Origin of the sequence: Pseudomonas sp. CBS, from assembly GCF_024734645.1 — a bacterium.
Lineage (GTDB): Bacteria > Pseudomonadota > Gammaproteobacteria > Pseudomonadales > Pseudomonadaceae > Aquipseudomonas.
Genome location: NZ_CP102929.1, coordinates 5,596,144 through 5,653,814 on the forward strand (window position 1 = coordinate 5,596,144; position 57,671 = coordinate 5,653,814).

Here is a 57,671-nt window from a genome sequence, read left to right on the forward strand (position 1 = left end):
TATGCCGGTAACAAGGTTCAGGAAGGCATGCAGAACCGCGATACCTACACCACGACGCAAACCCGTTGTAACACCGTTAACGACATCAGCGACAAGGTTGTCGGGTACGACGTGCGTTACACTCTGGACGGCAAGGAAGGCTCCGTGCGCATGGATCGTGATCCAGGCAATCAGATCCCGGTCGACAAGGAAGGGCGCCTGGTTATCGGTCAGAACCAGCCGCAGCAGTAATTTCAGATATAAAAAAAGCACCCCGAGGGGTGCTTTTTTGTGCTCGCTCGCTTAGCGCTTCAGCGAGGCCGGCAGGTGCGGCTGGATCGCCGTCAGTACTGCCTTGAAGCATTTGGTGTTGCCGGCAACGACGTGACCCTTCTCAAGGAAGTCGTGACCGCCGGTGAAGTCGCTCACCAGGCCGCCCGCTTCTTGAATCAGCAGAGCACCTGCAGCCATGTCCCACTCGGACAGGCCCGACTCCCAGAACGCGTCAAAACGACCGGCAGCGACATAAGCCAGGTCCAGGCTGGCTGCACCGGCGCGACGGATGCCGGCGGTCTGGCCAACCAGGGCGCGGAACATGCCCAGGTAGTTTTCCAGGTTGTCCATCTGGTCATCGCGGAACGGGAAGCCGGTACCCAGCAGGGCGCCGTCCAGGCTGGTGCGACCGCTGACACGCAGGCGACGACCGTTCAGTTGGGCGCCACGGCCACGGCTGGCGGTGAATTCTTCCTGGCGAACCGGGTCCAGAACAACAGCGTGCTCCAGGCGGCCGCGGTATTTGCAGGCGATGCTCACGGCAAAGTGCGGGATGCCGCGCAGGAAGTTGGTGGTGCCATCCAGTGGGTCGATGATCCACAGGTAGTCTTCGCCTTCGCCGCTACCTTTATGCAAACCGGTTTCTTCACCGAGGATGCCGTGGGTAGGGTAGGCCTTGCGCAGCGCGTCGATGATTTTCTGCTCGGCGGCGCGATCCACCTCGGATACGTAATCCTTGGCGTCTTTTTCGTCGACCTTGATGGTATCCAGGCGCTCGATGGAGCGGAAGATCAATTCACTGGCGCTGCGGGCGGCGCGCAGCGCGATATTCAGCATGGGCTGCATGGATGTGTCACCTAAGGTTGTTAAAGAAAGCCGAGCATTCTAGCAGAAACTTTCTTCAGGTGAAGGACGACGTTACCTTTCATGGCATAACCTTAGGCTGTTCTGTAAGATTTGCTCCCCTTTCCCGTGACCGAGAGCGCCTCCCTTGCTGCAAAACATCCGTGTCGTCCTCGTCAATACCAGTCATCCCGGCAATATCGGCGGCGTGGCGCGCGCCATGAAGAACATGGGGCTGACGCGCCTGGTGCTGGTGGAGCCGCGTGTGTTCCCGCACCACGAGGCCGATGCTCGCGCGTCCGGCGCCAATGACATCCTCGAAAAAGCCCAGGTCGTCGCCACACTGGAAGACGCCCTGGTCGGCTGCAACCTGGTGCTTGGCACCAGCGCTCGCGACCGTCGCATCCCCTGGCCGCTGCTGGATCCTCGCGAATGCGGGACCAAAGTCGTGGAAGAGGCCGCCGGCGGCGCTGAAATCGCCTTGGTCTTTGGCCGTGAAGACTCCGGCCTGACCAATGAAGAGCTGCAGCGATGTCATTATCACGTGCACATCCCATCAGACCCTGAGTTCAGTTCGCTGAACCTCGGGGCAGCGGTGCAGGTGTTGAGTTATGAAGTGCGCATGGCCTGGCTGGCCGCTGAAGGCCAGCCAAGCAAGGTAGAGAAGGACGAGGTTGCATCGACCAAGAGTGGCGAGTTGGCCACCATGGACGAGCTGGAGCGGTTCTATGAGCACCTGGAGCAAACCCTGGTGGCCATCGAATTCCTCGATCCGGAAAAGCCACGGCACTTGATGGCGCGCCTGCGTCGGTTGTACGGACGCAGCTCGGTCAGCCGAGCGGAAATGAATATATTGCGTGGCATCCTCACGGAAACCCAGAAAGCGGCCCGTGGCGAGCTTCTTAAGCGGAAGGATTAAAAATGTTCGAGCGTTTGCGAGAAGATATCCAGAGTGTTTTCCACCGTGACCCGGCGGCGCGCAACGCCTTTGAAGTGCTGACCTGCTACCCGGGCATGCACGCGATCTGGATCCACCGCCTGTCCGGCGCCTTGTGGCATATGGGTTGGAAGTGGCTGGCACGGCTGGTCTCCAACTTTGGTCGCTGGTTGACCGGGATCGAGATTCATCCGGGCGCCAAAGTCGGTCGTCGTTTCTTTATCGACCACGGCATGGGTATCGTCATTGGCGAGACCGCCGAGATTGGTGATGACGTAACCCTGTATCAGGGCGTGACCCTGGGCGGTACCACCTGGAACAAAGGCAAGCGCCACCCGACGCTGGAAGATGGCGTTGTAGTGGGGGCGGGTGCCAAAGTGCTCGGCCCGTTTACCGTGGGTGCGGGCGCCAAGGTCGGCTCCAACGCCGTGGTGACCAAGGCCGTACCGCCTGGTGCAACGGTTGTCGGCATTCCGGGGCGGATCATCGTCAAGCCGGAAGTCGGTGATGAACAGGAAGCCAAGCGCAAGGCCATGGCCGAGAAAATCGGTTTCGATGCCTATGGCGTCAGCGAAGACATGCCCGACCCGGTGGCACGCGCCATTGGCCAATTGCTTGATCACCTGCAAGCGGTGGATGGCAAGCTGGACGGCATGTGTGGCGCCTTGAAAGACCTCGGCAGCAACTACTGCGCGAAGGACTTGCCTGAGCTGCGCACCGAAGACTTTGCCGAGATCAAGGACGAAGGTGCTGCCACCAAGGCGGGCTGAAGTCTCGCAATCACTGCAAAACTCATGTGGGAGCGGGCTTGCTCGCGAAAGCTGCGTGTCAGTCGCCGAATATATTGACTGATCCACCGCGTTCGCGAGCAAGCCCGCTCCCATGTTTTGACCTCCATTGGTCCCGCATTCCCGGCTTGGCCCTGTTCCCGCTGGTCCATCCCGTCCCGCCCTGCTATGATTCGCGCGCCCTTTTTACGGGTAATCCTGACTAAAGTACTAGGTCTTATAGTTGACTTAAATACTCGGGAATCGCATACTTGCTCCCATTCTGAAACACCTTGGTACTTGTCCATGAGACTGACTACAAAAGGCCGATACGCGGTGACCGCCATGCTTGACCTGGCCTTGCACGCGCAAAATGGGCCGGTGTCCCTGGCCGATATCTCCGAGCGCCAAGGCATTTCCCTGTCTTACCTCGAGCAGTTGTTCGCCAAGTTGCGCCGCAGCAATCTGGTTTCCAGCGTTCGTGGTCCAGGCGGCGGCTATCAACTGTCCCGCGACATGCAGGGCATCCAGGTAGCCCAGGTGATCGACGCGGTGAACGAATCCGTCGATGCCACCAAATGCCAGGGGCTGGGTGATTGCCACGCAGGCGACACCTGCCTTACGCACCACTTGTGGTGTGACCTGAGCCTGCAGATCCATGAGTTTTTGAGTGGTATCAGCTTGGCTGATCTTGTGACTCGCCGTGAGGTGCAAGAAGTAGCCCAGCGTCAGGACCAGCGCCGTTGCAACACCAAGGCGCCGCGTCTGGACAAGATTGAAGCGTCCGCCGTCGAGTGACAGCCGAAGAGCTAACGGCACGCCAGCCAGCCTGATTTAGGAGAAAGTCCATGAAATTGCCGATTTACCTTGATTACTCAGCGACCACCCCGGTTGATCCGCGTGTCGCGCAAAAGATGAGCGAATGCCTGCTGGTTGACGGAAACTTCGGTAACCCGGCATCCCGTTCCCACGTTTTCGGCTGGAAAGCCGAAGAAGCAGTGGAAAACGCTCGTCGCCAGGTCGCTGACCTGGTGAATGCCGACCCGCGTGAGATCGTCTGGACCTCCGGTGCCACCGAGTCCGATAACCTGGCAATCAAGGGTGCGGCGCATTTCTACGCGACCAAAGGCAAACACCTGATCACCACCAAGATTGAGCACAAGGCTGTCCTCGACACCATGCGCCAACTGGAGCGTGAAGGTTTCGAGATCACTTACCTCGAGCCAACTACCGACGGTATCGTGACCCCTGCGATGATCGAAGCGGCGATGCGTGAAGACACCATCCTGGTTTCCGTGATCCACGTGAACAACGAAATCGGCACCATCAACGACATCGCCGCCATCGGCGAGCTGACCCGCTCCAAGGGCGTGTTGCTGCACGTCGACGCAGCTCAGTCCACCGGCAAGGTCGATATCGACCTGTCGAAACTGAAAGTCGACCTGATGTCGTTCTCTGCCCACAAGACCTACGGCCCTAAAGGCATTGGCGCGCTGTACGTAAGCCGCAAGCCTCGCGTGCGTATCGAAGCCACCATGCACGGCGGCGGTCACGAGCGCGGCATGCGTTCCGGCACCCTGGCGACCCACCAGATCGTCGGCATCGGCGAAGCGTTCCGTGTGGCCAAGGAAGACATGGCTGCTGAAAACGTGCGCATCAAGGCCCTGAGCGATCGCTTCTACAAGCAGGTCGAGCACCTTGAAGAGCTGTACATCAACGGCAGCATGACCGCCCGTGTACCGCACAACCTGAATTTGAGCTTCAACTACGTCGAAGGCGAGTCGCTGATCATGGCGCTCAAGGACCTGGCGGTTTCGTCCGGTTCGGCCTGCACCTCGGCTTCCCTTGAGCCGTCCTACGTCCTGCGCGCCCTGGGCCGCAACGACGAACTGGCTCACAGCTCGATCCGCTTTACGTTCGGCCGTTTCACCACCGAAGAAGAAGTCGACTACGCCGCGCAGAAAGTCTGCGAGGCCGTCACCAAGCTGCGTACCTTGTCGCCTCTGTGGGACATGTACAAAGACGGTGTCGATATTTCCAAGATCGAGTGGGCGGCACACTAACTATAGAAGCCGCCACCCAAAAGGCTCTGTAAAGACGTGGCGGAAAACGCAGGCGTGTTTACAGGGTTCCAGAGCGGCCCTGATGAGTGAGGATTCAGTACCATGGCTTACAGCGAAAAGGTCATCGACCACTACGAAAACCCGCGCAACGTCGGCAAGATGAACGCGGAAGACCCTGATGTCGGCACCGGCATGGTCGGCGCTCCGGCGTGCGGCGACGTTATGCGCCTGCAGATCAAGGTCAACGAAGCTGGCGTTATCGAAGACGCCAAGTTCAAGACTTACGGTTGCGGTTCGGCCATCGCCTCCAGCTCCCTGGCGACCGAATGGATGAAAGGCAAGACGCTGGATGAGGCTGTGACTATCAGCAACACCCAACTGGCCGAAGAACTGGCCCTGCCGCCAGTGAAAATCCACTGCTCGGTACTCGCAGAAGACGCCATCAAGGCGGCTGTTCGCGACTACAAGCAGAAGAAAGGCTTGATCTAAGCAATTTGGCGACGAGTAAGGAGTCACGATGGCTATCAGCATGACAGAAGCGGCTGCGCAGCACATTCGCCGCTCCCTGAATGGGCGCGGTAAAGGTGAGGGGATTCGTCTGGGTGTTCGCACCACGGGCTGTTCCGGCCTTGCCTACGTGCTGGAGTTTGTCGACGAGGTGGTCGAGGAAGATCAGGTGTTCGAGAGTCACGGTGAAAAAGTGATTATCGACCCGAAAAGCCTGACTTACCTGGACGGCACCGAACTCGATTTCGTCAAGGAAGGGTTGAACGAAGGCTTCAAGTTCAACAACCCCAACGTACGCGGTGAATGTGGCTGCGGCGAAAGCTTCAACATCTGAGGCTGATCGTGGGTACTCCTTGTCATTTCGCTTTGTTCGAGTTGCAGCCGAGTTTTCGACTGGACCTTGAACAGCTTGCCACGCGCTACCGTGAACTGGCGCGTGGGGTGCATCCGGACCGTTTTGCTGACGCTTCCGAGCGTGAGCAACGCTTGGCGCTGGAGCAATCAGCCAGCCTCAACGAGGCCTATCAGACGCTCAAGAACCCTCCCAAACGCGCGCGCTACCTGCTCGCCATGGGCGGTCGCGAGCTGCCGCTTGAAGTCACGGTCCAGGACCCTGATTTCCTGATGCAGCAGATGCAATGGCGCGAGGAGCTTGAAGAACTGCAGGACGAGGCTGATCTGGCCGGAGTCGCAGTGTTCAAGCGCCGTCTGAAAGTGGCCCAGGATGAACTCAACGAAAGCTTCGCAGCCTGTTGGGATGATGCAGCGCAACGTGAGCAGGCCGAACGCCTGATGCGGCGCATGCAGTTCCTCGACAAGCTCACCTACGAAGTGCGCCAGTTAGAAGAGCGCCTCGACGATTAACCCAGTGCCGCCCAGGTTGCACGCCTGATATACAGATAAGTCCTGATTACCATGGCCCTACTGCAGATCGCCGAACCCGGTCAAAGTCCTCAACCGCACCAGCGTCGTCTGGCGGTCGGGATTGACTTGGGCACTACCAATTCGCTGGTCGCTGCATTGCGCAGCGGTCTTTCCGAGCCGCTGCCTGACGCGGATGGCCAGCTCATCCTGCCGTCTGCCGTGCGCTATCACGCTGACCGCACTGAAGTGGGCGAGTCGGCCAAGCTGGCGGCGTCTACCGATCCCTTGAACACCGTGCTGTCGGTCAAGCGCTTGATGGGTCGTGGTCTGTCCGACGTCAAGCAACTGGGCGACCAGCTGCCGTACCGCTTTGTCGGTGGCGAATCCCATATGCCGTTCATCGACACCATCCAGGGCCCGAAAAGCCCGGTGGAAGTGTCGGCCGATATCCTCAAGGTGCTACGCCAGCGTGCGGAAACTACCTTGGGCGGCGAACTGGTAGGTGCGGTGATTACTGTTCCTGCATATTTCGATGACGCTCAGCGCCAAGCCACCAAGGATGCGGCGAAACTTGCCGGCCTGAACGTGCTGCGCCTGCTCAACGAGCCGACCGCGGCGGCCGTGGCTTATGGCCTGGACCAGCACGCCGAAGGCCTGGTGGCTATTTACGACCTGGGCGGCGGCACCTTTGATATTTCGATTCTGCGCCTGACCGGCGGTGTCTTCGAAGTGCTGGCTACCGGTGGCGATACGGCCCTGGGCGGCGATGACTTCGACCACGCCATTGCTGGCTGGATCATCACCAGTGCAGGCTTGTCTGCTGACCTGGATCCGGGCGCGCAACGTAACCTGCTGCAAACCGCCTGTGCTGCCAAAGAAGCACTGACTGACGCTGCGTCGGTTGAAGTTTCCTACGGTAGCTGGTCGGCTCAACTGACCCGCGAAGCCTTCGATTCGCTGATCGAACCGATGGTCGCCCGCAGCTTGAAGGCCTGCCGTCGCGCGGTGCGCGACTCCGGTATCGAGCTGGAAGACGTCGCCGCGGTGGTGATGGTGGGTGGTTCGACCCGCGTACCACGTGTCCGCGAAGCCGTTGCCGAAGCCTTTGGCCGCCAGCCGCTGACTGAAATCGACCCGGATCAAGTGGTGGCCATTGGTGCCGCGATCCAGGCCGACACCCTTGCCGGTAACAAGCGTGATGGTGGCGAACTGCTTCTGCTCGACGTTATTCCGTTGTCCCTGGGGCTGGAAACCATGGGCGGCCTGATGGAGAAGGTGATTCCACGCAACACCACCATCCCCGTTGCCCGCGCCCAGGACTTCACCACGTACAAAGATGGCCAGACGGCCATGATGATTCATGTGCTTCAAGGCGAGCGTGAGCTGATCAGCGACTGCCGTTCCCTGGCGCGCTTTGAATTGCGCGGCATTCCGGCGATGGTGGCCGGTGCGGCGAAGATTCGCGTGACCTTCCAGGTCGACGCCGACGGCTTGCTGAGTGTTGCCGCTCGCGAACTGGCCTCCGGCGTTGAAGCCAGCATCCAGGTCAAGCCGTCCTACGGCCTGACCGACGGCGAAATCGCCAAGATGCTTAAGGATTCGTTCCAGTACGCCGGTGACGACAAGGTCGCCCGCGTGCTGCGTGAGCAGCAAGTCGACGCCCAGCGCCTGCTCGAAGCGGTGCAGGGCGCCCTTGAAGCTGACGGCGAGCGTCTGCTGGATGCCGAAGAGCGCATGGTTATCGACCTGCAAATGCAGGAACTGGCTGAATTGATGAAAGGCACCGATGGTTACGCCATCGAGCAACAGACCAAGCGCCTGTCGCAAGTGACCGATGCCTTTGCCGCCCGTCGCATGGACCAGACGGTGAAAGCCGCCCTGGCGGGCCGCAACTTGAATGAACTTGAGGATTAACTGATGCCGCAGATCATTTTTCTGCCACACGCCGAGCATTGCCCGGACGGTATGGTTGTGGAGGCTGAGACCGGCAAGTCCATTCTCGAAGTCGCTCACGATAACCACATCGAGATCGAAAGCGCCTGCGGCGGCGTTAACGCCTGTACCACTTGCCATTGCATCATTCGCGAAGGTTTCAATAGCCTCGAAGAGGCTGATGAGCTGGAAGAGGACTATCTTGATAGGGCGTGGGGTCTGGAGCCGGCATCACGCTTGAGCTGCCAGGCAAAAGTGGGAACAGAAGACCTCACTGTTGAAATTCCGAAATATTCGCTTAACCATGCCGCCGAAGCGCCGCACTGACTGGTAGAACTGTCATGAGTTACGGTTGGAATGATGTACAACGCATTGCTGAAGAACTGGCTGAATCCAAGCCCGATGTGAGCCCGCTCACTGTCAACTTCGTCGACCTGCAGCGATGGATCATGGAGCTTCCGGATTTCGACAATACCTCTGGCCGCTGCGGCGAGAAGGTATTGGAAGCGGTCCAGGCCCTCTGGATCGAAGAAATAGACTGATCATTCCCGCAGGTTAGGCAATACCCAAGAACCCGCGTATAATTCGCGGGTTTAATTTTTCGCAAATTACCGTTTCTGGAGTTACACCATGGCTGTTCAACGTACTTTCTCCATCATCAAGCCTGACGCTGTTGCAAAAAACGTCATCGGCGAGATCACCACTCGTTTCGAAAAAGCCGGCCTGAAGGTTGTAGCTTCGAAACTCAAGCAACTGTCCAAAGCTGAAGCTGAAGGCTTCTACGCTGAGCACAGCGCTCGTGGTTTCTTCGGCGACCTGGTTGCCTTCATGATCTCCGGCCCTGTTGTTGTTCAGGTTCTGGAAGGCGAAAACGCTATCGCTCTGAACCGTGAGCTGATGGGCGCTACCAACCCTAAAGAAGCTGCTGCCGGCACCATCCGTGCTGACTTCGCTGAATCGATCGACGCCAACGCCGTTCACGGTTCGGACTCCGAAGCCGCTGCTGCCCGCGAAATCTCGTACTTTTTCGCTGCTACTGAAGTAACCGCTCGCTAAGCATTGGCTTAAAAGAGCGAAGGTGAATCCATGACTACATTGACTGCAAAAACCAACCTGCTGGGTCTGACTCAACAGGAAATGGAAAAATTCTTCGACTCAATCGGGGAGAAGCGTTTTCGTGCCGCTCAGGTAATGAAGTGGATTCACCATCTTGGCGTCGATGATTTCGACGCCATGACGAACGTCAGCAAGGCCCTGCGCGACAAGCTCAAGGCCATTGCCGAAGTTCGTGGCCCCGAAGTGGTCAGCGAGGACATTTCCACCGACGGCACCCGTAAGTGGGTGGTGCGCGTGGCGTCCGGCAGCTGCGTCGAGACCGTGTACATTCCCCAGGGCAAGCGCGGCACTCTGTGCGTTTCGTCCCAGGCAGGCTGTGCCCTGGACTGCAGTTTCTGCTCCACCGGCAAGCAAGGTTTCAACAGCAACCTCACCGCCGCCGAAGTCATCGGCCAGGTGTGGATTGCCAATAAATCGTTCGGCAGCATCCCGGCGACCGCCGACCGTGCCATCACCAACGTGGTGATGATGGGCATGGGCGAGCCGCTGCTGAACTTCGACAACGTTGTTGCGGCCATGCATTTGATGATGGACGACCTGGGCTACGGCATTTCCAAGCGCCGTGTGACCCTGTCGACCTCCGGCGTGGTACCGATGATCGATGAGCTGGCCAAGCACATCGACGTCTCCCTGGCGTTGTCGCTGCACGCACCGAATGACGCATTGCGTAACCAATTGGTGCCGATCAACAAGAAGTATCCGCTTAAGATGCTGCTCGAATCTTGCCAGCGTTATATGGCGACCTTGGGTGAGAAACGTGTGTTGACCATTGAGTACACCATGCTCAAGGACATCAACGACAAGGTCGAGCACGCGGTCGAGATGATCGAGTTGCTCAAGCATGTACCGTGCAAGATCAACCTGATTCCGTTTAACCCGTTTCCCCATTCTGGCTACGAGCGGCCGAGCAACAACGCCATCCGCCGTTTCCAGGATCAACTGCACCATGCAGGCTTCAATGTCACCGTACGCACTACTCGCGGCGAAGACATCGATGCGGCATGTGGCCAATTGGTAGGACAGGTGCTGGATCGCACCCGTCGCAGCGAACGTTATATCGCCGTGCGTGAACTGAGTGCCGCCGACGATATGCCGCAAAGCGCCGCGACTCGAACCTGAGAGAGGATCTCTATGCCCTTGCGCCTTGCGCTGCTTTTGCTTGTTGCCAGCCTCGCGGCTGGCTGTGTTTCATCGGGCCATGACAGCCCGTTGCAAACCGGCAAGGGCCGTGACGAGGCGCGTGCTGCCTATGTGCAGTTGGGCTTGGGTTACTTGCAGCAAGGAATGGCCGAGCGGGCCAAGGTGCCGCTGAAGAAGGCCCTCGAGCTGAATGGCAGCGACGCCGACGCCAATGCTGCGTTGGCCTTGGTGTTCCAGGCCCAGGCCGAGCCTGAACTGGCCGATCAATATTTCCACAAGGCCCTGGCCTCACGTCCTGGCGACCCAAGACTGCTGAATAATTACGGCAGTTTTTTGTTTGCGCAGAAACGTTACGACCAGGCGTCCGAATATTTCCAGCAGGCTGCGGCCGATACCCTTTATCCTGAGCGCTCGCGGGTTTTCGAGAACCTTGGGGTGACCTCAATGCTTCTCGGCCAGCGCGACACCGCCCGCCAGCAACTGGAAAAAGCCCTGCACCTGAACCAGCGCCAGCCACGAGCCTTGCTCGAAATGGCTGAGTTGTCCTTCGAAGACAGGCATTATGTGCCGGCACGTGACTATTACGAGCGTTTTAGCCTGCTGAGCGGGCAAAATGCACGTAGTCTATTGCTCGGTGTGCGCCTGGCGACGGTTCATGAAGAACGCGACAAGGCCGCACGTTTTGGCCAGCAACTCGAACGACTCTATCCCGGTACGCCGGAATATCAGCAATACCTGTCGGAGCAATGATGAAAGCGGCGCACCCGGAAGTTGTAGCAGCTAATCGTGGAAACCCAGGCGAGACCTTGCGTCAGGCCCGCGAAAGCAATGGTTGGTCGCTGGCAGAAGTGGCCCTCAAGCTCAATTTGACCACGACTTCATTGGGCAACCTTGAAGCTGGCGCGTTCGACAAGCTGCCAGGGCATACCTTTGCCCGCGGCTATATCCGCGCCTACGCCAAGTTGCTCGGTATCGACCAGGCCGCATTGGTCCAGCAATTCGACCAGATCACCGGTACCGATTCCCAGGGCAGTAATGTTCATGGTCTGGGCCGCATTGAAGAACCTGTGCGTGTTTCCCACACGATTTTGCGAATTGTCAGTCTGTTGCTGCTGATCGCCGTGATCGGCGGTGGTTTTGTATGGTGGCAGGACCAGACCTCCCAGCGCGGCAAGGACCTGTCCAGCAACGCCATGGAGCACGTCGAAGTCGAAAGCGCCGACGGCACCACTCAGATTCATCCATTGGACGAGCCGGAAGACCAGGCCGTGGCCCAGGGCCAGGCGGCGCCTGAGGCAGAGCCAAGCGCCGAGCAGCCTGCTCCGGAAGCGGGTACTGCACCTGCCACGACGCCTGTCGCTCCCGCTCCAGTGGTCGCCGCAACGCCGGTTGCGCCGGCTCATACGCCAGCCGCCCCGGCGCAGGCGCAGGCTCCAGCCGCTCCGGCCGCCCCGGCGATTTCCGCGCCAACCACCCCAGCGCTTATCGCCGGTGATGGCCGAGTACAAATTACCTACGTCGCTGACTGCTGGACGCAAGTCTCCGATGGCAACGGCAAAGTGCTGTTCAGTGGTCTGAAGCGTAAGGGAGATACACTTGACCAGGGCGGCAAGCCTCCTTTGACGCTGCGTCTGGGCTTTGCCCGTGGCGCGCAAGTGGCCTACAACGGCCAGCCTGTGGACGTGGCGCCGTTCACCAGTGGCGAGACTGCTCGCCTGAAGTTGGGACAATAAAGTCATGCACGGCGAATCTCCAATCAAACGTCGCGTATCGCGCAAGATCTGGGTCGGCTCGGTGCCGGTGGGCGGCGATGCCCCCATCGCGGTACAAAGCATGACCAACAGCGACACCAATGATGTGGCGGCCACCGTCGCCCAGATCAACCGCCTGGAAGCGGCGGGCGTCGACATCGTGCGGGTTTCCGTACCGGACATGGACGCTGCCGAAGCCTTTGGCCGCATCAAGCAACTGGTCAAGGTTCCACTGGTCGCCGATATTCACTTCGACTATAAGATCGCGTTGCGCGTGGCCGAGCTGGGCGTCGATTGTCTGCGGATCAACCCGGGCAACATCGGTCGTGAAGACCGGGTTCGCGCCGTGGTGGATGCCGCCCGTGATCGCGGGATTCCAATCCGCATCGGCGTCAACGCCGGTTCCCTGGAAAAAGACCTGCAAAAGAAATACGGCGAACCGACTCCGGCTGCCCTGGTGGAGTCCGCGTTGCGCCACGTTGAACACCTTGAGCGCCTGAATTTCCAGGACTTCAAGGTCAGCGTAAAGGCTTCCGATGTGTTCATGGCGGTAGAAGCGTACCGCCTGCTGGCCAAGGAAATCGTCCAGCCATTGCACCTGGGTATCACCGAAGCCGGTGGTTTACGCTCAGGCACAGTGAAATCTGCGGTGGGTCTCGGTATGCTGCTGGCCGACGGGATTGGCGATACTATTCGCATCTCCCTCGCGGCAGACCCTGTAGAGGAAGTGAAAGTCGGTTACGACATTCTCAAATCCCTGCATTTGCGTTCCCGTGGCATCAACTTCATTGCCTGCCCGAGCTGCTCGCGGCAGAATTTCGACGTGGTGAAAACCATGAACGAACTGGAAGTACGCCTCGAAGACCTGCTGGTGCCGCTGGATGTTGCGGTGATTGGTTGTGTGGTCAACGGGCCGGGTGAGGCCAAAGAAGCCCATGTGGGCCTGACCGGCGGTACGCCAAACCTGATTTACATCGACGGCAAGCCGTCGCAGAAACTGACGAATGACAATCTGGTGGATGAGCTGGAACGGCTGATCCGCCAGAAAGCGGCCGAAAAGGTTGCGGCTGACGCAGCGCTGATCGCGCGCGGCTAAGAACGAATTTAAGGATTAGATGTGAGCAAGTCTCTGCAAGCCATTCGTGGCATGAACGACATCCTGCCTGAGCAGACGCCCCTGTGGCGCTACTTCGAGGGCACTGTCGCGCGCCTGCTGGATAACTACGGTTACAAGCAGATCCGCATGCCGATCGTCGAGTTCACCGAGCTGTTCAAGCGCTCCATCGGTGAAGTGACCGACATCGTCGAAAAAGAGATGTATACCTTCGAAGACCGCAACGGCGACTCCCTGACCCTGCGTCCGGAAGGCACTGCCGCGTGCGTGCGTGCGGTGCTCGAGCATGGCCTCACCGGCGGCGGTCAGCCGCAGAAGCTCTGGTACATCGGTCCGATGTTCCGCCACGAGCGTCCGCAGAAAGGCCGTTACCGCCAGTTCCACCAGATCGGCCTGGAGGTGTTCAACCTCGACGGTCCGGACATCGACGCCGAGCTGATCGTGCTGACCTGGCGTCTGTGGGGCATGTTGGGCATCCGCGATGCGGTCAAGCTTGAACTCAACAGCCTGGGCACCAGCGAATCCCGGGGGCGCTACCGCGAAGCCCTGGTGGAATTCCTGTCGGGCCACCTGGACAAGCTGGACGAAGACAGCCAGCGCCGCCTGAAAACCAACCCGCTGCGGGTACTGGACACCAAGAACGCCGAGACCCAGGCCGTACTCGTGGACGCGCCGAAAATGGCCGACTACCTGGACGACGAGTCCCGCATCCACTTCGAGGGCCTCAAGGCTCGTCTGGATGCAGCCGGTATTCCATACGTCATCAACCCGAAACTGGTGCGTGGCCTCGATTACTACAGCAAGACCGTGTTCGAGTGGGTGACTGACAAGCTCGGCGCCCAGGGCACCGTGTGTGCCGGTGGCCGTTACGACGGCCTGGTCGAGCAGATGGGCGGCAAGCCGACCACCGGTGTTGGCTTCGCCATGGGCATCGAGCGACTGATCCTGCTGCTGGAAACCCTGGAGCAGGTCCCCGAAGAAATTTCCCGTCAGGTGGACGTGTACTTCTGTGCCTTCGGCGAGGCAGCCGAACTGGCTGCCCTGGCCCTGAGCGAGAAGCTGCGCGATCAACTGCCGAACCTGCGCCTGCAAGTCAATGCCGGTGCCGGCAGCTTCAAAAGCCAGTTCAAGAAAGCCGACAAGAGCGGTGCGTTGTATGCGCTGATCCTGGGTGATGATGAATTGGCCCAGCAAGTGGTAAGTTTCAAACCCCTGCGTGGTCAGGGTGAACAACAAAGCATTGCCTTTGATGCGCTTGCAGCGCACCTGGCCACCTGCATCGTGCAGGGTTGAAGCTGTCAAACAGCCGATTTAGCGATTAAGGAGTATTGGGGTGTCGAGTACTGATGATGACCAGCTGGCCGAGTTCAAAGACTGGTGGCAGCGCAACGGCAAGCCCCTGGTCACTGGCGGCCTGCTGGCTTTAGTAGTGGTGTTCGGCTGGCAAGCCTGGCACAAGTATCAGGCTAACCAGTCGCAAGGCGCCTCGATTATCTATCAGCAATTGCTGGAAACCACGCTGACGCCAAACGGCAAGCCTGACCTTGCCCAGGTTGCAGACCTGGCCGGCAAGCTGAAGAGCGAATTCGGTGGTAGCACCTACGCGCAATACGGCAGCCTGTTCGTCGCAAAAGTTGCGGTCGACAACGGCAAGCTGGATGACGCAGCCTCCGAGCTGAAAGCCATCACCGACAAGCCGGCCAACCCGACACTGGGTGAAATCGCACGTCAGCGTCTGGCTCAGGTACTCGCGGCACAGAACAAGGCCGACGACGCACTGAAACTGCTCGACGGCGATGCTGACAAGGCATTCCTGGCCACTCGTGAAGAGCTCAAGGGCGACCTCCTGGTCCAATTGGGTCGTACCGACGAAGCCAATGCTGCGTACCAAAAAGCCAAGGCGGCGCTGTCTGATGAAGCGGCGGTCGGTGGCTTACAAATCAAGCTCGACGACTTGGCCAAAGGGGATGCGTGACGTGATCCGTTGGAAACATGCAGCATTGCTGGCTCTGGCCGTTTTGGCCGCGGGTTGCAGCAGCAACAGCAAAAAAGAACTGCCTCCGGCCGAGTTGACCAGCTTCAAGGAAGAAGTGGTCCTGCAAAAGCAGTGGAGCCGCTCCATTGGTGACGGTCAGGGCGATCTCTACAACCTGATGGTTCCGGCTATCGACGGTGACACCATCTTCGCTGCTGACTCCACCGGCGTTGTGGTCTCCATGGATCGCATGAACGGCGACGTCAAATGGAAGAAAGATCTCGAACTGCCTGTGTCCGGCGCCGTAGGCGTGGGTTCCGGCATGGTGCTGCTCGGCACGCTGAAAGGCGACGTGGTGGCGCTGGACGAGAGCACCGGTGAAGAGAAATGGCGCGCTCGCGTGACCAGTGAAGTGCTCTCGCCACCGGCTACCAACGGTGACATCGTTGTCGTGCAAACCCAGGATGACCGTGTGATCGGCCTCGACGCCGCCACCGGTAACCAGCGCTGGTTGTACGACAGCACGCCGGCGGTCCTGACCTTGCGCGGTACCAGCGGTCCGGTTGTGACCAGCAACCTCGCACTGGCAGGCCTGTCGACCGGTAAAGTGGTCGCCCTGGACACCCAGAACGGCGTGCCGGCCTGGGAAACCCGGGTTGCTATTCCTCAGGGTCGTTCGGAACTGGATCGCGTAGTGGACATCGACGGTGGCTTGCTGCTGTCGGGTGATACCCTCTACGTCGCCACTTACCAGGGCCGCGTCGCGGCGCTGGACGTGCAGAGCGGCCGGATCAACTGGCAGCGTGATGCTTCCAGCTACGCCGGTGTCGCCCAAGGGTTTGGCAGCGTCTACGTAAGCCTGGCGTCTGGCACCGTTGAAAGTGTCGACGAGCGTTCCACCACTGCATTGTGGAGCAACGACTCCCTGGCTCGCCGTCAGTTGTCGGCACCGGAAGTGTTCTCCAGCTACGTAGCGGTAGGCGACTTTGAAGGCTACCTGCACCTGCTGAGCCAGGTGGACGGTCGCTTCGTCGGTCGCGAACGTATCGACAGTGACGGCCTGCGTGCCCGTCCGCTGGTAGTGGGTAACATGCTTTACGTGTATGGCAACAGCGGCAAACTGGAAGCGCTGACCATCAAGTAATGGTTTGACTATGCTTGGGGTAACACCCAGGCGGCCCCGCTTCGGCGGGGCATGCGGCATTTGAATATGCTGCCCCGAGCACCAGCCGCTGCCTTGCAGCGGCTTTTGTATTTTCTGAAATAACGAAGTGGAGAGCCGCATGGTTCCCGTAATCGCCCTGGTGGGCCGACCGAACGTCGGCAAGTCCACCTTGTTCAACCGCCTGACCAGGACTCGCGACGCCATCGTCGGCGACTTGTCCGGTCTGACCCGTGATCGCCAATACGGTGAGGCAAAGTGGCAAGGGCGCTCCTACATTATTGTCGACACCGGTGGTATCTCCGGTGACGAGCATGGCATGGACGAAAAGATGGCCGAGCAGTCGCTGCTGGCCATTGAAGAAGCTGATGTCGTGTTGTTCCTGGTGGACGCCCGCGCGGGCTACACCGCTGCCGACCAGATGATTGGCGAGCACCTGCGCAAGCGCAACAAGCGTTCCTACGTGGTAGCCAACAAGATCGACAACATCGATCCGGAAATGGCCCGTGCCGAATTCAGCCCGATGGGCCTGGGCGACGCGATCCCGATCGCCGGTGCCCACGGTCGTGGCATCACCCAGATGCTGGAAATCGCACTGCGCGACTTCCCGCGTGATGACGTGGATGAAGTCGAAGGCGAAGAAGAGATCGTTGCCGAAGGCGAGGAAGCCAAGCGCATTCCTGGCCCAAGCGAAAAAGACGGTATCAAGATCGCGATCATCGGCCGTCCGAACGTCGGCAAGTCGACGCTGGTCAACCGCATGCTCGGTGAAGACCGGGTAATCGTCTATGACGAGCCGGGCACCACCCGCGACAGCATCTACATCCCGTTCGAGCGTAACGACGAGAAGTACACGCTGATCGACACCGCCGGTGTGCGCAAGCGCGGCAAGATCCACGAGGAAGTTGAAAAGTTCTCCGTGGTGAAAACCCTGCAGGCGATCAAAGACGCCAACGTGGTGATCTTCGTCATGGACGCCCGCGAAGGCGTGGTAGACCACGACCTGAACTTGCTGGGCTTTGCCCTTGAAGCCGGTCGCGCCCTGGTGATCGCGATCAACAAGTGGGACGGCATGACGCCGAGCGAGCGCGATTTCGTCAAGATCGAGCTGCAGCGTCGCCTGTTCTTCGTCGAGTTTGCCGATATCCACTTTATCTCGGCACTGCACGGTACCGGCGTGGGCAACCTCTACGCTTCGGTGCAGAACTCGTTCAAGTCTGCGGTTACCCGCTGGCCGACCAACCGCCTGACCCAGATTCTGGAAGATGCGGTCAGCGAGCACGCGCCGCCGATGGTCAACAACCGTCGGATCAAGCTGCGTTACGCGCACTTGGGTGGTGCCAACCCGCCGATTATCGTGATCCACGGTAACCAGCTGGAGAAGGTGCCGAAGTCCTACGTGCGTTACCTGGAAAACACCTATCGCCGTGTCTTGAAACTGGTCGGTACGCCGATCCGTATCGAGTTCAAGGGTGGCGAGAACCCGTACGAAGGTAACAAGAACAGCCTCACCGACCGCCAGGTCAACAAAAAGCGCCGGATGATGACGCACCACAAGAAAGCCGACAAAAAGCGCCGCGACAAGCGCTGATCCTGATCGGTTGAAAAAGGGCTCTTTAAGAGCCCTTTTTTGTGCCTGGCGGTTGACCCTTCGCGGCATGCAGCTTAAAACTTGGGGCTCACCGCAAGGGGCGCACCGATGATCACCAGCAAGCTGCCGAATGTCGGCACCACCATCTTCACCACCATGTCGCAACTCGCCGCCGAAACCGGTGCGCTCAACCTGTCCCAAGGCTTTCCCGACTTCAATGGGCCTCAGGGTTTGCTCGACGCGGTGGGCAAGCACATTGCCCTTGGCCATAACCAATACGCGCCCATGACTGGCCTGCCGGTGCTGCGTCAGCAAGTGGCGGCCAAGATCGCCCGCAGCTATGGCGCCACGGTGAATGCCGACAGCGAAGTGACGATCACCCCTGGGGCCACTGAGGCGATCTTCTGTGCGATCCAGGCGGTGATCCGCAGCGGTGATGAGGTGATCGTGTTCGATCCGGCCTACGACAGCTATGAGCCCTCGGTTGAGCTGGCGGGCGGTCGCTGCATACATGTGCAGTTGGGCCTGGATGACTTCTCCCTCGACTTCGAACAGATCAAGGCGGCGCTGTCCCCGCGCACCCGCATGATCATCCTCAATAGCCCGCACAACCCTACGGGTGCTCTGATCAGCCGTGCCGAGCTGGACCAGTTGGCCGAGTTGATCCGCGACCGCGACATCTACCTGGTCAGCGACGAGGTCTACGAGCATCTGGTCTTCGACGGAGTGCCCCATATCAGCGTGCTGGCCCACGAAGAGCTGTACCAGCGCGCCTTCGTGGTCAGCTCCTTCGGCAAGACCTACCACGTCACCGGCTGGAAAACTGGCTATGTGGTTGCGCCTCCGGCCCTCAGTGCCGAGCTGCGCAAGGTGCATCAATATGTCAACTTTTGCGGCGTGACCCCATTGCAGTACGCTTTGGCGGACTTCATGGCCGAACACCCGGAACACGTAGAGGAACTGCCGGCTTTCTATCAAGCCAAGCGTGACCTGTTCTGCGACCTGCTGGAACCGTCGCGTTTCAGCTTTACCCGGGTGGCCGGTACTTACTTCCAACTGGTGGATTACTCACAGATTCGCCCGGACCTGGATGACGTCGCCATGTCGCTGTGGATGACCCGCGAACATGGCGTGGCGACTATCCCGGTCTCGGTGTTCTACCAGAACCCACCGCAAGGCCAGCGCCTGGTGCGACTGTGCTTTGCCAAACGCGAGGAGACGCTGCGCCAAGCAGCCGAGAAACTATGCGTGATCTGAGTGCGCTGCCCAACTTGAACATTGCCCTGGTGCAAACCACCCTGGCCTGGCACGACCGCCAGGCCAACCTGGAGCATTTCGAACTGCTGCTGGACCAGGCTGAGGGCGCCGACCTGATCGTGCTACCGGAGATGTTCACCACCGGTTTCTCCATGGAATCGGAAACCCTCGCCGAGCCCGAAAACGGGCCCACTCATCAATGGCTGCAGGTCCAGGCGAAGAAGTACAACGCGGTGATCACCGGCAGCGTGATCATCCAGGCTGCCGACGGCAGCCACCGCAATCGCCTGCTCTGGGCGCGCCCGGATGGCGAGGTGCTGCACTACGACAAGCGTCACCTGTTCCGCATGGCCGGTGAGCACGACCACTACACCCCCGGCGAACGCCAGGTGCGGTTCGAACTCAAGGGCTGGCGGATTCGTCCGTTGATCTGCTACGACCTGCGCTTCCCGGTGTGGAGCCGTGATGCCCAGGACACGGACCTGCTGCTGTACACCGCCAACTGGCCGGGCGCACGGCGTCAGCACTGGAACCGTCTGCTGCCGGCACGGGCCATCGAAAACCTGTGCTATGTGGCGGCGGTGAATCGGGTGGGCACGGACGGCAAGGGATTTGCCTACACCGGCGACAGCCAGGTCGTGGACTTCCAGGGCGAAAGCCTGCTGAGCGCAGGGGAGGCGGACGGCGTGTTCCAGGTGTGCCTGGATGCAGCGGAATTGGCGGAGTACCGCACACGCTTCCCGGCGAACCTGGATGCGGACAGTTTCGAATTTGTATAACTCGTTCCCACGCTCTGCGTGGGAATGCCTCTTGTGACGCTCCGCGTCACGCTTCGGGACGCGGAGCGTCCGAGCTGCATTCCCACGCGGAGCGTGGGAACGATCATAAAAAAGGCCCCTGGATTCTCATCCCGGGGCCTTTTGCATTTCAGCGGTCAGTGTTTACGCCGCTTTCGCTTCCAGCTGGCTCAACGAGCGGTTCAGCGCGCTGAACACTGCCTTGAAGCTCGCCGTGGTGATGTTCTCATCAATGCCCACGCCGTGCACCGGACGTTCACCGTTCACCCGCAGCTCAATGTAAGCAGCGGCCTTGGCATTGGTGCCGGCACCAATCGCGTGCTCGTTGTAATCCATGATCTCCACACCAATCGGCAGGCCGGCCACCAGCGCTTCCAGGGCGCCGTTGCCTTTGCCGTGCCAGCGCAGGTTGGTTTCGCCCTGGCCTTTGCCGGAGACTTCAACTTCCACCGAGCTGTTGCCGTTCTCTTCCTGCAAGCGATGGCTGACCAGCGCGTAAGGAATGTTGGCTTGCAGGTATTCACGCTGCAACAAGCTGTAGATCTGCGAGGCGGTCATCTCCAGGCCTACACGGTCGGTTTCGGCCTGTACCACCTGGCTGAACTCGATCTGCATGCGGCGCGGCAAGCTGATGCCGTATTCCTGCTCCAGCAGGTAGGCGATGCCGCCTTTGCCCGATTGGCTGTTGACACGAATCACTGCCTCGTAGCTGCGGCCAATGTCCGCCGGGTCGATCGGCAAGTACGGCACTTCCCACAGGGCATCGTCTTTCTGCTGGGTAAAGCCCTTGCGGATCGCGTCCTGGTGGGAGCCGGAGAACGCGGTGTGAACCAGGTCGCCGACGTACGGGTGACGCGGGTGCACCGGGATCTGGTTGCACTCTTCGACGACTTTGCGGATGCCGTCGATGTCGGAGAAGTCCAACTGAGGGTCGAGGCCCTGGGTGTACATGTTCAACGCCACGGTCACCAGGTCGACGTTACCGGTACGCTCGCCGTTGCCGAACAGGCAGCCTTCGACACGGTCGGCGCCGGCCATCAGGCCCAACTCGGTAGCCGCCACGCCGGTGCCACGGTCGTTGTGGGTGTGCAGGCTGATGATCACGCTGTCACGACGGTTGATATGGCGACCGAACCACTCGATCTGGTCGGCATAGATGTTCGGGGTGGCGCATTCAACGGTGGCCGGCAGGTTGAGGATCACCTTGTGCTCAGGCGTCGGGTTCCAGACCTCGATCACCGCGTCACAGACTTCCTTGGCGAACTCAAGCTCAGTGGCGCTGAAGGTCTCTGGCGAGTATTCGAAGGTCCACTGGGTTTCCGGCTGCTGGGCGGCGTATTTGACGAACAGCTTGGCCGCGTTGACCGCGATGGCCTTGATGCCGTCCTTGTCCTGGTTGAACACGATGCGGCGGAACGACGGCGAGGTGGCGTTGTACAAGTGAACGATGGCTTTCTTCGCTCCGCGCAGGGATTCGAAGGTGCGTGCGATCAAGTCTTCACGGCCCTGGGTCAGCACCTGGATGGTGGTGTCCTCGGGGATGTGGTTGTCTTCGATCAGGGTGCGCACGAAGTCGAAATCGGTTTGCGATGCAGCAGGGAAGGAGGCTTCGATTTCCTTCACACCGACGGCGACCAAGGTCTTCCAGAAGCGCAGCTTTTTCACCGCGTCCATCGGTTCGATCAGCGACTGGTTACCGTCGCGCAAGTCGGAACTGCACCAGATCGGCGCGGCGGTGATGGTCTTCGACGGCCAGGTGCGGTCCGGGATATCGATAGTCGGGAACGCGCGGTATTTCGAAGACGGGTCTTTGAGCATGCTCATCGGGAAATCCTTTGTTTAAGGGCCGAAAAAAGGCGGCCTGCCGTAAAACTGTTATTGGGGGAAAAGCAGAAGACGAGGCAGATCGATTCAGCCTGGCAGTCGTGCGCTGACAAGGCACAGGCTGCGGTGCTGGCGGAGCTGAATGAGGGTGTGAGAGGTTTTCATAGGTCCAACCCTAATCGTGGCCAGCGGAGATGGCAAGGGTTCTGGAAAAATTGATAGGATTTCTTCAGAAATTCATTTTTAGGGATATTTATTGCTGTTTTTATGAGAAATGGTTTTGTTTGTTGCGCCGCTGTAGGCGGCTTTGCAATTAAAAAGGGCGAGGGTATCAGCATCGACTGCCTGTACGGTGGGACGCAATGGTGATGAATTCGCCCTTGCGTCCCTGGATCGCCTCAAGTGACTTTCTGGAAAATCTGGTAATCACCGGCCGTATGGCTATTCGCTACGCTGGCTCCGGCGTTTCGGCGGATTGAAGGGCCACTGATGGCAATGCTTCTGTCGGTTGTTGTCGCCGGGTAGACGCCTACTCCTATTCCGCCCGTGAGTTCGGCCACTCCTGGAACGTTGCGGGCCGTGTTCATATGAGACCTGCCGACCACGGCCAGCACCTTTTCGCCTGGCTGGCGGTTTTGCAGCATGCGCGAGGCGTAGTAGTTGAACTCCTGCAGGCGAGTAATGCCCAGATCGTTGTCTCCGACGTTTTTGTAGAAATCTGGCATATCCGAGCGTCGAGTCAAATAATGATGGTCGAGGGGTTTAATCTTTATGCCGTGTTCACGAGCAAGGTCATACAGCTCGGAAAGTGTTGGCGATGCTCCCGGTGGTCGGCCCTTGCCCATGCCCACATCGACGACTGCGCCCGCAGCGTTGTACTCGACATTTTCAAGGGCGAGGGTAGTGACGCCGGCTTCTTTGAGGGTCTGCATATTCTCTTTGATCAGTTGGAAGCTGGTGATTTCGTTGTGATGCTCACCGAGTACGACCACGTCATTGGTTTTAAAACCTTCACGAAAGAGATCGGCGGGCGATGCGCCGGGCTCAAGCACAAGACGAGGCGGACGAGGCGGCATTTGTCCGCCTGCGACCATGTTCTGGTAGAAGCGCTGGGCATCCCGCCTGAACCAAAGCCTGGCGACGGGCAGACCTTTTTCAGTGAAATCGGCCTCGATAAGGCGCCCTTTGCTGCGGCTGACATACTCGGTTTCGGGTAATTGCTTTACTCCTCCCGGTAGTTCGTTGAGCCGCCATTCGCCTTCTCCTGCGGATTGCACGGAGGCCACGATTTTGCTGCTTTTGGGCGCCGTTGGTGGGGCATTCGGGTCGATGATATTGACCCTTCCGCTGCGTGCGTGAAAGGCGGAATCGATCTGATACACCTTGTTCACCCCGGTGCTGTCGGTAAAGCGAACGTACCAATTGTCGCCGACGTTGTAAGTGCCGTCCGGCCGCAGCGGGCGCCCCTGGATCAGCGTATCCGGCACGGCATAGCGGCTCAGGTCACGGCCTGTACTTGAGAGTGGTGCGGCTGGTGGAGTGCTCGTCGTGACAACGTGCGAGCGGCTCGAGCTTGGCGCCGGTGGCGGGATCACCAACGGCGGCGGTGCTGTGAGCCTGGGGAGCTTTGCCACCGGTCGTAGTTGCGAGGTGCGAATCACCGGGATGCCCGTCGCCGACGTCGCAAAATCAGCATAGATCGCGCGCCCCAGCGCCGGATGCTTGATCAGTTTGGGCAGTACCCTTGCGTTGGCACGCAGCGCTGTTACCCCCGCCTTTCCTAGCCGGGCAGCTGTGGACACGCCTTTGCCCAATACCGGCAGCAGGTCGAGGAATATCGTAGCGACTTCAATGCCGAACTGGATCTTGTTGGTCGTCGATTGCGCCGCCACTTCAGCGCTGCTGACTGACTGGTGGTCGGCTTTATCGACCAGTAGCTGTACCTTTTGTTTGTACAACGCATCCTGAACGTTGCCGGTTATGGGAGTGAGGGTATTGGAGGCGCCCGTAAGCTTGAGCGTCTTGACGAATGCATCGATGGTGCCGGCCGGGTTGGTGCCCAGAGCGCTGGCGTGCTGCTTGAGCGCGTCCCCTGCCTTGGCGACGTCATCCTTATTGACTGGCGACTTCCGGTTCGCGGTGTAGAGCCTCCATTCGTTTTTATCCAGCAGGGTGTTGAGTGCGTTTTGGTCTGCCAGTTCGCGGAAGCTCAAACCGTCGGGCGCATCCGGCGTGTACAACACCCGCTCTGGGTCTGTGCCGTTGGCAATCACCATGACGCCCTGTACGGGCAAGCCCCTCTGGAGAAGGGTATGGGCGACGATGGGCTGGCCGTCGACGGATGGGCGGTTGGCTGGGTCTGGGTGGTACACCACTGCCGCGACCCATTGCTCTGCGCGTTTGGTGTTTTTGTCTTCTTTCGCCTCAGTCTTATAGGCAGAAGGGTTGAGCTCCGAGAGAAGCAACTCTTTATACATCTGGTTCGTCTGGCTGGTTTTCCAGGCCTTGCGTCTTTCCGCGGCGGGCCCCGACGTCGTGTCCGTCGCCAGTTCCTGCTTCAGCAGGCGGGTGTATTCACCGCCTACATCGGCCGTATTGACCATTGCTTTGAGCTGATGGGTGTCCAGGACTACCGGATTGCCGTCAGTGCCCAGTATCGGGTTGCCCTGCTTGTCGACCAGCGGCAGTTTGAACGTGATCTGCGTAAATCCGGAAGGTTCGCCTGTGGGGAACCCGGTTGGGTTTTTCAGGGCAAGATCGGCCAGCGACAGGCGTGTGTGTGTGACTGATGGCTCGTGAGCGGTACCTGGGCGGCCCGTATGAATCCGGGTTCTGGTTTGCGCTTGGACCATCAACTGATCCGCATCCACCTCTGCCGTCGGGTATAGCTGTTTTATCGCTGCGTTCATCCGGTCCCGGGCGAAGGTAGCCAGTGAGGGAATCGTCTCAAGCAGGGAATTCAGTGCGTTCGCACTTTTTTCCTCGCCTTGTTCCAGATAGGCATAGAACGCTTCCTGACCCGGAGTCAGGTTTTTCATCCACTCGGGTTGCAGGCTCTCGGCCAGTTTCTGGTTGCGGGCCAGCACGGCATTGCTGCCGTCAAGCAAGTAGGACCAGTCGGCAGCCTCATCAATGGCCTTGTGCAATGGGAGGTGGGCGGGTGTTTTGGCCAGACTCGCGCTGATCTCGGCCTGCTGGCGCTTGAGCATCTCGGGTACTCCTGCGGCCAGCACGTCTCCTCGCAGCGGCTGGGCGCTGAGCATCAGGTCGTCCCCGGTGGGAGGATCAGACCGGTTTTGCAGAGACAGTGGCAGGGTCTGCAACAGCAAATCCTTGCTTGATCCGCCTTGATCCAGACGTTGCGCCACCGCCTCCCGTGCTTGGGCAGGTGTGGCGAACTCCTCGAATCCTTCGCCGGGTGTGTACAGCACGACTGGGCCATTGGCATCGTTGAGCGCCAGAGATCTGCCTTTGGGCCAGGCCGGTGGGTTGGCAAAGGATCCATCCGTTTGAGTGATCGGAAAGCAGCCCGCGAGTAACGCACCGTGTTCGGTGCCGTCATCCAGGGTCAACGGATACACACCAGGGCGAGCGCCATTGGCAAAGACCTGCTCGCGTTCGGCCAAGGTGGGGTATTGCAGTGCCGTATCGATCAGTTTTTTGCTGGTCGGGCTCAGGGTGCTATCGCTTGCACGCAGCGCAGCCAGTGTCGACAGTTGTTGCTTGTGCAGGTGCAGCAATTCGTCCTGGGGTGCCTTTGGTACACGCGGGTTTATGATTGACAGACGGGGTGTCGTCCAGAATTTCCGTACCGTTTCGGGGTATTGCTCGGTGATGCGCTGGGCGATGGTGCTTAACGAGTGCGTTGTGTTGATGTAAGTGGGCGGCTCACTGGTACTGCCTCGGGTGAATACGCCCGACAGTACGTTAGCGTCTTCGTCGGTATTGCTCGCCAGCCCTGCAATCTTGTTATCCAGCGCATCCAGAAGTGGTTGCTCAGAGAGTGTCTTGATACTGCCATCACTCTGTTGAATCCAGCGCTTGAAGGTCAACTCTGGTGGATTGAGTTGGGGCTGACCGGTAAACATTGTGGCCAGTTGCTGCAGCTGGAAATCCTTGAAGTTCGGTTGCTGGCTATGCAGCCGTTGCATGGCGGTCGTGAGGTTGTCGTGATCAGTGATGAAGGCTTGCTGAGCGCTGACTTTGAAATGTGTTGCGAGCGCTGAGCGTCGGGCCGGCGGTATTCCGGGCGAGTTGGGCAACGGCAGGTCATTTGACGCTGAGTTCGAGTGAGACGCGGTGGAGATCGGGGCCGGCAGTGGGGGAGTGAAGGCTAATGTTGAGGTGGCGGTAAGTAAAACGGAGGGCTGGGGCGAGGGGGGCAGCGTGGACGTTGTGACACGATCAAACATAAGGGAAACCTCACAGTATTTGAATGTCGTCGTTACGCTCCTTGTAAGTCGTCAGATGGGTGAGGGTTCACAGTGAGTTGGTTCCTGCGGGAAATGTAAGCAAAGAACGCCGCACCGGTGAGGGTGCAGCGCAGTGTTCAGGGCTGAAATGCGCCGATAAAGATCGCCGGGTCCACCCGTGCGTCGTTCAGGCTGATGTTCCAATGCATATGCGGCCCGGTCGCCCGGCCGGTGGAACCGACCTTGCCCACCACCGCACCACGGGCCAGTTGCTGGCCCACGCTCACATCAATCTTCGACATATGGCAGAACATGCTGATAAAGCCCTGGCCATGGTCCACAAACACGGTGTTGCCGTTGAAGAAGTAGTTACCGGTGAGAATCACCTTGCCCGCCGCCGGGGTCTTGATTGGCGTGCCGGCGCCCACGGCAAAGTCGAGGCCGGAATGCGGATTACGCTCCTCGCCATTGAAGAAACGTCGCACGCCGAACTTGCTCGACAGCGGCCCGTTCACCGGTTTGTCCAGCAGCAGGTTGCTTGGCGTGTTCGGGCTGAAGCTGCGGTAGGCCTTGAGCTGGACCGCCAGCTCGCCTTCGATGCGCTTGAGTTGCGCCGGGTCCGGGTTCACCTGGCTTTTGTTCTTCAGGGTGATGTGCTGTTCGGGGTATTTCTTGAACCCCACCACAAACGGCAGGTTCTGGCTGCCGCTGGTGATGCGTTGGGTGCCGGGCTTGACCGTCAGCGGGATACCGACAATCGCCAGCCAGTTGTTCTGTTCCTTCACCACCAGCACCGGCCGGTTCAGGTAGGTGGCTTTGGGTGCAGTCGCCGAGGTACCGAGGTCGACCACCGCGACGCCACCGGGCACCGGCTTGTTCAGCAGCCGGGTGATGTAGCTGTCGGCGTGGGCATTGAAGGTCAGGCACAGCAGCATCAACAAACTTAAGAAGCGTGGCATCAATCAATCCAGTAACGAGAGGGTGACGGGTGTCAGGTGGTTGTCTTCCACCCGCACTTGCAATTGGCCTTCACCGAGGCGCGCGGTCAGGCGCTGGCCGGTGTGGGTTTGCGCGGCATTGCGAATCGCCTGGCCGCGTTCGTCGAGCAAGATGCTGTAGCCGCGTCCGAGAGTAGCCAGCGGGCTGACCACGTGCAGCGTCTGCACCTGGCTTTGCAGTTGCAGGCGACGGGCCTTGAGGCCTTCGCGCATGGCGCGGGGCAGGCGTTCGGCGAGGCTGTCCAGGCGTTGGCGCAACAGGGCCAGTTGGCGGCCTGGGTGTTGGCCGGCGAGGCGGGTTTCGAGGCGGATCAGCCGTTCACGACGGGTATTCAGGTTGCGCTCGAAGGCGCGGCGCAGGCGCATGTCCAGGTCGTCGAGGCGTTGGGCTTGCTGGCGCAGGCGTTCGCCCGGGTGACGCAGGCGACGGGCCATGCCTTCCAGGCGCAGGCGGTCGTGGGTCAGGCGGTTGCGCATCAGCATCACCAGGCGGCGGTGCAGATTCTCTACCTGGCGAGTCAGGTGGCTGGAATCCGGCGCTAACAGTTCGGCAGCGGCGGAGGGGGTAGGGGCGCGTACGTCGGCGACAAAGTCGCTGATCGACACATCGGTCTCATGGCCAACGGCGCTGACGATGGGGGTCACGCAGGCGTCCACCGCGCGGGCCACGGCTTCTTCGTTGAAGCACCAGAGGTCTTCCAGCGAGCCGCCGCCACGGGCCAGGATCAACGCGTCGAAGCCTCGCGCATCGGCCAGTTTCAGTGCGCGGACGATTTGCGCGACCGCTTCACGACCTTGCACGGCCGTCGGGATCAACGTCAGTTCCACGTTGGGTGCCCGGCGGCGGAACACGCTGATGATGTCGCGAATCACCGCGCCAGTGGGCGAGCTGATAATCCCGATGCGCCGTGGGTGGGCGGGCAGCGGCACCTTGCGCTCGGCACTGAACAAACCTTCGGCGCTGAGTTTTTCCTTCAGCGCGTCGAAGGCCAGGCGCAATGCGCCGTCACCGGCCGGCTCCACCGTGTCGAGAATCAACTGATAGTCGCCACGGCCTTCAAACAGCGAGACCTTGCCCCGTACCTTCACCGCCAGGCCGTCTTTCAATGCCTGGCGCACCCGTGCGGCGTTCTGCCGGAACAGCGCACAACGCACCTGGGCGCCGCTGTCCTTGAGGGTGAAGTACACGTGGCCGGAGGCCGGGCGGGCGAGGTTGGAGATCTCGCCTTCGACCCAGATATTGGTGAACACGTCTTCCAGCAACACCCGCGCACGGCCGTTGAGCTGGCTGACAGTCAGGACTTCGCGGTCCAGGCCCAGACGGGCAAAGGGATCTTTAATCATGGGCGGCAGTTTATAGGCATTCGTGCAGGGTTTGACAGAACTGCTCCACCAGCGCGCTCGGCGTTTGCTGGCAGGCGAGGGCGACGTTGCTTTGGCAATCGGGATCGGCCAAGGGCAGAAAATGAACGTTGGCCGGCGCAATGTCCCGCATCGACTCCGGCAGCAGGGCGATCCCGAATCCGGCCTGGATCAGCTGCAACTGCGTGGTCTTGCGCGACATCACCCGGGCGGCCTTGGGGAAAAATCCTGCACGCATGCACAACTCGGCTGACAGGTAACTCAGCCCTCCGCGCTGGGGGTGAGGGATCGAGATAAACGCTTCGTTCTTCAGTTGCGCCAAATCGATACCGGATGTGTGCCCGGCCAACCGGTGATTCGGCGGCACGGCCAGCAACAGCCGCTCGCTATATAAAGGCACGATGCGCACGCCTTCGCGCTGGCGCAGCACCGGTAAGCGCAACAGCCCGACCTCCAGCCGACCGTCGGCGATTTCTTCCAACTGGGCTTCGGAGGAAAGTTTGGCGATGTCCATCGACACGCCGGGGCATTGCTCCAGCCAGGCACCGATGCCGCGCAGCAGGCGGCCACTCATCGGTACGGTGCTCGAATGGCTCATCCGCAGCGTGCCGAGTTGGCCATTGCCCACTTGCGTTGCCATTTCACTGGCCTTGAGCAGTTCGCCCAGCAGGTTGCGCGCCCGTGGGTAAAACGCCTCGCCCGCAGCCGTTAGCCGTGGCTGGCGCGCAGTGCGTTCAAACAGCGGCGTTTGCAGCAGGTTTTCCAGCTCTTTGATCTGCCGGCTCAGCGCCGATTGCGCCACAAACAGCCGCTCGGCCGCCGCGCTGAAGCTGCCGCTCTCGGCGATTTCGACGAAATAACGCAACTGTCGGGTGGAAATCACAAGTCATGCCTTTTCGAGATGGGTAACGAGCTTTGAAGATATTAGTCGCAACCCTCGCCAATGGCTAAAGTGATGGCCATCTCCAATAAGGAATACCTCATGAGCCCGGTCGAACTGTTGAGTCATTGGTCGTTTGGCGGTGTTGACTGGCTGGTGATCGGGGTGGCGATTGCTTTGGCCTATATCGTGTTCGGCATCGCCGGTTTTGGTACTGCGCTGGTGGCGGGGCCGATCCTGATTCTGTTCATGCCGCTGTCGAAGATCATCCCGTTGCTGGTGCTGCTGGATTTTGTCGCGGCCTTTGGCAACCTCCTGCAATCGCGGCGGGAGGTGGTGAAACCGGAATTGCTGAGGCTGCTGCCGTGCATGGCGATTGGCTGCACTCTGGGGGTGATCTTCCTGCTTAACCTGCACTCCGATTTATTGCTGCTGCTGATGGGGCTGTTTATCAGCGCCTATGCGATCTACAGCCTGGCGGTGAAGACCAAGCCCACGCAACTGGCGGCCGGTTGGGCGATTCCCATGGGCGTTGTGGGCGGGTTGTTCGGGGCGTTGTTCGGCAGCGGCGGTTTTTTGTATGCGATCTACCTCAACAGCCGTTTGCCCAAGGACGGCGCGCGGGCGACCCAGAGCGCGTTGATCAGTTGCAGCACGGTGGTGCGCCTGAGCCTGTTTCTGATCGCGGGCGTGTATGCCGAGCTACCGTTGTTGATGTTGGCGGTGTGCCTGTTGCCGGCCATGGCCCTCGGGCTGTGGGCGGGGCGGCGGCTGACCCTGCGCATGTCCCGCGAGGCGTTCGTGCGGTTGGTCACCTGGCTGGTGCTGGCCAGCGGCATTGCACTGATCGCTCGTTATTTGAGTACTTGACCTGTGGGTGTCAGGGATTAAGCTGCCGGGCTTCAGGGCCTCTTCGCGAGCAAGCCCGCTCCCACATTCGACTGCATTTATCCTGTAGGAGTGCGGTCGAATGTGGGAGCGGGCTTGCTCGCGAAGGCGTCAGAAGCCACACCGCAGGACACCCAGGCACCATGAACTCCCAAAGCATCCTTGTCCCCAAGATATCCACCTTGCCTGTCCACGAACCCCGCGCCCGGGCGATTGTGCGCTGGCTGGTGCGCAAGAACATCGTCAAGGAAGAACTCACCACCTGCGGGCGCACCGGCAACCGCATGGGCTACGCCCTGGCCGACGGTGCCCGCGCGGTGGTGCTGTATCCCGACGCGCTGCCGTTCAATGAGCCGATCAACGGCCTGGAGATCATCTACAAGCGCTGCATCTACACCCCGGCCAAGGGCTTTCTCGAAGAAGCCGGCTGCCCGGAATGCCTCAAGGAAGTCGGCGAAGCCCTGTTCGAAAGCCTGGAAGACTGGATGCCCGGCCACACCGATAACTTCACCTGCCCGCTGTGTGGGCATGAAGACGACATCAATGGCTTCCTGTTCCTGCAGGAATGCGGCTTTTCCAACCTGGGATTCATCTTCAATAACTGGGCGGAGGCGGGGTTCAAGCAGAGTTTTATCGACGAGTTTGCCGACTGGCTGGACCAGAAGATGAGTTGGGTCAAAGTTGAGCTTTGACCCGATGTGATCGTTCCCACGCTCCCGCGTGGGAACGCTTCCCGTGACGCTCCGCGTCGCCCTGGCCAGGACGCGTATCGTCCAAAGCGGCGTTCCCACGCAGAGCGTGGGAACGATCAGTGCTGCAAAAATCATCCATCTATCAGTATTACCAAGTTTGTCAGAGTTTTACATTGAACCCGAGGGGGTGTCTGACTATAATGGCGCGCTTCCATTTTCCCGCTCGGGAGCCCCCGCGATGCTGCGTATCAGCCAAGAAGCTCTGACATTCGACGACATTCTCCTAGTGCCCGGTTATTCCGAGGTACTTCCTAACGAAGTCAGTCTCAAGACCCGCCTAACCCGTGGCATCGAGCTGAATATTCCTCTGGTTTCCGCTGCCATGGACACCGTCACTGAAGCCCGTTTGGCAATCGCCATGGCTCAGGAAGGCGGCATCGGCATCATTCACAAGAACATGACCATCGAGCAGCAAGCTGCCGAAGTTCGCAAGGTCAAGCGTTACGAAGCCGGTGTGGTCAAGGACCCGATCACCATCGAGGCCGATGCCACCGTTCGTGACCTGTTCGACCTGACCCGCCTGCACAATATCTCCGGCGTTCCGGTACTGCACGATGGCGACCTGGTCGGCATCGTCACTTCCCGTGACGTGCGTTTCGAGAACCGCCTTGAAGTCACCGTCCGCGAAGTAATGACGCCTAAAGAGCGCCTCGTGACTGTCAAGGAAGGCGCCGACAAGAACGATGTGCGCGAACTGCTGCACAAGCACCGCATTGAACGCGTACTGATCGTCGACGACAAATTCGCCCTCAAGGGCATGATGACCGTCAACGACATCGAAAAAGCCAAGGCTTACCCGCTGGCCAGCAAGGATGATCAAGGTCGTCTGCGCGTAGGCGCTGCAGTCGGTACCGGCAAAGACACCGGTGACCGTGTAGCGGCCCTGGTGGCTGCCGGTGTTGACGTGGTAGTGGTCGACACTGCCCACGGCCACTCCAAAGGCGTGATCGACCGCGTTCGCTGGGTCAAGCAGAACTTCCCTGACGTGCAAGTGATCGGCGGCAACATTGCCACCGGCGCTGCCGCCAAGGCCCTGGCCGAAGCCGGTGCTGATGCGGTCAAGGTCGGTATCGGCCCTGGCTCGATCTGCACTACCCGTATCGTTGCAGGTGTAGGCGTGCCGCAAATCAGCGCCATCGCCAACGTCGCCGCGGCCCTTGAAGGCACTGGCGTACCGTTGATCGCCGACGGCGGCATCCGTTTCTCCGGTGACCTGTCCAAGGCCATCGTCGCCGGTGCCTCCTGCGTGATGATGGGCTCGATGTTTGCCGGTACTGAAGAAGCGCCGGGCGAGATCGAACTGTTCCAGGGTCGTTCGTACAAGGCTTACCGTGGCATGGGTTCCCTGGGCGCCATGTCCCAGGCTCAAGGCTCTTCCGACCGTTACTTCCAGGACTCCTCCGCGGGCGCCGAGAAGCTGGTACCGGAAGGCATTGAAGGGCGTGTTCCGTACAAGGGCACCCTGAGCGCCATCATCCATCAACTGATGGGCGGCCTGCGTTCCTCGATGGGCTACACCGGCAGCGCCGACATCGAAGAAATGCGCACCAAGCCTGAGTTCGTGCGGATCACCGGTGCCGGCATGGCCGAGTCCCACGTCCACGACGTACAGATCACCAAGGAAGCGCCAAACTACCGCGTAGGTTGATGCTTCCAGCAAATAGTTAAGTAACCGGGGCTGTCTTATTCAGCCCCGAGTTGTTTCTGATTCATTAGACGAGACTGATCTCATGGCCCTCGACATTCACGCCCACCGCATCCTGATCCTCGACTTCGGTTCCCAGTACACCCAGCTGATCGCCCGCCGCGTGCGTGAAATCGGCGTGTACTGCGAACTGCATCCGTTCGACATGGACGACGAAGCGATTCGCGAATTCGCTCCAAAAGGCGTCATTCTCGCCGGCGGCCCCGAGTCCGTGCACGAAGCCAACAGCCCGCGTTGCCCGCAGGCGGTGTTTGACCTGGGCGTGCCGGTCTTCGGTATCTGCTACGGCATGCAGACCATGGCCGAGCAATTGGGCGGCAAGGTTGAAGGTTCCGAGCTGCGTGAATTCGGTTACGCCCGTGTCGACGTGGTCGGCAAGAGCCGCCTGCTGGACGGCATCGAAGACCATATCGACGCCGACGGCCTGTTCGGCCTCGACGTATGGATGAGCCACGGTGACAAGGTCACCAAGATGCCGGAAGACTTCCACATCCTGGCCAGCACCCCGAGCTGCCCGATTGCCGGCATGTTCAACGACGAGCGTGGCTACTACGGCGTGCAGTTCCACCCGGAAGTGACCCACACCAAGCAAGGCGGTCGCATCCTGTCGCGCTTCATCCTCGACATCTGCCAGTGCGAAGCCCTGTGGACCCCGTCGAAGATCGCTGAAGACGCCATCGCCAACGTCCGTGCCCAGGTCGGCACCGACAACGTCCTGCTGGGCCTGTCCGGCGGTGTGGACTCCTCCGTGGTTGCGGCTCTGCTGCACAAGGCCATCGGCGACCAATTGACCTGCGTCTTCGTCGACAACGGCCTGCTGCGCCTGCACGAAGGCGAGCAAGTGATGGCCATGTTCGCCGAGAACATGGGCGTCAAGGTGATCCGCGCCAACGCTGAAGATCAGTTCCTGAACAACCTGGCCGGCGAGTCCGACCCGGAGAAGAAGCGCAAGATCATCGGCCGCACCTTCATCGACGTATTCGATGCCCAGTCCAACAAACTGGACAACATCAAGTACCTCGCCCAGGGCACCATCTACCCGGACGTGATCGAGTCGGCAGGCGCCAAGAGCGGCAAGGCCCACGTGATCAAGTCCCACCACAACGTGGGCGGCCTGCCTGAGGAAATGAACCTCAAGCTGGTAGAACCCCTGCGCGAACTGTTCAAGGACGAAGTCCGTCGTCTGGGCCTGGAACTGGGCCTGCCGTACGACATGGTCTACCGCCACCCCTTCCCGGGCCCGGGCCTGGGCGTGCGGATCCTCGGTGAAGTGAAGAAGGAATACGCCGACCTGCTGCGTCGCGCCGACCACATCTTCATCGAAGAACTGCGCAAGGCCGACTGGTACCACAAGGTCAGCCAGGCGTTCGTAGTGTTCCAGCCGGTGAAATCGGTTGGCGTGGTCGGCGATGGCCGTCGTTACGCCTGGGTTGTGGCCCTGCGTGCGGTGGAAACCATCGACTTCATGACCGCCCGTTGGGCGCACCTGCCGTACGAACTGCTGGAGACTGTCAGCGGTCGTATCATCAATGAGATCGAAGGTATTTCGCGCGTTACGTACGACGTGTCGAGCAAGCCGCCGGCGACGATTGAGTGGGAGTGATCCCTCTTCGCAATAAACAAACGCCCGCGTAACAGCGGGCTTTTGTTTTTGTCGCGGTACAGGTGTTAAACATTAAGATTCGGGTTTTGGCGCGAATGTCCCGATGTAAACGTAAGGCTCAAGGTTAAACGCCTCTTTTAGCTGGCGAGGATTGTACTCGGTGACCTTCGGCGTATCAGATAGCGCTGACGTCACCATGGCTAACCTCCAGTCTGGGTTGAGCATTAATCCTGCATTGTGTTCGTTACGGGTGAGGAAAAAGCGCGGTGTCGTGCCGGCCGTACCCTTAACTTCGACATGTAGCTCTGACTCTTTGCGCGCGAAGAGAAAGTCATACCCGCAGGGAAGGTGTGTTGTGCGCTGGTAGCCGTAACCTTGTGCTATGTAATACGCGATCACGGCTTCCTCAGCGGCAAGCTCAACGGCTTTACGATGTTCAGGGCTGCCAAATCCCCGAAGAGGGTCGGCCTGATCCAGTTCTGGGTCAAAAACGGTGTGTTCATTGGGGTTGTGTATTGCTACTGAGGCCAAACGCGTCATTAAGCTCTCGAGCCGAGCCTGAACTCTTTCTTTGTTCTCGGTCTTCGTAACGTTTGGGCCGTCCAGAAAAGAGTACTTCCCCTGTTTCACGGATGGATCCGAGAACGGCAGAATTCTCTCCTCGGGCGGGATGAAGTAAGCGGAATTGCTGGTTATGCAATATGACCAGTCGTAAGCAGGATGGGGGAAAACTTGCTGTCGCTGGTCGATGTTGTTGGGGCGGACAATCCATTCACCATGAAGCGTCGCATTTTCGTACCAGCCGACCACGTGTATGCCTGGGGTTGCCGGATTTTTGGCCAGACACACAACTGTCCATCCTTCCGGGTCGTCATGATAAGGCGCGTAGTTGCCTCCTTGAGGGGGGACATAACAGTAGTAAGTCCCATCGACATCTGGCATGAAGTTGTACGCTTCATGGCCTCGTCCTTCATTTTCCGTGCCTTTGTTCTGATTTAGCCAGGCAAAGTTACCAGCGATGTCGCCACCTCGATAATATTCTGACCACCCGAACTTGACCCACAATACCTTGTTCATCTAGTAGCGCTCCTTTGGGCAGGTTTTTGCATTTTCGCAATCGAGGCAAACTGGTGGAGTGACGATCAGGCCTGAGTCGCTGATCCGAACAAGCTGCTCATGACGCTGGTATTTGAGATTCGTGGATTTCGACTGGGGCCAAAACAGGCTTTGACGTGCTCCAGAAAGTGAACCCGGCGAGGGCACCGGCGCACACAAATGCCAAGCCGCACAGTCCGGCCATGAGGCGGCGCAAGCGTGTTTCGCCGCTTTTCTGTTCGTTGCGCAGGGCATGTACCTCGACTTGACGCTCGGCCCGCTCCTGCTGCCGTTCGCTGCGTTCGTTAAGTAGCGCTTGGCTCTGTTCGGCCACCACTTCGCGCAGTTCTGAGAGCTGGCGCTCAAGGTCGCGGTGATTCTCGTCCCGCAGCTGCGCTTGGAAGACTAAGTCGGCATCGAGCCTTTCGGTCTGGCTGGCGGCTTCACGGCGTTGTTCGTCGAGTGCGGCGAGCAGACCTCGCTCTACAGCCGTGAGACGTTGTTCCAGGGTTGAGTCGACCGCCTGCTGTAACTTCGTGAGGCGCTGCTCCAAAGTGCTCGCCTGCTCATCGAGGACTTCCCGGAGCAACTGCTGCTGTTCTTCCAGAACCCCCTGCATCTGCTGCATGCGATTGTCAAAGTCCGCCAGCAGACGATCCCGGGTTTCCATCACTTCTTTGGCGATGCTTATCAGCATCTCGCCGTGTTCGTCGGTCAGTCCCTGGACTTTCAACAGGTCTGTGACGTATTGGCGCAAGCCTGCGGCCTGGTGCTTGATCACGGCCTGGTGCTGTTCGAGGCGCGTGTTCTGTCGTGCCAGTTCCTCGGCCTTGGCATCCAAGGTCTTCTGCTGGTCGGCCAGTTGACCCTGCTGTTCGGTCAGTTGCTGCGCCTGCAGCGAGCTGATAACCATCAACTGGGCGAGAGTTTTGGAGAATTCCGCCTGCACTTCCTGGGCGTCGAGCTGGGCGTTCTTCAGTTCGCCACGATGAAAAAGCCGGCCTAGGAAATTACGCTGCTCGTGTTCGTCGCGCAGCCTCTTGAAATCGTCTAGACGTTTGAAGGTGCTATGGAATTTCTCGTACACATCGGCGATGTCGATACGGCTGAGCAGGTCGTCGCTTGGGACGGTGCTGGCGAGTTGGGCAATGACTTTGGACATCCCTTATGTTTCCTTCCTGAACTGCTGAAGCAACGAACCGAGGCGTTCGTTGAACTGTTTTTTGCTATCGATGGCCTGGGATAGGGCGACGATAGTCGAAGCCTGTTCTTCCATGGTGCCTTGCGCGTGCTGCACCGAGGCTTGGGAGGCCTCGGTTGCCTGGTCGAAGCGCTCGGCGATACGCTGATTGAGCTGGGCCATCATCCGGTAGCGCGCCGACAGCCGGAATTGCAGCTCTACCTGTTCGATCATGCGCTCGCCCAGTTCGGCTGTGGCTTGCAGGGTATCGATCTGCGCGTTGATGAAGTCGGTTCCCTTATCTAGCATCCAATCGATCAGCGAGTCGATCGCGTACATCAGCAGGGCGTTGGCGAGGCCGGTCATCAGGCCGGTGAGCACCGGGGCAATCATGCCGGCCAGCGGTGCGAGCACCGGGATGCCGATGATGAACGTGTTCATCGATTGCTCCAGGAGCATGCCGGCACCGAGGGTGAGCAGGCCGGCCAGGCTCTTGCTGAAGGCGCGCATGACGTCGGCGCCGGACATCTCCTTGGGCGGCCAAAGAAGGAGCTTAAGTGCCTTAAACAGCTCCTGCATGCCTTCGCGGATGATCGTCACGACCTTGGCCGAAGTGGTAATGAGGTTGTTGATTAGGAAGGTCAGCAGGTTGCTTACAAGGCCTTGCAGGCCGCCTTCGAAGAAGGCATCGAAGGCGGCCTTGAACTTGCTCTGAACGCGCTTGAGCACACGCTCAACTGCTGCCATCACACGGTCGAGCAGGGGCTGCTGATCGTCACGCTGGCTGACCACCTTGTGCACTTCGACGAAGCTGCCGTTGACCACCTCGAACAACAGCACTCCCATTGCCCTGCGGAGGCCTGTCTTGCCGAATTCCTTCGCGCCTGTAATGCCCAACTCCTTGCCGTGGTAGAGCAAGCGGTCTTTGGTATCGGGCTGATGCTGGTCGATGGCGGCGCGGGCCTTGTCGATCAGCGGCTTGGTAATGGATTCGTCATAACCATTTTCGGCAGAAAGCGCGGTCTCTGCGGCGGTATCACTTTTTTCTCGGTTATTTTCAAAGGTGGTGAAATGCAGGTTGTCTTTTTCCGAGGCCAGCGCCTTGCGTTGCTCCGGAGTAAGCATCCAGCCGCCTTCCTTGTGTGCTTGCTTGAGGGGGATGGTGTGATCTAGCTCGGCGTTCATCACCAGCTTGCCATTTGACTTGGCGGTGCGCTTGGTCGGTGCATTTTCATTGGTGTAGGTGTCGATGAAGGTTTGCGAATTCATCGTGCCGTCCTTCACCGCATCCTTCATCTTCTGCTTTTTCGCGGCAGCGTAATCGTAGTCAGCTTCCCGGTCATAATGCTCGGATGCCTTGGCGTAGATATCCTGGTTAGCATTGTGCTGGGTGGTGACGTTGCCACCATCGATGTCCGAGAACATTGCCGGGGTCAATCCGAAGGGGCCGACCACTTGTTGCAGGGCTTCTTCGCGGCAGCGGTCGAGCAGCTCCTGGAGGCGCTTGTCTTTCAGTGTCTCCCGTTCGGACCGAGCGCCAGCGGGCATCTGTAGCTGCCGCTGGTCGGCATCGACCACGGAGCTGAGCAGGGCATCGAGATTGGCCGTGAGCAGTGGATCGACTTGCAGGGTCGGTTGGGAGGTCATGCAACAGTCCTTGTCGAAAGAAGCCTGCGCAGCAGGGAAAAGGCGAAAAAGATACTATTAGGCCACTATTGATTGTTCAGGCACAAGCCGCAGACCTCAGGGCTTCCAGATCACTGGATGTCAGAAATACCACCAAAGGTGTACCGCAGGCGGACACTGCCTGGGGACTATCAGCCCAGTACGGAGCGTTATCGGCGATTCTTGATTAGGACGCCCTTCGATGCTCACGTCAGGACGCGAGAGGCACCACGTGTGATTGAGGTTTCGCAAAGCGAAGGGGGCGCCTGTGAAGATTAGGCGAGTCAGTAAGAGGACTTACTTCCGAGAGCTACGGCATAAACCGCGACAGATAACGAATGATGCGCTGAGATGTGAAATGGTATTTTTCATGGTCCTGTACTAATTGCCTCGCTAGAAGCGCCGTTTTCCTGACGGTTACCTGCTTGTTAATAATAGAGTGGGAGTGAACCCACAGCGAGGCATGAAAAAACCGGCTTTTGCCGGTTTTTTCATGCCCGCGATAAGGGCTTATTGTTGCTTATTAAAGAGTCGCATTATGTGGGTGGCCCCTGAAATTCCGCGCAAAGACCTCTTTCCTCGTTCGTTGAATATCCCGGCAGGTCAATGACTTTTGGCAGCCTCGGTCAAGATGGCATCAGTGGCAACCACTTGGCGGTTCAGCGAGGTTCAATTATGGCAGTGGGTGTGTGCTCACCGCTAAAGCAGTTCATGCATGGGGCCTTTTCAGGGTAGCGCTGATCCTGTTGACGCCGGGCCGCGCGGCAGTCACTGGTTCTCCGAGTGAGCGTCATCCTTGCAGTAACAATCATTTGTAGTCATGCGCCAGCGTGCCCGCTATTGAAAACGCACGTGAAAGCTTTGAAGGCATCCAGCTGTCGGTGAATGAAATCAGGGATCAGAACCTGCAGATATCCGCCGCAGCCGAAGAGCAGCACAGCGTCGCCGAAGAAATCAACCGGCATATCCAACGGATCTACGACGAAGCGCGACTGGTCGAGAGCCTTGCCAGTTCTGCGCAGGAAGACTCGGGCCGGCTTTCGCGTCTGTCGAGTGAGCTGAACGGGCTGGTGGGGCGCTTCAAGTCGTAAACACGTGAGGGCGGGAGGAATGACGGGTGCAAAGCACCTTATTCCTCCCATCGCCGGCATCGGCGATGATGCTCTTGAGTTAGACATGGCGAGTCATCAACTCCGAAGGCTTCTACTGCAGCCAAGGCTTCTACACACCAACGGCCAAAATAAGCCCCGCCTTCAAAGTTCTGGTCGCCATAGGTATACCAATAAGGATGCCGATAGCTGACCGCCTGCGGGTCTGATCCGGATTTGACGCCTGGTACCAGTGTTCAACAAAGGCTTTGAGCAGCGGTGCCTGAGAGTCTGCAGGGGCATCCACGGCCTTCAACAAACGACCATACGGCTTGGGGTAGAGAAGCACGGTTCCTATCTTGCGGTCTGGGCTGCGGCTGACAATGATCCGATCAAGCAGTACATCTTCGCCATCATTGCCGATCAAGGCCTGCAAGCGATGCCATTGCTCGTTTGGAATTTCGAGGGCGAGTGCCAAGCCGACCAGCCAGAAGCAAATGATGTAGTGGTCGTAATTGAAGCGCCAGTAGTGCCAGGTAAATTGCTGCTCTGCAGTTCACACTGCTGCCCCGAGACGCTCAGCTTCTTCCCGCGCTTCTAACAGGCCGGGGAAATAATGCGCCAAGTCAGTAATTGGGTATCCGGAAGAGTATTTGCGCAGGATTTGGTGCCAGTATTTCTGAGCAAGTGTAAATTGGAATTGGGGGGCGTAAGCCTGGTCATCTGAGTTGTTATCAGCGGCTACAGATTCTTTTTTATGTAATCGTCGTTGTACTCAATCCACTCAGACCAGTAGCTTATCTACTCTAATGGTGCGCGAATCATTTAGCTATTCCTCTGCTGAGTACACCGTCCCAAGCCAACCGCCCATCATGCACCATTTTCCTTTAGACCCATGATGAGTACTGGTTAATTCCACAATTAATCCTGTTGCGAACGGAATAGTTATTTTTATTTAATCTTATTCAACGTCGTAATTGATCAAGAATCATCAGGTGAACATGGATATCCACCTTTTTCATATGCTCCAGGTCAGCCTTTCCTCCAATGCAAAGGGCGGGCTCGAACGCGTACATCTCATCTTCGCCAACCGGCCCAAGCTTTGCCAGTGCGCGCAGGAAGAGCGGCTTGCCTTGATTGTCCTCGAAGTCGAGACTTTCTCGACTGGTAGAACCAAGGAATATACCCAGCGTTCTATCCGGGACCGGGTTGGGCTTACTCAATTGGTTCTTCAGCGCAACAATACCGCCCGCTAGACTTGATATTGTAATTTTGCGCTGGTAACGCTCACCCCATGCATACAACGAACCAAATGCATCCCTGGCGATCACATTATAGTTGTCGACTTCTGCCAAGCCACTGCCCTGCAGCCACATATCGAGCGTCGCCTTGTATGGCTCCGGATCTACAATCCAGAACAGCCCATCAGCATAAGAGCACCAACCTTCATTCTGCCAATAACCAAGCAGGGCCTTGGGTAATATCGAGCGATACTTGTCGATACTTGACTTGGGCACTTCTCGACGCGAGTTTGGTTCGCCTAGATTATCGATCAATGATTGAAAAAATTCGTCTCTCAATTTCCACGCCCTCTTAGTAACTCCAGTCTGACATTCATCTTCGCCTGCCCTGAACCATTGGCGATGGCCGAAGACACTGCCTCATCCAACGCTTTCAAGCGGCTCGGCCAGCTGCCTCCGATCGACGAGTTGATCAGTGAATCGCCCATTCTGACAGGTTCGTGACTGAACCAACCACCTGCGACCATATCAGGATCGTGCAGCGCCGCCAGCTCAGAACGAATCTCTCTGGCTCTGACGGCCGCTTGCGCAGAGGCGGTCTTGAAGTCGGTACCCTTGGTCATTAATGACTCAGTGATACTGTCTCTGACTTCATTTTCGAAGTCCTTGCCGAATTTCTGCTGTGCGGCTGCGGCATCTGGATTGCGTCCGAGCTTATCGTAGGCATCCCGAGCAGTCTTGAACTCCTCCACCGTCATACGGTTGATAGCATTCTGCTGCGCTAGGAGCTGTTTATTGTATTCCTTGAGGAAGCTTTTTTGCTGCTCTGGCGTCATCGCCTTGAACTTGTCGCTACTGAAAGGATTGAACGCCTTTACCGTAAACTCGTCCATTGCCGGCACGGCCTTATCCGGGTTTGGCGGTGTTTCAGGTTTTTCATTTGTATTGGGAGAGTCTGTCGTGGGTTTATTATTACCCGCGAGCTCGTCCGAAGTGCGCGTGGGTGTAGTCTCTGGCGCATCGGCCACAGGCCGATGTGGCAAGGCGTTACTCGTCTTGGAGGCTTCGACCTTGGCCAGCTTGGCGCCGTCTACTACCATCTTTTCAAGCTGCTGCGCTCCAACCTTGATCCCCGCCTTGGCCAGCGCCACGCCACCTTTCGCAGCCCCGCCGACGCCCGTTGCAATGCTGCCGACTTGCCAGGCGATTTCGCCGATGGCCTTGCCCAAGGCTTCGGCGTTTTCGTCGCCGCCGACTTCCAGCGCGGTCTTGATCGTTTCTATCTTGACGTTGAGTTCGTTGACGACGCTGTCGCCAAACTGCTTTCTGGCCTCTGGGTTATTAATCAGTTGGCCAAGGCCGGTAAGCCCTTCGATGGGGTGCGCAACAAATTCGGCGAGGCCTGTGACGTCATTCCAGCCTGACTGGGCCAACCCCTTGCCGATGCCGAACTGAGTCAGAACATCCTGCCTGCCGCTGATGTACGACCATTTGGCAACGACTTTGCCGGCGGCAATCAGGCCTTTTGCTTCGTCGTATTCCTTCTTGAACTGCACGATCTGCTGAGTCGCCAGCCAGTTGTTATCCACCGCCGCACCCGCCGCGGTATTGGCGGTGGTCGGGTCGATGGAGGCGCTGGTCGCTGCCAGGCCGGTCACCAGGCTGACGATCAGGTTGCGTTTGGCTTCGCGTTGCTCTTCGCTTTCGTCGGGGCTGCTTTGTGAGAACAGGCCGGTGAGCAGGCTTGATGCTGCTGCGCCTGCCGCGCCGCTGCCACAACTCTGGCTGCTGGCCGCCGCACCCGCGCAGGCGACGATGCCGTGCAGGGCAGCGTGCAGCGGGGAGCCTTCGGTGAGTTCGCCTTTGGCGACCAAATCGCCGATGTAACCGGCGCCGCGTTGCTGGACGTAATTAACCACAAGCCCTTGCACGAAGGCCGCGTTGCCCGCGCTGATGTTGCCGCCTGCGGCGCCGATCAGTGCGGTGGTGATCTGCCGATAGGTGCCGCCTGCGCCCCAGTTTTCGGAGATGTCGTTGGCATCTGCCAACAGTTCTCTTGAACGGTTCTGCAGGGCCATTTGGGCGGCATCATTCTGCCCGTCAACTTTGTCGGCTTCTGCCTGCAGCTCTTTGGCTTGTTGGCGTTTGAAGTCCGCTTCCCTGGCTTTGTTGGCGAGGAAGGTGCTGGCTTCGTTGGAGAAGGCAGTGACGATCTCGAAACCGGCGCGGACTTCGTCTTCGTCGAAGATCGGCTTGAGCGAGTTGCTGCCGTCGCGATCACTGGACACGTCGCGGTTGAGGCTGGCGACGGTTTGTTCGGCAGTCTGGCCAGTGCGTTTCTGCTGTTCGGCGTCGTCGGTGATGACGACGGCACCGCCACTGATGCCGCTGCGGGTCACGCTGCTGGCGTTGTCGCTGGCGCTGATGGCGATCGGCATGTTGGCGCCGATCTGGTTCTCGTTCTTCGCCAGGCCGGTGCCGGGGGTGGCCTTGCCGCCGGTCTGCACGTTGCCCTTCTGGTCCTTGCCGACTTCGTTGTAGCCGCCGCCCAGGCTGACGGTATTGGCGTCGTAATCCGCCTTGTTCTTGATGTCGCGGCTGGTGAGGCTGGATGTGACCAGGCTGTTTTTGCCGTCCTGCACGGCCTTGTCACTGCTGGCGATCACGCCGCCGACCAAATCGGTGTTGCCCCGCACGTTGATGTCGAAACCGTCATCCCCAGCCTTGATGCCTGACTGCTCGGTGACGCTGGCATAGTTGGAGTCGATGTTGGTTGCGCCAAAGTTTGCGCTGGCACCGCTTATCGAGCTCATGCCGTAGCAGAACGGTGGAATACAAAGACTGATGCCGATGCCCAGACTCTTTTCATCGACTTTGTACGTGTTGGTGTCTTGCAGGCTTTCGATATTCAGATCGCCGCCGACATCGGCGATGACTTTTTTGCCACTGGCCACCGCTCCCTTAAGCAGCGTGTCGCCGCCGGATGACAGCAGCAACTGGTTGCCAGCCTCCACTTTTGTATTGGTATGGGTCAGCTCGTCGCCGTCGGCCTGGCCCCGGTTTCCGGTGGCACCCAGGTCCAGGGTAAAGCCGTTTCTGCTACCGCCCAGCGAGAGGCCGATACCGATGCTGGCGCTGCTGCCTTTGCTGTCGGTGTTTTGCTGGCTGGTGTTGTTGGCGGCGAGCAGGTTGATGTCGCCGTCGGCCATCAGGCTGGCGTCACGCCCGGCCTTGATCTGGCTGCCTTGGACCGTGATGTTGCTGTCTGCACCTGCGCCAGTCGCGCGCAGGCGCACATCTTGACCGGCGGTGATGGTCGAACCGGCGGCGCTGTCGCTGGTCTGGGTGGTTTTGCTTTCGTTCTTCTTGGTGCCCAGCGACAGGCTGATGTTGATACCGCCTGCCGCGCCAGGGTCCATTGCCACCGCCGTGGCGGCGTTGTTACCGCCCAGCAGAACCGTGGCCGCTGCCAGCGCCTTCATGCGCCCGTCATCGGTTTTCTCCGATGCCTGCTTCATCTGCTGGGTGGTCTGGATTGCACTGATGACAGGGTTAGTCACCGTCAGAGTGAACCCGGTCTGTTTGAACAGGGTTTCACGTTCGCGCTTGCTGGTGTTGCGGGCTTCGACGACATCGATGGTTTGCCCGGTGATATCGACGCTGCCTTCGGGCGCGCTCACCTGGCTGCCCACCTGGCGGTAGCCTTTGCCCGCTTCCATCAGCACATCGCCTTTGGTTGACCCCACGGTACTCGCCGCTGCGGTCTGGCTGGTGGTGAGGTCCTTGACCGTTTGCTGCTGGGTGCCGAGGGTGACCGCGATACCGCCGCCGCTGAACAGGCCGCTTGTCTTCACCGACTTGTCGTGACGTTCGCTGCTGCTCTCGGTCGCTGCTTCGATGTTGATGTTGTTGTCAGCCGCCAGAATGGTCTGGTTGGTGGACACCACGTTGCTGCCGCTTACGTTGATGTCGCGACCGGCCTGCACATAGGTTTTCTCGGCACTCAGCGTCGAGCCCTGCGCCTGGGTCTGGTTGACGGTGTCGCGTGTGGTGGTGGTCTTGCTGGAGAACAGGCCGTTGCTGCCTTTGAATTTGTGCGCTTCATCGGCGAACTGGGTGTTTTGCGCAGCGGTCAGGTTCACGTCGCGCCCGGCGTCGGCGATGATTGCACCTTGCTGACTGGTGACGCTTGCGCCTCGGGCATTGAGGTCCTGCCCGGCACTGAGGCGCACATCGCCTTGGCCTTGAATGGTTGAGCCGACTTCGGTCTGGCTGGCGTCTTTGCGCCAGTTGCTGCCGTTCCAGTTAACCGATTGCTGATGGGCTTCGCCAACGGTGGTCAGGTTGATGTTGTTGCCTGCTTGCAGCGAGGTACTGCCGCCGGCGCCTGCGTTGACCACCTGAGCGCCGGTCAGGTTGAGGTCTTTGCCCGCGTTGACGTCCATGGTGCCGTCAGCGCCGCTGACGAACAGGCCGGCCACGCGTGACAGGTTGGTTCGTGTGCCCTGGGCACTGCTGCTGTCGCGACTGCTGGACACAACGTTGACGTTTTGCCCGGCGTTGATGGCGAGGCTGTCTGTCGCGCCGATCAGGCCGCCGAGGTTGTCGAGGTTTTCCCGTGCTGTCAGCGAGACCTTGTCGGCCTGGATGCGGCCGCCGAGGTTTTCGAGGTTCTGCGCGGTAATCGCCATCACGCTGCGCCCGGCCAGGCTGCCGCTGTTGACCAGATCACCGGCAATGTTCAGGTTCAGGCGTTGCCCGGCAATCAGCGAGCCAGAGCCGTTAAGGTCGCTTTCCTGCACCCGCACATAGACCTGTGGCACCAGCACGTTGCGGGTTTCGCCGTTGGCGAGGGTGACCTTTTTTTGTACCAGCCAGACGATGTCGCTGGTCAGTTGAGCCATCTGCTCGGGGGAGAGCTCGACGCCGGGCACCAGTTGCCATTGATTGGCCAGGGTGACGGCGTTGTCGATCAGCGCCCGGTATTGCGCTTCGTCGTTGGCGTAGCCGTCGAGAAAGCGCCGACCAGTGAGTTGCGCGACCTGTTCGCGAATCAGTTTCTGCTCATAGAAGCCATCGCCGAGGCGCTGCTGGGTCAAGGCAGGGTCGACTTGCAAACGCTCCAGCATGTAATCCGACGACAGCCAGGTGCGATAGCTGGCGAAACGCGGATCTGTTTCGACCAGGTAATTGCTGGTGGTCTGCGGATGGGTGGTGAACAGGCTGTTATTCGGCAATTCCAGGGACGGGCCCCCAGTGCGAATTTGCTCGGCCACGCCTTGTGCGTTCTGGGTGGTCTGCGCTGCCACCTGAACGATCGGAGCTACTTGAAAGGTACGGGCGGCCGCAGTGCTGACCGTACCGGTGGAAGCGATCTGCTGGCCGACGGCCTGAGTACCGCGTGCGCTGATCTGGGTGCCCGTGCCGCTGACCGCTGTGTTCTGCGCGAAGACGGTAGGTTGCAGGGAGATATCCTGAATCAGCGGGGCAGGGGTATAGGCTGCGGTGTTCGCGCCTTGCCGGTCGCGGCCCTTGCGCTGGATGCGGTAGAAGTTGGTGACGCTGCCGCTGTCGACGGTGGTGCGCTGGCCCGACACTTCGGTGTTGGTCAGGCTGGTGACGTCTGCCTGCAATAGTCCGCCGGCGATAATGCGGCTCTTGTCGTTGAGCACGTCGCCGGCGCTGATCTGCATTGTCCCGCCAGACAGGATCTGCGCCGGGGCCGAGGTGGCGATCTGGGTTTCGTTGACGACGCGGGTGTAGTCGTAGCGGTTCCAGTTGTCGCGCTGGCCCTCGGGGGTGACCAGGTAATTCACCTCATCGTGACGCAGGGAGATCTCGTTGGCTTGGTAGCGGTTGGTCGAGCCGGTGAGTTGAAACTCCTGCTCGGGTGTTCGACTGACCTCAACATCGCGCGTGCTGAAATGTTCGTTGGTGTTGCGCACGCTTTGTACGTTCAAAGACAGATCGCCAAGCGCTTCGAGGGTCGCGCTGGCATTGGTCAGCAATTGAGCGCGACCCTCAGCGGTGTCGAGCGTGCTCAAGGTCCCGCCAATGGCGAGGTCGCCAGCACTGAAGATCAGCGATTGCTCGCGGTTATTCAGGGTCGCGGTGCCGATATTCAGTGACTCACGGGCTGCTATCGTTGCTGCGGTGCCATTTTCATCGAGGTTGTTCAACGTTGAGGTGGCTATCGCCAGTTGGTCGCCATACAGGCGCGCGGTGCCGAGGTTATTCAGCGTCGCTGCCTGCAGGCGGACTTGCTGGCCGTCGATCAGCCCGCGGTTGGTCAGGGTGTCAGCGACGTTCAGGCGCACCTGGCCCGCGCTGATTTCGGCGTTGGCGCTGTTGTCGAGCGTCTGTGCGCTGACCAGCAGCGACCTGCCCGCCAGTAAACGCCCGGTGTTGTTGAGCGCCCCGGCGGTGCTCAGATCTACGTTGTTGTTGGCCTGAATCTGCCCGCTCAAATCAAGGCCGCTCTGCAACCTGAAGTTGATGTCACCCAGGCTCAGCGCCCGGCCCGTGCCGCTGTAATACGCGGCGTTGAGCGACAGCAGCTTGCCCGCAATCAGCGTGCCGTCGAGGTTATTCACCGATTGGCGACGCTGCGCAGTATCGCGGTCGCTTATCGTCAGGTCGCCGGTCGAAGAGATCAGCCCGTTCTGGTTATTCAGCGCCTGGCTCACGCCCAGCAATAGACCTTCATCGGTGCGTAAAGCACCGCTCTGGTTGTTGAGGGTGTTGACCGCCAGGTTCATGCTGCGGCCTTCAAGGCCTTGGTTGGTGCCCTGCGTGGAGCTGTTGTCGAGCGCGTCGGTGCTCAGGCTCAATGCGCCGGCACTGCGCACCAGACCGCCCTGATTGTTAAGGGTCTGCCCCAGCACCAGTTCAACGTCGCCGAGGCTTTGCAATTGGCCTCCACGGTTGTCCAGTTGTTCGCCTTCGATGTGGACGGTTTTCTCGCCAATGATCTGGCCACCGTCGGTGTTGGCCACGTCGCTGGCGTTGAGCAACAGGTTGCCCTTGGCGCTCAAAAAGCCTGCGCTGTTGTTGAGGCTGGCGCTACGGATTTCCACGGCATCCTGGCCGCTGATGCCTTTGGTGGTGCCGGATTGCAGGTTGTTCAGCGCCTGGCTGCCGGTGTCGATGAACAGCTTGCCTGTGGACTGAATCAAGCCCGCCGCGTTACGCAACTCGCCGCTGCGCAGGTCGAGGGTGGCGCGGGCGTCGAGTGTACCGTCGCTGTTGTCGGCCAGAGCGCCGTTGCTGTTGAGGTCCAATGCCTGACCGCTGATCACACCACTGCGGTTATCCAGGCCCTGAGCTGTAACGGCGATGTCACCCTGGGCTTCCAGACGCCCGCCATTGTTGGTCAGCGCGCCGTTGGTCACGTTGACCGAAAGGCCGGACTGCACCGAGCCAAGCACACCATTGGTGTTGTTGAACTGCCCGGCGATGATCGCCATGCGCTGGGTAGACGCGAGCGTGCCGCCGATGTTGTTCAACTGGCTGAACTGCGCTTGCAGCTCGCCACCGGCGCTGACGGTGCCTTGGGTATTTTCCAGGCGTGCGCCGTTCAGTTGCGCGGTGCCGCTGGCCGCCAGCGTGCCGCCGCTGTTGTGGATCAGATCACTGGCGGTCACCGTCAGCAGGCCGCCGTCGGTTGCAACAACTTTGCCGTTCTTATTATTCAGCGTGCCAACGTTGATCGCCACAGCGCCTGGGCTGTTGACCTGGCCGTTCTGATTGTTGAATTGCTCGCTGACATTGATCTGTAAAGGCTCCAGCCCCGTTTGCAGAATGCGCCCGTATTGATTGGACAGGGTGCGGGCCTGGAGTGTGAGCTGTTGGCCCTGGGCCAGACCTTCATCCAGCACCACGTCGTCAGCCTTGATCGACACGCTGCCATTACTGGCAATGCTACCTTTGGTACTGCCGAGTTGGTTGGCCTGAATGTCCAGCGAACCCTTGCCGGCATGCTCGATGGTGCCGCCGCTGTTGTCGACGCGGCTGGCGCTGATCCGTGCATTGTTGGCGTTGGAGGCAATGCGTCCACTGCGGTTGTCGAGGCTCGCGCTGGCGTTTATCGAGGTGTCGGCGACGCCGGTCTGCACCAGCTCGCCGCCGACGTTGGACAGATCACTTGCGTTCAGTTGCAGGTTGTCGGCGTTGACGCTGGCGCTGTCTGTGCGCAGGGTTTTTGTCGCGTTGGCCGCGAGGGTCTGGCTGGCATCCACGCGGCTGCCACTGAGATTGCTATCGCCGTTGTTGGCGGTCAGGGTGACATTGCGGCCTTGAGTCTGGCTGCCGCTTAGGTCCAGATCATCGGCCTGGATGCTGACATCGCCTGCCGCCAGGTTTTGACCCTGCGCTTCGACGTGGGTGGCGCGCACCGCAAGGTTGCCGCTGCTGCCCAGTTTGCCATCCACGCCTGCGCCCGCCGCTAGGCTTGAGCCCTGGGTGCTACGAATCGACTTGGCGCTGAGGGTTGTTTGATTCTGGCTGGCAATGGTGCCGCTGTTATCGATATCCCCGGAGCTGGTGAGGTTCAAATCGCCCTTGGTGTAAAGCGAGCCGCTATTGTCAACGCTTGTGGCAGTGATACGGGTGGCCGTGGTGCCGCTGATTGTGCCCATGTTGTGCAGTTTGCCGTCTGCGCTGACGACCACTTCACCCGCCATGGCGCCAATTTGCCCGGCATTGCGCATGCCGACACCCGATTCGGTCCCCACCAGCACGATCTTCCCGGCGTACATTCCGCCCAATTGCGCCACGTCGATGCCGACGGCTGGCTTGTCGCCGTCGGCGCCGGCCTGAGGCTTGGCCTGGGTGTTATCGGCGTTGACCTGATTGCGTCCGGCGGTGACCTTAAGGTCATTGGCCCAGATACCCGCATTGACCTGCACGGTACGGGCAATCAGGTCGGTGTAATCGGCGTCGCGGCTATCAAGGCCCTTGCCCTGAATGTTCAGGGTGCCGCCGTTCACGGTGTAGCCGCTGATGCTGCCGTTCTCCAGCTGCACCTGACCGGTGCTCAGGGTCGCACGGTTGGCGTTGATGAAGCCGCAACCGTCGCAGGTAATGCCGGCCGGGTTGGCGATGACCACTTGGGCGCGTTGCCCGGCGACTTCGACATAGCCGCGTAACTGGCTGGGGTTGCTGGCGTTGACCTCATTGAGGATGACCCGCGCGCTGCCTTTGGCCATCGCTGCGTTGCCTTCGATCCAGCCACCCAGTTGCGTTTGGGTGTTGGCGCCGCTGTTGTTGAGGATGACGCCGCGCGGGTCGACATCGAATTGATTGTAGGTGTTACGCGAAACCCCGGCCGCGCTGGGCGCCTGAATATTCACCTGCGGCGTGCCGTTGGCGCTTTGAATCACCGTCGGACGCTGGCCGGCTGCGGCAGTCGGATCGGCCACAATCGTGCCCGCCGCCCACGCCGGTACAGCGCTCCAGGACACCAGCCCGAGCGCGATCATCAATGCAAAACGCATCGGCCCGAGCGTTGCCGTGCAGCCCGCGTCGGCGGTGGTAAGACTGACGCGGGTGCCCGGCGCCTTGACCTGGCTGGTGACGTTCTCCGCCACCACCATCAACAGCCCGCGTGCCTTGTTGAAAACAATTCGGTACAGGTGCTTGTTCATAGCAATTCCATTTGCGGAGCCGGCCCGCGATACAAAAGTTGAAGTTACGGTGCTGTGGCAACCGGGTGAGCTGCAAACCAGGCTCTGGCCTGTTCAGGGATCACACCGATGCCCTGGAAGGTCTTGATTTGCAGGCCTCGCTCGTCGCCCCGGTGATACAGCGCACGACCGCATCGGTTGGCGAACAGGTGGCGCTGGAGGATTCGGGTAAAGGTGGCCGTATGGCCAAACGGCGCGACCCAGTCGTTGAGCCAGAGGCGCTCGCCGCAATTCCAGTCCGCGTCCCTCAATGTCAACGGTGATTGCTGCAAATAGCGTTGTTCCGCTGCCTCATCGACGTTAAGCCAAGAGAGGTAGCACACCGGCTTGCCGTGCTCGCTGCCCAGCACGAATTGGCGATGCTTGAGCGCCGGCAGCAGAAGTGTCGGTAAGCTGTGCAGTGGCGCATCCCGGTGAGCGCTGGAATGCATCCACAACCAAGTGACCGAGCCCAGCACCGCCGCCTCGTTCCAAGGCTCGTCGATCAGGCCGGGGGCCGTGATGTCCAGGGTTTCAAAACGCATGGCATTACCCCTCAGAACGACCAGATGACGGTAAAGTCGCTGGTCACGTTGGCGGTCTTGAAGCCATCGGGCTTCTTGAGCGGCGTGCCTACCGACCAGTCATAAGACAGGCCCTTGTAACCACCACGTACACCCACCACAGCCCCCGCCAGTCGTTTACCAATCAGGAACTTACTGGCCTGACCGCTGACTTCGCCGTAGTCGACACCGGTGTAAAGCTCCTGGCCGGTTTGCCCCAGCGCCAGGCCGACTTCGTTGCGCAGTGTCCAGCCGCGATCGGCAGAAAGAATGTTTTCGCCGTCAAATCCGCGCACGCTGTAACGTCCGCCAATCGAGAAGCGGTCCTGCGGCACCAACGGCGTGCGGTTCCATTGCGACCGCCAACTGCCGATATAGCGCAGACGTTGGTCGCTGATGGTGAAGGGCACTTGCAACTGGGCGTCGGCGGTGATGATCTGCGAGCGGGATGTGCCGGCTCCAGAGGCTTCTTCGGGCGCCGACAACGAATCATGTGCGCCGGTGCCGCGACGGTAGGCGACGCCAAGGTCCAGAATAGAAGTGCCGATAAATTCCCTGTGATCCAGGCCGAGCTGCCAGCCCGCCATGCGCCGATCCTGGTTGCCGATCTCGGTGTCGTCGATGAAGTTTTCAGAAGACCGTGTCCATAGGCCACCCCACGCCGTGGTCTTGCGCACGGCATCGCGGTAAAGCAGACGCGACAGGCGCAGATCGTTGGTACGGCTTTCGCCTCGATACTGGTACGTCTGGGTAGCGCCGGCGACCGACTGCTCGTAGTTGTACTCGCTGGTGGTGAACGCCAGTTGCCAGTAACCCATCGGCAGCGAGTAGTGGAGCGTATTGCCATTGGAACCGTGTCGGCCGGACTCGCCGCCGCCCAGGTCGTGGTTGAAGCTGGCGTAGAACAAGTCGTTGAGCGACAGCAGGTTGTCCAGCGACAGCGACACATTGCCCTGATACTTGCCTGTGGATTTGCTGCCCGAGTTGTCGAAGGACAGGCTCACGCGGGCCGGAAACTGCTGGCTCCATTTGATCACCACATCGCTTTCGCCGGGCTTGGCATCAGCCGCCAGGGTGGGGGTGATCTGAATGTCGGCGTCGGCAGTGGGCACGCGCTTGAAGTTTTCCAGCGCCTGTTCGATATCGCGCAGGTTAAGCAGGTCGCCGGGGTTGGCAGGCATCGCATTCCACAGGTTGGCGCGGCGGCTGGTGCCTTCGGCAAAGCGGATTTCACGGATGCGCCCCGGCACGATTGTCAGCACCAGAATCCCGCTGTTGAGGTCCTGCGCTTCGGCAAGCACGCGGGTGGTGACAAATCCCTCCTGGATGATCGCATTCTGCATGCGCTTCATCGTCATGTTGATGCCCGCGCCACCCAGGCAACGCCCCACGGCGGGGTCGTCCTCGGGGTTGGCGGCCTTCAGCGCCCATTGAAACTTCTCGGATGCGTCGCCAATCAGGCGGATGTCTTTAATGGCGAAGCAGGGTGCTTCTTTTACAGGAAGACGAGAGCCGCCTTCGTCGAGCGCAGGTGCCTGAAGCCGCACATCGGGCCGCGATTCCAATTGATCACGCAGCGCGCGCTCACGCTCCTGCTGACGCAGTAATTCCTCTTCAGGCCCGGCAGCCTGAGCGGCGGCGGTCGTAAAAAGTGTCCACACTGCCAGCGCCGTCAGCGCGAGGTGTCTTGCATTCATCGACGACAAGCGGGCCAGCCCCACGACATATCGAGAGGGGCTTGGCTTGTGCAGTGGGCAGCGTGAGTCCGCGGGCATTTCACATCCTTGTGATCAGAATCAGAGGCACAATAAGTGAACCGCCTGGAACGGCAGTGGCACTGAAGAAAATAGAAAAATGTAAGGGTTTCGACGAGCAGAAACGAAATTTCCTACATTCAGTCATGCGCTCTGATTGAGGCTTAGTCCGAAAGTTCCGTGACGGGCAAGGCGGCGGTAACAACGCTCAGGAAAACGCTCAGGAATGTGACGATCTTCACGCGTATTGCGAGTGCTGAGGCTAGCGAGTCAGATAGTTTGCTAGATATTAATATCTGGATCGAGCATATCCAAGAATGCTCGCGCCTCATTAGCGGGGTTGTGCTGATCTTGGGGGCCTCGTAGCGCACGAGGCATTTGCCCTGTTGATGCGGCGCACGGTCTTATGGTCTTGCCGGTGAAATGTCCCGGTAGATCTTAAGCGGCTGTCGATGGTGTTGCAGGAGGTTTTCCTACATGCCGTCAGGCTTGCGCTCCAGCAAGGGCTATTTGAACTGAAAGAGGAAAGAAGAGGTAAAACGCAAGTTTTTGCTCCTAACCGATGACCGCACCACATGAGTAATGCAGTGCGTGCGAAAACAGCTTTTCGTTAATGGTATTTTTCGTAGTATCAACTGAAAAAATTGAAATAAAAATATGATTTGTAAAGACTTTTTATGGTTGTTTATGTTCGAGTGGGAGTGATTCTGCCGTAGCAGGTGAGCGCTGAAAATCAAAACCCCGGCCTGGTGCCGGGGTTTTGTGTTTGTGGGGTAGGCGCTTTTAATCGAGAGCTGCAAATGATCGTTGATGTAAGTTGCATCGTATGCGATGCATTTTTACGCAATTACCTTTTTATGCACTGTATAAGATGCATTTGGATAGAGATGAGTTGGGAGTCCTGATCAACAATCAATGAGTCACCCAATTCTTTGTTCCCTCACCGCCGCGCAATATCCGAAAAGTAAAACTTATCCAGCGTATGCCGCGACTCGGTGTACTCGAACTGCCGTCCGTCCTGCAAAAACGTCTGGTTGCTCACCACGATCACATGGCTCTGACCTTCGAGATCCAGGTGTGTCTGATCGTCCTTCCCCCGCGGCAGCGCTTCGATGGTGCGCTGGGCATAGCTGATCTGCAGCTGCAGCGTCTGCTCGATAAACGCATAGATCGACTGCTCGGCAATCTCCCGATCCAGCCCCGGTATCAGGTCGGCGACGAAGTGGTTGATGTCGAGAATCACCCGTTTGCCATCGATCCGCCGCACCCGTTTGACCCGGGTTATCAGGCTGCCGGCTTCGGCTTCGATGTGTTGCATCAGCGGGCCTTCCAGGGGGAATTGGCTGAACTCCACCACTTCGGTGCTGACGTCATCGCCGAGGGCGGCATGGGTCTCGCGAAAGCTGACGATGCCGCCGAGCTGGAATTCGATGGGGTTGGGCGACAGTACGAACGTGCCCTTGCCATGGATTTTTTGCGCGAACCCACGCTCCTGCAATTGCTCGATCGCCCGGCGCACCGTGCCACGGCTGGCCTGGTAGGCGTCCATCAGTTCGGTTTCGGAGGGCAGGCGCGTGCCGCGTTGCAGGCGTTCGGTGGTGATGCTGGCAAGCAGATCGGTATAGATCTGGTTGTATTTACTCATGGGGGAGGGCTCTGTGCCGCGTTGGCGTTCAAGGCAGGAACCTTAGTGGCAGCGGTGGGGTTTGTCCATGCAACCCATTGTAGAACTCGGAATTTTCTGACTCAAAAAACAGAAAATTAATCATTTTCAAACTCGTACATACGAGTTATTGCTTTAACTCGTACAGACGAGTACTTTTGGCCTCGGCGTGCTGCCTATGACCGCCCAATAAAAAAAACCAAAGTGGATACCCATCATGAGCCACGACTATCCGAATATTGCCCGCGAGATTCTCAAGAACCTCGGTGGCAGCGACAACCTTGAGCAAGCTGCCCACTGCGTCACCCGCCTGCGCCTGGCCCTCAAGGACCCGAGCCTGGCCAACAGCGGCGAGTTGAACCAGATCGACCTGGTCAAGGGTTCGTTCTTCACCGGCGGCCTGTTCCAGATCGTGATCGGTCCCGGCGAAGTGGAAAAGGTCTACGCCGCCCTGCGTGAGCAAACCGGCCTCGCCGCGTCGACGATCGCGGACGTGAAACAGAAAAGCGCCGACAAAATAAACCCGATGCAGCGCCTGGTGCGCGTGTTCTCCGACGTGTTCATGCCGATTTTGCCGGCGCTGATCATTGCCGGCTTGCTCATGGGGGTGAACAACCTGATGGGCGCCAAGGGCATGTTCATCGCGGACAAGACCTTGCTCGACGCCTATCCGAACCTGGATGGCCTGTGGAGCCTGATCAACCTGATGGCCAACACCTCGTTCGTGTTCCTGCCGGCACTGGTGGGCTGGTCGGCGGCCAAGCGCTTTGGTGGCAGTGAAATCCTCGGCATTGTCCTCGGCCTGATGCTGGTGCACCCCGATCTGCTCAACGCCTGGAACTACGGCAAGGCGGTCGCCGGCCTCGACGGCCAGAGCCTGCCGTACTTCGATATTTTCGGCTGGTTCAAGATCGAGAAGGTCGGCTACCAGGGCCAGATCCTGCCGATCCTGCTGGCCGCCTACGTGATGAGCGTGATTGAGAAATGGCTGCGGGCACGGGTGCCGAATGCCATTCAGTTGCTGGTGGTGCCGATCACTACCATCGTCGTCACCGGCGTACTGGCGCTGGCGATCATCGGCCCGGTGACGCGCCACCTCGGCATCCTGATCACCGAAGGCGTGGTCACCCTGTTTGACCTGGCGCCGATGGTCGGCGGCGCAATCTTCGGCCTGCTGTATGCACCGCTGGTGATCACCGGCATGCACCACATGTTCCTCGCCGTGGACCTGCAACTGATCTCCACCCAGGGCGGCACCTTTATCTGGCCGATGATCGTCATGTCCAACCTGGCCCAGGGCAGCGCGGCGCTCGGCGTGTTCTACATGAGCCGCAATGCGCGGGACAAGAGCATGGCGTCCACCTCGGCGATTTCCGCCTACTTCGGCATCACGGAGCCGGCGATGTTCGGGGTCAACCTGCGCTTCAAGTTTCCGTTTTACGCCGCCCTGACCGGCTCGGCGCTGGGCAGTATTTTCCTGTCGCTGAACAAGGTCCAGGCCTCGGCCATTGGCGTGGGTGGGTTGCCCGGGTTCATCTCGATCATCCCGCAATACATCCCAAGTTTTGTCATCGGCATGGTCGTTGCGATTGTCGTGCCGTTTGTTTTGACCTGTGTGCTGAGCATGAAGATCGTGCGCTCTGGCTACCGCGTCGCCTGATCTACCGCTTTCGCGAGCAAGCCCGCTCCCACATTTTGAATGCGTTCCCCTGTGGGAGCCGGGCTTGCCCGCGATGAGGCTCTCAAGGCCAGCACATAACTTATTGAAGGAACCCACCATGCAAAACTGGCAACACTCGGTGATCTACCAGATCTACCCAAAAAGCTTTCATAGCCACGCGGGTAACGCCACCGGTGACCTGCTGGGCATCGTGGACAAGCTCGATTACCTGAAGTGGCTGGGCGTCGATTGCCTGTGGATCACCCCGTTCCTGCGCTCGCCCCAGCGCGACAACGGCTACGACATCAGCGACTACTACGCCATCGACCCGAGCTACGGGACCATGGCCGATTGTGACCTGCTGATCAGCGAAGCTGCCAAGCGCGGGATCACGCTGATGCTCGACATCGTGGTCAACCACACCTCCATCGAACACGAGTGGTTCCAGCAGGCCCGCAGCAGCCTCGACAACCCGTACCGCGACTTCTACATCTGGCGCGACCAGCCGAACAACTGGGAATCCAAGTTCGGCGGCTCGGCCTGGGAATACGAGGCGCAAACCGGCCAGTACTTCCTGCACCTGTTCGACCACACCCAGGCCGACCTGAATTGGGACAACCCCAAGGTGCGCGCCGAAGTGTTCAAGCTGATGCGCTTCTGGCGCGATAAGGGCGTGGGCGGTTTCCGCCTGGACGTGATCAACCTGATCTCCAAACCGGCGGATTTCCCGGAAGACAACACCGACGGTCGACGCTTTTACACCGACGGCCCGAACGTGCACGAATACCTGCAGGAAATGCACCGCGAAGTGTTCGAAGGGCATGACCTGATCAACGTCGGCGAGATGTCGTCCACCAGCCTTGAGCACTGCATTCGTTATTCGAGTCCGCAGTCGAAAGAACTGTCGATGACCTTCAACTTTCACCATCTGAAAGTCGATTATCCGAACCTGCAAAAGTGGGTCGCGGCAGATTTCGACTTCCTGCAACTCAAGCAGATTCTCTCTGACTGGCAGCTCGGCATGCAGGCCGGTGGGGGCTGGAATGCGCTGTTCTGGTGTAACCACGACCAGCCGCGGGTGGTCTCGCGTTTTGGTGACGACGGCGAGCACCGCGTGGTCTCGGCGAAGATGCTCGCCACTGCGCTGCACTTCCTCCAGGGCACGCCTTTCGTGTACCAGGGCGAAGAGTTGGGCATGACCAATCCGGGCTTCGACACCATCGACCAATACCGGGATGTCGAGACGCTGAACATCTATCGGCTCAAGCGTGAGGCCGGTGAGTCCGAGGCATCGAGCATGGCGGCGATCATGCAGAAGTCCCGCGATAACAGCCGCACACCGATGCAATGGAATGCCGAGCAAAACGCTGGCTTCAGTCGCGGCGAACCGTGGATCAGCATCCCGGCCAACGCCGCGCAGATCAACGTGCAAAGCGAGCTGGATGACCCGCAATCGGTACTGCATCACTACCGTGCGCTGATCAAGCTGCGTCGGCATGAGCCGCTGATTCAGGAAGGCGTTTATCGCCAACTGCTGCCACAGCACACCCAGGTCTGGGCGTACCTGCGCGAAGGCCACGGCGAACGCCTGCTGGTGCTGAACAACTT

43 protein-coding genes and 1 pseudogene (2 of these 44 only partly in view) are annotated in these 57,671 nt (G+C 59.4%); 29 read left to right on the forward strand and 15 right to left on the reverse strand.

Annotation, left to right across the window (positions count from 1 at the left end):
* Window positions 1-231, forward strand: the 3' end of a protein-coding gene (locus tag NVB75_RS25515) for a glycine zipper 2TM domain-containing protein (protein WP_003210309.1). 318 nt of this gene lie to the left of the window's left edge; 231 of the gene's 549 nt are visible here — the last part of the coding sequence; the start codon falls outside the window, past its left edge; the stop codon is at window positions 229-231.
* A 51-nt stretch (window positions 232-282) separates the two neighbouring features.
* Here the strand turns inward: NVB75_RS25515 and suhB are convergent, their stop codons facing one another.
* Entirely contained in the window at window positions 283-1,098 is an 816-nt protein-coding gene (suhB, locus tag NVB75_RS25520) for an inositol-phosphate phosphatase (RefSeq protein WP_003175971.1), read from the reverse strand.
* A 145-nt stretch (window positions 1,099-1,243) separates the two neighbouring features.
* Here suhB and trmJ point away from each other — a divergent pair, with 145 nt between their 5' ends.
* From trmJ to NVB75_RS25625, 21 genes are all read left to right on the forward strand, one after another.
* Complete coding sequence (trmJ, locus tag NVB75_RS25525; RefSeq protein WP_003210307.1) at window positions 1,244-2,014, forward strand: tRNA (cytosine(32)/uridine(32)-2'-O)-methyltransferase TrmJ; 771 nt, start codon at window positions 1,244-1,246, stop codon at window positions 2,012-2,014.
* A 2-nt stretch (window positions 2,015-2,016) separates the two neighbouring features.
* Window positions 2,017-2,802, forward strand: coding sequence for a serine O-acetyltransferase (gene cysE / locus NVB75_RS25530; RefSeq protein ID WP_258343881.1), 786 nt, complete (start codon window positions 2,017-2,019; stop codon window positions 2,800-2,802).
* Between the two features lie 303 nt (window positions 2,803-3,105).
* Entirely contained in the window at window positions 3,106-3,597 is a 492-nt protein-coding gene (gene iscR / locus NVB75_RS25535; protein WP_003210305.1) for a Fe-S cluster assembly transcriptional regulator IscR, read from the forward strand.
* Window positions 3,598-3,647: 50 nt separating this feature from the next.
* Window positions 3,648-4,862 (forward strand): IscS subfamily cysteine desulfurase, encoded by a 1,215-nt coding sequence (locus NVB75_RS25540; protein WP_088423701.1) that lies wholly within the window; start codon window positions 3,648-3,650, stop codon window positions 4,860-4,862.
* A 102-nt stretch (window positions 4,863-4,964) separates the two neighbouring features.
* Window positions 4,965-5,351: a Fe-S cluster assembly scaffold IscU gene (gene iscU / locus NVB75_RS25545; protein WP_003209682.1), complete on the forward strand. Its 387-nt coding sequence runs from the start codon at window positions 4,965-4,967 to the stop codon at window positions 5,349-5,351.
* 28 nt (window positions 5,352-5,379) lie between these two features.
* Window positions 5,380-5,703: an iron-sulfur cluster assembly protein IscA gene (gene iscA / locus NVB75_RS25550; RefSeq protein WP_003209680.1), complete on the forward strand. Its 324-nt coding sequence runs from the start codon at window positions 5,380-5,382 to the stop codon at window positions 5,701-5,703.
* Window positions 5,704-5,711: 8 nt separating this feature from the next.
* A complete protein-coding gene (gene hscB / locus NVB75_RS25555) occupies window positions 5,712-6,233 on the forward strand; it encodes a co-chaperone HscB (RefSeq protein ID WP_008438289.1) in 522 nt (173 codons plus the stop codon).
* Window positions 6,234-6,284: 51 nt separating this feature from the next.
* Window positions 6,285-8,147: a Fe-S protein assembly chaperone HscA gene (hscA, locus tag NVB75_RS25560; protein WP_258343883.1), complete on the forward strand. Its 1,863-nt coding sequence runs from the start codon at window positions 6,285-6,287 to the stop codon at window positions 8,145-8,147.
* 3 nt (window positions 8,148-8,150) lie between these two features.
* The gene (fdx, locus tag NVB75_RS25565; RefSeq protein WP_258343884.1) at window positions 8,151-8,492 is read left to right on the forward strand and encodes an ISC system 2Fe-2S type ferredoxin; all 342 of its coding nucleotides are present in this window, start codon (window positions 8,151-8,153) and stop codon (window positions 8,490-8,492) included.
* Window positions 8,493-8,506: 14 nt separating this feature from the next.
* Window positions 8,507-8,707, forward strand: coding sequence for a Fe-S cluster assembly protein IscX (iscX, locus tag NVB75_RS25570; protein ID WP_017478661.1), 201 nt, complete (start codon window positions 8,507-8,509; stop codon window positions 8,705-8,707).
* Window positions 8,708-8,795: 88 nt separating this feature from the next.
* The gene (gene ndk, locus NVB75_RS25575; RefSeq protein WP_003175956.1) at window positions 8,796-9,221 is read left to right on the forward strand and encodes a nucleoside-diphosphate kinase; all 426 of its coding nucleotides are present in this window, start codon (window positions 8,796-8,798) and stop codon (window positions 9,219-9,221) included.
* A gap of 30 nt (window positions 9,222-9,251) precedes the next feature.
* Window positions 9,252-10,400, forward strand: a complete 1,149-nt coding sequence (gene rlmN, locus NVB75_RS25580; protein WP_258343885.1) for a 23S rRNA (adenine(2503)-C(2))-methyltransferase RlmN — start codon at window positions 9,252-9,254, stop codon at window positions 10,398-10,400.
* Window positions 10,401-10,412: 12 nt separating this feature from the next.
* On the forward strand, window positions 10,413-11,171 hold the full coding sequence (pilW, locus tag NVB75_RS25585) for a type IV pilus biogenesis/stability protein PilW (RefSeq protein WP_258343886.1): 759 nt from the start codon (window positions 10,413-10,415) through the stop codon (window positions 11,169-11,171).
* Window positions 11,171-12,154 carry a RodZ family helix-turn-helix domain-containing protein gene (locus tag NVB75_RS25590; RefSeq protein ID WP_258343887.1) on the forward strand — a complete coding sequence of 328 codons (984 nt, stop codon included), beginning with the start codon at window positions 11,171-11,173 and terminating at the stop codon, window positions 12,152-12,154. The genes pilW and NVB75_RS25590 overlap by 1 nt, the downstream gene beginning before the upstream one ends.
* 4 nt (window positions 12,155-12,158) lie before the next feature.
* Complete coding sequence (gene ispG / locus NVB75_RS25595; protein ID WP_017478664.1) at window positions 12,159-13,268, forward strand: flavodoxin-dependent (E)-4-hydroxy-3-methylbut-2-enyl-diphosphate synthase; 1,110 nt, start codon at window positions 12,159-12,161, stop codon at window positions 13,266-13,268.
* A gap of 21 nt (window positions 13,269-13,289) precedes the next feature.
* A complete protein-coding gene (hisS, locus tag NVB75_RS25600) occupies window positions 13,290-14,579 on the forward strand; it encodes a histidine--tRNA ligase (RefSeq protein WP_076017543.1) in 1,290 nt (429 codons plus the stop codon).
* Window positions 14,580-14,619: 40 nt separating this feature from the next.
* Window positions 14,620-15,261: a tetratricopeptide repeat protein gene (locus tag NVB75_RS25605; protein WP_010176862.1), complete on the forward strand. Its 642-nt coding sequence runs from the start codon at window positions 14,620-14,622 to the stop codon at window positions 15,259-15,261.
* Window positions 15,254-16,405: an outer membrane protein assembly factor BamB gene (gene bamB / locus NVB75_RS25610; RefSeq protein WP_063032991.1), complete on the forward strand. Its 1,152-nt coding sequence runs from the start codon at window positions 15,254-15,256 to the stop codon at window positions 16,403-16,405. The genes NVB75_RS25605 and bamB overlap by 8 nt, the downstream gene beginning before the upstream one ends.
* 139 nt (window positions 16,406-16,544) lie before the next feature.
* On the forward strand, window positions 16,545-18,014 hold the full coding sequence (gene der / locus NVB75_RS25615; RefSeq protein WP_088423691.1) for a ribosome biogenesis GTPase Der: 1,470 nt from the start codon (window positions 16,545-16,547) through the stop codon (window positions 18,012-18,014).
* Between the two features lie 108 nt (window positions 18,015-18,122).
* Window positions 18,123-19,271 carry a pyridoxal phosphate-dependent aminotransferase gene (locus NVB75_RS25620; RefSeq protein ID WP_258343891.1) on the forward strand — a complete coding sequence of 383 codons (1,149 nt, stop codon included), beginning with the start codon at window positions 18,123-18,125 and terminating at the stop codon, window positions 19,269-19,271.
* Window positions 19,259-20,050 carry an amidohydrolase gene (locus NVB75_RS25625; RefSeq protein WP_258343892.1) on the forward strand — a complete coding sequence of 264 codons (792 nt, stop codon included), beginning with the start codon at window positions 19,259-19,261 and terminating at the stop codon, window positions 20,048-20,050. Before NVB75_RS25620 ends, NVB75_RS25625 begins: the two co-directional genes overlap by 13 nt.
* Window positions 20,051-20,212: 162 nt before the next feature.
* Here the strand turns inward: NVB75_RS25625 and leuA are convergent, their stop codons facing one another.
* The 5 genes from leuA to NVB75_RS25650 form a co-directional block, all read right to left on the reverse strand.
* Window positions 20,213-21,892, reverse strand: a complete 1,680-nt coding sequence (gene leuA / locus NVB75_RS25630; RefSeq protein ID WP_063032988.1) for a 2-isopropylmalate synthase — start codon at window positions 21,890-21,892, stop codon at window positions 20,213-20,215.
* A gap of 398 nt (window positions 21,893-22,290) precedes the next feature.
* A complete protein-coding gene (locus NVB75_RS25635; protein ID WP_258343893.1) occupies window positions 22,291-26,304 on the reverse strand; it encodes a membrane-targeted effector domain-containing toxin in 4,014 nt (1,337 codons plus the stop codon).
* A 137-nt stretch (window positions 26,305-26,441) separates the two neighbouring features.
* The gene (locus NVB75_RS25640; RefSeq protein ID WP_017478670.1) at window positions 26,442-27,263 is read right to left on the reverse strand and encodes a peptidoglycan DD-metalloendopeptidase family protein; all 822 of its coding nucleotides are present in this window, start codon (window positions 27,261-27,263) and stop codon (window positions 26,442-26,444) included.
* Window positions 27,264-27,266: 3 nt separating this feature from the next.
* Entirely contained in the window at window positions 27,267-28,646 is a 1,380-nt protein-coding gene (xseA, locus tag NVB75_RS25645) for an exodeoxyribonuclease VII large subunit (protein WP_017478671.1), read from the reverse strand.
* A 10-nt stretch (window positions 28,647-28,656) separates the two neighbouring features.
* A complete protein-coding gene (locus NVB75_RS25650) occupies window positions 28,657-29,547 on the reverse strand; it encodes a LysR family transcriptional regulator (RefSeq protein WP_258343895.1) in 891 nt (296 codons plus the stop codon).
* Window positions 29,548-29,646: 99 nt separating this feature from the next.
* On the opposite strand from NVB75_RS25650, the gene NVB75_RS25655 reads away from it, so the two are divergent.
* The 4 genes from NVB75_RS25655 (at window position 29,647) to guaA (ending at window position 34,492) form a co-directional block, all read left to right on the forward strand.
* On the forward strand, window positions 29,647-30,414 hold the full coding sequence (locus NVB75_RS25655) for a sulfite exporter TauE/SafE family protein (RefSeq protein ID WP_258343896.1): 768 nt from the start codon (window positions 29,647-29,649) through the stop codon (window positions 30,412-30,414).
* Between the two features lie 161 nt (window positions 30,415-30,575).
* A complete protein-coding gene (locus NVB75_RS25660; protein ID WP_258343897.1) occupies window positions 30,576-31,124 on the forward strand; it encodes a sugar ABC transporter ATPase in 549 nt (182 codons plus the stop codon).
* 238 nt (window positions 31,125-31,362) lie between these two features.
* A complete protein-coding gene (gene guaB, locus NVB75_RS25665) occupies window positions 31,363-32,832 on the forward strand; it encodes an IMP dehydrogenase (protein ID WP_003209646.1) in 1,470 nt (489 codons plus the stop codon).
* 82 nt (window positions 32,833-32,914) lie between these two features.
* On the forward strand, window positions 32,915-34,492 hold the full coding sequence (gene guaA, locus NVB75_RS25670; RefSeq protein ID WP_017134673.1) for a glutamine-hydrolyzing GMP synthase: 1,578 nt from the start codon (window positions 32,915-32,917) through the stop codon (window positions 34,490-34,492).
* A 72-nt stretch (window positions 34,493-34,564) separates the two neighbouring features.
* Here guaA and NVB75_RS25675 read toward each other — a convergent pair whose 3' ends face one another.
* The 3 genes from NVB75_RS25675 to NVB75_RS25685 all read right to left on the reverse strand — a co-directional run bounded on the left by NVB75_RS25675 (window position 34,565) and on the right by NVB75_RS25685 (window position 38,414).
* Window positions 34,565-35,569, reverse strand: a complete 1,005-nt coding sequence (locus tag NVB75_RS25675) for a DUF3883 domain-containing protein (RefSeq protein WP_258343899.1) — start codon at window positions 35,567-35,569, stop codon at window positions 34,565-34,567.
* A gap of 97 nt (window positions 35,570-35,666) precedes the next feature.
* On the reverse strand, window positions 35,667-36,749 hold the full coding sequence (locus NVB75_RS25680) for a hypothetical protein (RefSeq protein WP_258343901.1): 1,083 nt from the start codon (window positions 36,747-36,749) through the stop codon (window positions 35,667-35,669).
* Between the two features lie 3 nt (window positions 36,750-36,752).
* On the reverse strand, window positions 36,753-38,414 hold the full coding sequence (locus NVB75_RS25685) for a hypothetical protein (protein WP_258343902.1): 1,662 nt from the start codon (window positions 38,412-38,414) through the stop codon (window positions 36,753-36,755).
* 836 nt (window positions 38,415-39,250) lie between these two features.
* On the opposite strand from NVB75_RS25685, the pseudogene NVB75_RS25690 reads away from it, so the two are divergent.
* Window positions 39,251-39,523, forward strand: a pseudogene (locus tag NVB75_RS25690) (chemotaxis protein); the annotation flags it as partial.
* 130 nt (window positions 39,524-39,653) lie between these two features.
* On the opposite strand, the gene NVB75_RS33495 reads toward NVB75_RS25690, so the two are convergent.
* From NVB75_RS33495 to treR, 6 genes are all read right to left on the reverse strand, one after another.
* Window positions 39,654-39,998: a PoNe immunity protein domain-containing protein gene (locus NVB75_RS33495; RefSeq protein ID WP_375378888.1), complete on the reverse strand. Its 345-nt coding sequence runs from the start codon at window positions 39,996-39,998 to the stop codon at window positions 39,654-39,656.
* Window positions 39,999-40,485: 487 nt separating this feature from the next.
* On the reverse strand, window positions 40,486-41,100 hold the full coding sequence (locus NVB75_RS25710) for a GAD-like domain-containing protein (protein ID WP_258343903.1): 615 nt from the start codon (window positions 41,098-41,100) through the stop codon (window positions 40,486-40,488).
* A complete protein-coding gene (locus NVB75_RS25715) occupies window positions 41,097-50,405 on the reverse strand; it encodes a hemagglutinin repeat-containing protein (RefSeq protein ID WP_258343904.1) in 9,309 nt (3,102 codons plus the stop codon). The genes NVB75_RS25710 and NVB75_RS25715 overlap by 4 nt, the downstream gene beginning before the upstream one ends.
* Window positions 50,406-50,449: 44 nt before the next feature.
* Window positions 50,450-50,968, reverse strand: coding sequence for a toxin-activating lysine-acyltransferase (locus NVB75_RS25720; RefSeq protein WP_258343905.1), 519 nt, complete (start codon window positions 50,966-50,968; stop codon window positions 50,450-50,452).
* Window positions 50,969-50,979: 11 nt separating this feature from the next.
* The gene (locus NVB75_RS25725) at window positions 50,980-52,683 is read right to left on the reverse strand and encodes a ShlB/FhaC/HecB family hemolysin secretion/activation protein (RefSeq protein WP_260525328.1); all 1,704 of its coding nucleotides are present in this window, start codon (window positions 52,681-52,683) and stop codon (window positions 50,980-50,982) included.
* Window positions 52,684-53,680: 997 nt separating this feature from the next.
* Complete coding sequence (treR, locus tag NVB75_RS25730) at window positions 53,681-54,385, reverse strand: trehalose operon repressor (protein ID WP_003209636.1); 705 nt, start codon at window positions 54,383-54,385, stop codon at window positions 53,681-53,683.
* 235 nt (window positions 54,386-54,620) lie between these two features.
* On the opposite strand from treR, the gene treP reads away from it, so the two are divergent.
* Window positions 54,621-56,063, forward strand: coding sequence for a PTS system trehalose-specific EIIBC component (treP, locus tag NVB75_RS25735; RefSeq protein ID WP_258343907.1), 1,443 nt, complete (start codon window positions 54,621-54,623; stop codon window positions 56,061-56,063).
* A 118-nt stretch (window positions 56,064-56,181) separates the two neighbouring features.
* Window positions 56,182-57,671 carry the 5' portion of an alpha,alpha-phosphotrehalase gene (treC, locus tag NVB75_RS25740; protein WP_258343908.1) on the forward strand. The gene runs 157 nt beyond the window's last position, so the window shows 1,490 of its 1,647 coding nt (coding positions 1-1,490); it begins with the start codon at window positions 56,182-56,184; the stop codon falls past the right edge of the window.

What these genes read in the sequence shown, in the direction of transcription:
- suhB (WP_003175971.1), bottom strand. Translation starts at nt 1,098, where the DNA reads ATGCAGCCCATGCTGAATATCGCGCTGCGCGCCGCCCGCAGCGCCAGT.
- cysE (WP_258343881.1), top strand. Translation starts at nt 2,017, where the DNA reads ATGTTCGAGCGTTTGCGAGAAGATATCCAGAGTGTTTTCCACCGTGAC.
- iscR (WP_003210305.1), top strand. Translation starts at nt 3,106, where the DNA reads ATGAGACTGACTACAAAAGGCCGATACGCGGTGACCGCCATGCTTGAC.
- NVB75_RS25540 (WP_088423701.1), top strand. Translation starts at nt 3,648, where the DNA reads ATGAAATTGCCGATTTACCTTGATTACTCAGCGACCACCCCGGTTGAT.
- iscU (WP_003209682.1), top strand. Translation starts at nt 4,965, where the DNA reads ATGGCTTACAGCGAAAAGGTCATCGACCACTACGAAAACCCGCGCAAC.
- iscA (WP_003209680.1), top strand. Translation starts at nt 5,380, where the DNA reads ATGGCTATCAGCATGACAGAAGCGGCTGCGCAGCACATTCGCCGCTCC.
- hscA (WP_258343883.1), top strand. Translation starts at nt 6,285, where the DNA reads ATGGCCCTACTGCAGATCGCCGAACCCGGTCAAAGTCCTCAACCGCAC.
- fdx (WP_258343884.1), top strand. Translation starts at nt 8,151, where the DNA reads ATGCCGCAGATCATTTTTCTGCCACACGCCGAGCATTGCCCGGACGGT.
- iscX (WP_017478661.1), top strand. Translation starts at nt 8,507, where the DNA reads ATGAGTTACGGTTGGAATGATGTACAACGCATTGCTGAAGAACTGGCT.
- ndk (WP_003175956.1), top strand. Translation starts at nt 8,796, where the DNA reads ATGGCTGTTCAACGTACTTTCTCCATCATCAAGCCTGACGCTGTTGCA.
- rlmN (WP_258343885.1), top strand. Translation starts at nt 9,252, where the DNA reads ATGACTACATTGACTGCAAAAACCAACCTGCTGGGTCTGACTCAACAG.
- pilW (WP_258343886.1), top strand. Translation starts at nt 10,413, where the DNA reads ATGCCCTTGCGCCTTGCGCTGCTTTTGCTTGTTGCCAGCCTCGCGGCT.
- NVB75_RS25590 (WP_258343887.1), top strand. Translation starts at nt 11,171, where the DNA reads ATGAAAGCGGCGCACCCGGAAGTTGTAGCAGCTAATCGTGGAAACCCA.
- ispG (WP_017478664.1), top strand. Translation starts at nt 12,159, where the DNA reads ATGCACGGCGAATCTCCAATCAAACGTCGCGTATCGCGCAAGATCTGG.
- bamB (WP_063032991.1), top strand. Translation starts at nt 15,254, where the DNA reads ATGCGTGACGTGATCCGTTGGAAACATGCAGCATTGCTGGCTCTGGCC.
- der (WP_088423691.1), top strand. Translation starts at nt 16,545, where the DNA reads ATGGTTCCCGTAATCGCCCTGGTGGGCCGACCGAACGTCGGCAAGTCC.
- NVB75_RS25620 (WP_258343891.1), top strand. Translation starts at nt 18,123, where the DNA reads ATGATCACCAGCAAGCTGCCGAATGTCGGCACCACCATCTTCACCACC.
- NVB75_RS25625 (WP_258343892.1), top strand. Translation starts at nt 19,259, where the DNA reads ATGCGTGATCTGAGTGCGCTGCCCAACTTGAACATTGCCCTGGTGCAA.
- leuA (WP_063032988.1), bottom strand. Translation starts at nt 21,892, where the DNA reads ATGAGCATGCTCAAAGACCCGTCTTCGAAATACCGCGCGTTCCCGACT.
- NVB75_RS25635 (WP_258343893.1), bottom strand. Translation starts at nt 26,304, where the DNA reads ATGTTTGATCGTGTCACAACGTCCACGCTGCCCCCCTCGCCCCAGCCC.
- NVB75_RS25640 (WP_017478670.1), bottom strand. Translation starts at nt 27,263, where the DNA reads ATGCCACGCTTCTTAAGTTTGTTGATGCTGCTGTGCCTGACCTTCAAT.
- xseA (WP_017478671.1), bottom strand. Translation starts at nt 28,646, where the DNA reads ATGATTAAAGATCCCTTTGCCCGTCTGGGCCTGGACCGCGAAGTCCTG.
- NVB75_RS25655 (WP_258343896.1), top strand. Translation starts at nt 29,647, where the DNA reads ATGAGCCCGGTCGAACTGTTGAGTCATTGGTCGTTTGGCGGTGTTGAC.
- NVB75_RS25660 (WP_258343897.1), top strand. Translation starts at nt 30,576, where the DNA reads ATGAACTCCCAAAGCATCCTTGTCCCCAAGATATCCACCTTGCCTGTC.
- guaB (WP_003209646.1), top strand. Translation starts at nt 31,363, where the DNA reads ATGCTGCGTATCAGCCAAGAAGCTCTGACATTCGACGACATTCTCCTA.
- guaA (WP_017134673.1), top strand. Translation starts at nt 32,915, where the DNA reads ATGGCCCTCGACATTCACGCCCACCGCATCCTGATCCTCGACTTCGGT.
- NVB75_RS25675 (WP_258343899.1), bottom strand. Translation starts at nt 35,569, where the DNA reads ATGAACAAGGTATTGTGGGTCAAGTTCGGGTGGTCAGAATATTATCGA.
- NVB75_RS25680 (WP_258343901.1), bottom strand. Translation starts at nt 36,749, where the DNA reads ATGTCCAAAGTCATTGCCCAACTCGCCAGCACCGTCCCAAGCGACGAC.
- NVB75_RS25685 (WP_258343902.1), bottom strand. Translation starts at nt 38,414, where the DNA reads ATGACCTCCCAACCGACCCTGCAAGTCGATCCACTGCTCACGGCCAAT.
- NVB75_RS25715 (WP_258343904.1), bottom strand. Translation starts at nt 50,405, where the DNA reads ATGAACAAGCACCTGTACCGAATTGTTTTCAACAAGGCACGCGGGCTG.
- NVB75_RS25720 (WP_258343905.1), bottom strand. Translation starts at nt 50,968, where the DNA reads ATGCGTTTTGAAACCCTGGACATCACGGCCCCCGGCCTGATCGACGAG.
- NVB75_RS25725 (WP_260525328.1), bottom strand. Translation starts at nt 52,683, where the DNA reads ATGAATGCAAGACACCTCGCGCTGACGGCGCTGGCAGTGTGGACACTT.
- treR (WP_003209636.1), bottom strand. Translation starts at nt 54,385, where the DNA reads ATGAGTAAATACAACCAGATCTATACCGATCTGCTTGCCAGCATCACC.
- treP (WP_258343907.1), top strand. Translation starts at nt 54,621, where the DNA reads ATGAGCCACGACTATCCGAATATTGCCCGCGAGATTCTCAAGAACCTC.